We start from the raw sequence: 56265 nt of genomic DNA, 5'->3' as shown, positions 1-56265 counted from the left end.
ATACGGCCGCTGGAGAGCAGGGCGACGCGGTCTGCGAGGAGCACGGTGGAGGGGCGGTGGGCGACGATGAGGGCGGTGGTCTGGGCGAGTACGTCGCGCAGGGCGGCTTCGACGGCGGCCTCGGTGTGCACGTCGAGGGCGGACAGGGGGTCGTCGAGGACGAGGAACCTGGGTCGGCCGACGACCGCCCGGGCGAGCGCCAGCCGCTGCCGCTGCCCGCCGGAGAGGCTGAGGCCCTGCTCGCCGACCTGGGTCCCGGTCCCGTGCGGCAGGGCGTGCGCGAAGCCGGCCTGCGCGACGCCGAGCGCCCGCTCCAACTCGGGCTCTCCCGCCCCGTCCGCGGCCCCCATGAGAACGTTGTCCGCGACGCTCGCAGAGAAGAGGGTGGGCTCCTCGAAGGCGACGGCCACGAGTTCGCGCAGCGTTTCCCTCGGCATCGCGGAGATGTCCTGGCCGTCGAGGGTGATGCGGCCGGACGTCACCTCGTGGAGACGGGGGACGAGGGCGGTGAGGGTCGTTTTGCCGCTGCCTGTCGCGCCTACGAGGGCCATGGACTCGCCGGGGCGGATGTGGAAGTCGATGTGGTCGAGGATGGGCGGGGAGTCGGCGGGGGCGTCGGGATAGCGGAACCGGACGTTGTGGAAGCGGATTCCATCGTTGTCCGCTGCGGGTTGTGCGGGGCTGGTCGCGCCCGCTCGGCGGTAGCCGCACATCGATTGCAGCCCCGCGCCGCTTTGGGGCGCTTCCGGCTCCGGCGTTTCGTCCATGACCTCGAAGTACCGCTCCGTAGCCGTCGCCGCCTCCTGGCTCATCGCCAGCAGGAAGCCGATCGAGTCCACGGGCCAGCGCAGCGCGAGCGCGGTCGACAAGAACGCCACCAGCGTCCCCGCCGACAACTCCCCGTCCGCCACCTGCACGGTGCCCAGCACCAGCGCCGCCCCGATGGCCACCTCGGGCAGCGTGACGATGACGCCCCAGATCGTCGCCAGCAGACGGGCCTTGCGCAGCTCCGTGCCACGCAGCGTCCGTGACAGCTCCCGGAACGCCAGTGCCTGACTGCGGTGCCGCCCGAACCCCTTGATGATCCGGATCCCGAGCACGCTCTCCTCGACGACCGTCGTCAGATCGCCGACCTGGTCCTGCGCGCGGCGCGCCACCGTGGCGTACCGCTTCTCGAAGACCACGCAGGTGACCATCACGGGCACGGCAGGGATCAGGATCACCAGCCCCAGCGTCCAGTCCTGGAGCAGCATGATGATCACGCCGACGAGGATCGTCACGCTGTTGACCAGCAGAAACGTCAACGGGAAGGCGAGGAACATCCGCAGCAGCATCAGATCGGTCGTGCCCCGCGACAGCAACTGCCCCGACCCCCACCGGTCGTGGAACGCCACCGGAAGCCGCTGCAGATGCCGGTACAGATCCGCCCGCATCCCCGCCTCGACCCCCGCCAGCGGCCGCGCCACGAGCCACCGCCGCAGCCCGAACAGCAACGCCTCCGCGAAGCCGAGCAGCAGCAGGTACAGCGCCCCGAGCCACACCCCCGCCGGATCCCGGTCGGCGACGGGCCCGTCCACCATCCACTTCAGGACGAGCGGAAAGACCAGCGTCAGACAGGAGGCGACGACCGCCACGAACGCGGCGGTGAACAACCGCACGCGCACGGGCCGTACATACGGCCACAGGCGCAGCAGCGTACGCACGGCGGAACGGTCGGATCGATCGGGTCTGTCCTCGGCGGTTGCACGTGTCGTCACCATCAGCAGCGAGCCTACGGATAGCCACTGACACTGCCCACCGAGTTTTGGCCGGTCCGCGATCGGCCGCTGGACCTACGACCTGCGTGTTCGAGGGGTCGTACAACCTCGCCCGGCCAGTCGTAAGCCGCCATCGACCGATCGGCTGATGCCCCTTCGAGCGCGACGGCCGATGTGCCGGATGCCGCCCCGCCGCGACCCTGAAGCCATGTCCGTCATCGAAGTCACCGACCTGCGCAAGTCCTACGGCGGCCGAACCGTCGTCGACGGCGTCTCCTTCACCGTCGACGAGGGCGAGATCTTCGGCATCCTCGGCCCGAACGGCGCAGGCAAGACCACCACGGTCGAGTGCGTCGAGGGCCTGCGCGTCCCCGACGCGGGCCGCGTCCGGGTGACCGGCCTCGATCCCGTCGCCGACCACCAGGCCACCCGCCGGGTGCTCGGCGCGCAGCTCCAGGAGAGCGAGCTGCAGGCCAGGCTCACCGTCCGCGAGGCGCTGGAGCTGTACGCCGCGTTCTACCCGCGCCCGCTGGACTGGCGGCCCCTCGCCGAACGCCTCGGCCTGACCGACAGGCTCACCACCCGGTTCGCCAAGCTCTCCGGCGGCCAGAAGCAGCGCCTGTTCATCGCGCTCGCCCTGATCGGCAACCCCCGGATCGTCGTCCTGGACGAGCTGACCACCGGCCTCGACCCACGGGCCCGCCGGGACACCTGGGAGCTGATCGAGGACATCCGCGCGAACGGTGTCACCGTCCTCCTCGTCACCCACTTCATGGAGGAGGCCCAGCGGCTGTGCGACCGGATCGCGGTGATCGACAAGGGGCGGGTGGCCGCCCTGGACACCCCGTCCGGCCTGATCCGCCGCTCAGCAGGGGCCACCGTCATCAGTTTCACGCCGTCCGCGCCGCTGGACGAGGGTGACCTGATCGCGCTGCCCGCGCTCGCGTCGGCCGAGCACAAGGACGGCCGCCTCACCCTGTCCGGCACCGACGAGACCGTGAACGCGGTGATCACCCTGCTCGCCCGCCGGCACATCACCGCCCATCAACTCCGCGTCACCGACGCCACGTTGGACGACGCGTTCCTCGACCTCACGAAGACCGACACGGCCGACACGGCCGACACGAAGGAGGCGGCGGCATGAGCACGGCCGTCCTGAACAACGCCGTACTGAAGGCGGAGATCCGCCTCCTCCGCCGCGAACCCGGCGCGCTCTTCTGGATCCTGCTGTTCCCGACCCTGCTGCTGGTGATCCTCGGCTCGATCCCGTCCTTCCGCGAGCACCAGACCGGCCTCGGCGGTCTGCGCACCATAGCCGTGCTCGGCGAGGCGTGCTCAAGGACGCCCCGCGCGACGACCTCTTCACCGCCGTCCGCGCCGCCGCCGAGGGCCGTACCGTCCTCTCCCCGGCCGTCGCCTCCCGCTTGGTCTCCGCGGTCCGTGCCCCCAGAGCTCCCGGCAACGAGCCCCTCTCCGCCCGCGAGCGCGAGGTGCTGGCCCTGGTCGCCAAGGGCACGTCCAACCGCGAGATCGCCCGTGAGCTGTTCATCAGCGAGGCCACCGTGAAGACCCATCTCACCCACCTGTATGCCAAGTTGGGCGTCAACGACCGCGCGGCGGCGGTGGCGACGGCGTACCAGCGGGGGATCCTCGGCTAGCTCGGACAGGGCAGCAGGGTGCCGTAGACCTTCTCCCACGCCGCCTTCGGCTCGAGGCTCGTGCCGTCCAGCGGGTACCCCGGGTCGGGGCGGGCGCCGCCGATCTCGAAGCCGCGATCTCGGCACCCGTCTCGGCGTCGTCCTCCGCGAGCCAGGGCCGGTCGTGGCACTGAGGAGCTGTCCGGGCGATCATGTGACTGCCCCGTGCCTGGGTCGTTGTTGCGAGCATGGGGCGGGGCGATCTGACGGATGCCGAGTGGGAACGGTTGCGGCCGTTCCTGCCGGTGAGGGCCGGTGAGCAATGGACGTTGTGGCCGGTGGCGGGATCACCGGCAGGTGATCGACGGAATCTTGCACCGGGTGCGGACCGGCGTGCAGTTGAGGGATCTTCCCGAGAAGTACGGCCCCTGCAGCAGGTCCAGGCCTCGGCCGACGCCGCGGGCGAGATCGACTGGGACATCTCGGTCGACTCCACCATCGTGCGGGCTCATCAGCACGCGGCCGGTGCCCGCGTCCACTACGACGAGAGCTGTCTGCCCGATGTGCGGCCGGCTCCAACCCAATGTGGCAGCGGCCGCCATCTGCTCTGCGCCGAGAAGCAGCTCCGGCACGGCGTCACCGGCTGACGAGGTGAGCCAGGGTTCCTGATCCACGCCGTACCGCCCATCCGCGGCAAGCGCGGACGATCCCGTCAGCGCCCCGATGTCCTCTACGCCGACCGCGGTTACGACCACAACGTCTACCCCCGCCAGGTCCGTGAGCTGGGCATCCGCACGCTCATCGCCCGGCGCGGCACCGGGCACGGAAGCGGCCTGGGCAAGAACCGCTGGGTCGTCGAAGCGGCCTTCGCACTTCTGCGCTGGTTCCGCCGACTGCATATCCGCTGGGAAATCCGCGCCGACATCCACCAGGCCTTCCTCACCCTCGGCTGCGCAATCATCTGCTGGCGGCGCCTCAAAAAACAGTGCTGATCTGAGCCCTCAGCCCGAACCGGCGACCAGCGCCTCGCCGAGCGGGGTGCGCCGGTAGAGCACCGACCGTCCGGACCGGGCGCGGACGAGCAGCCCCGCGCCTCGCAGGATGGCGAGGTGGTCTCCCACCGCGCCGGGTGCCATGGCGAGGCTTCGGGCGAGGTGGCTGGTACTGGCCGGGGCGTCCAGCGCCAACAGCAGCCGGGCCCGGGCCCGGCCGACCAGAGCGGTCAGCGCGTCCGGTTGGGGGACGGTCGCCTGTTCGCCCCACAGGGCGGCGGTGCCGCGGGCACGATAGATCAAGGTCCTGGGCCAGGGGTCTTCCAGGTGGGCGGCGATGTTCCCGACGAAGACCGAAGGGATCAGCAGGAGCCCGTCGCCGGCGAGGCGGACTGTTCCGACTGGGGGGAAGTGGCCGACCTCGATACCGCCGGCTTGCCAGGCGATGCTCGGGTGCAGGCTCTCGATGGTCGTGGCCCATCCGTGTTCGCCGATCACCCCCACCCGGTGCACGACATCGCGCTCACAGATCGCGCGCAGGTGCGGCCAGTCCGTGGCGAGCAGCTCGTGCCACGCCTGGTCCATCGCCTCGGCGATCCTGGAGACGGCGTCCGTCGAGTCCAGCACCGCGCGTACGCGGGGATCACGGGCGGACGGGCCGGTCGCGGTGGTGGCGCATTCGTGGCGGGCCGCTTCCAGCGGTGTGGCCCGGATTACGGCCAGGTCGTCCGCCCAGGTCTGGTTGAGGCCGCGCGGGGGCGGGGCGACGAAGTTCGGTCCGGACTGCGGGGTGTGCAGGGCGAGGACGGCGTCCAGTTCGGTCTCGCGGCGAAGCCGTTCAAAGGCCGGCAGGAGCCGGGCGGCCCAGGCTCGCGGCAGCGGCCGGTCTTGGCCGGCGAGCGAGCGGAGCAGAAAGCAGAGGTCCATCGCGGGCGACAGTGCGAAGCGGCTGCGCAGCAGGTCCTCGACGGAGACTTCGAAGCGGAGCACCCTGCGATGCTACCGCCGGACGTCTTTTCCGATTCGTCCAGCGACGAATCATTGGTGAGTGGCGTGGGCGCACGGCGAGGCTGGGCGTCATGATCCCAACCGCCGAACCCGCGCAGGGCAACCACCGTGCCACCTACCGGGAGGTGCTGGCCGAGCCGCGATTCCGGCTGCTCTTCTCGACCCGCGCCGTCGCGATCACTGCGGGCTCGCTGCGGATCACCACGTTCTCGGTGCTGGTCTTCGCGGCCACCGGCTCCGCGCTGTTGAGCGCACTGGTCTTCGGCATCGGCTTTCTCCCGCAGCTGTTCGGCTCGCTGCTGCTGGGCTCACTGGCCGACCAAGTGCCGCCCCGCGCGCTCATCGCCGGCGGCTACGCCTTGGAGTGCGCCGCCGCCCTGCTGCTCGCCCTGGTGCGGATGCCGATCGCGGCAAGCCTAGGTGTCGTGGCGCTGGTCGCCCTCGCCACACCGGTGTTCGGCGGCGCGTCGAGTCGGCTGGTCGCGCAGTGGCTGAAGGGCGACGCCTATGTACTGGGCCGTTCACTGAACAACATCGCCTCCTCTGGCGCGCAATTGTTCGGTCTGGCGCTGGGAGGTGCGGTCGTCGCGGTACTCGGCCCGCACCGGGCGCTCGCGGTGAGCGCCGCCCTCTACCTCGGCTGCGCGCTCGCTATCCGCATCCGGCTACCCCGGCTGCAGCCGGGAGAGTTCGGCGGCACACCCGGCAGCGCTCGGGGCGATGGCGGGGCCGTCCGGGCAAGCCTGCACGGTGCCGGCCTGCTGCTGCGCGGACACACGGTACGACGACTGATGCTGGCCCAGTGGCTACCGCCCGCGTTCGTAGCGGGCGCGGAAGGCCTGATCGTCGCCTACGCGGGAGGACGCCACTTCGCGCCCGGCTGGTACGCGGTGCTGATGGGCTGTCTGCCGGTCGGCATGCTTGTCGGTGACCTGCTGGTGGGTCGACTGCTACGGCCACCCACCCGGGAGCGACTGGTAGTCCCGCTGATTGCGCTGACGGGAGTGCCGCTGGTCGGCTTCGCCACCGAGCCCGGAGTGGGCGTCTCGTCCTGTCTGCTGCTGCTCTGCGGCTTCGGATTGGCCTACGGCCTCGGCCTGCAACGGCCGTTCCTGGACGCCCTGCCGCAGGATGGCCAGGGCCAGGCCTTCGGTCTGCTCGGCTCCGGCAGCATGACGCTGCAGGGCGTCGGGCCGGCCTGCTTCGGCTCGGTGGCCGCAGGCATCGGAACAGGCGGCGCAATCGCCCTGGCAGGCGGCGCGGCGGTGCTTACCGCCGGCTGGATTCTCACCTGGCACCCGCCCACCTCCCCGGTCCCCGTCCCGAACTGCTCAACGGGATCAGAGAACGGCACCGAACAGCATGCGTGTAGTTCTCCTGCGCAGTAACCGTCGCAGGTCGGGTCGGCCGCGAGCCGTCGGACCACGTACGGGATCTTGAGACCACGAACAGCCTATGGAAGGTTCATGCCGCATGATCGATAAATTCGCGAAGGACAACCTGCACGGGAGACTGCGGCGGGACCGCGAGGCGTTGCTCTGGAAACTCGACGGCTTGTCCGAATACGACGCCCGCAGACCTTTGACGGCGACCGGGACCAACCTCCTCGGCCTGGTCAAACACGTGGCCACCGTCGAGGCCAGGTACTTCGGCGAGGTCTTCGACCGCCCTTCGCCGGAATCGCTGTGCCGCTGGCAGGACTCCGACGGCAGCGATCAGTGGGCTGCCGAGGACGAGACCCGCGAGCAGATCATCGAGTTCTACCGGCGCACGTGGAAACACTCGGACGCGACGATCAACGAGCTGCCCCTCGACGCCCTCGGCCACGTGCCGTGGTGGCCGGAGCCTTACCTCAACACCAACCTGTTCGCCGTCATGACCCATGTCCTCAGCGAGACCGTCCGGCATACCGGACACGCCGACATCCTGCGCGAGGGCGTCGACGGCCGGACCGGGGTGCGCGCCGAAAACGAGCAGCAGATCGACGAGGAAGCCCGTGCAGCCTACTGCGCGAAGATCGAGCAGGCCGCCAGGTCGGCCGCATCAATCAAGGCCTAGTCGGACATATCGAGCAGCCTGACATCAGCTCCCCTACCGGCGCTTGCGATTTCCGAGCACCCGGCCACCTGATATGCCCGCGTCACTCAGCGGGCGCAGGGCGCCGGCGGCCGGGGTCGAGGCGGTGAAGCTGTAGCGGCCGAGCAGGTTCAGGTTGCGGTGCTTGAGAGGGGAGAGCCGGGTGATGTCCTCCTCGCGGATCGCGTGGCCCTCGGCCTGGTAGCTGGGCGACGGCGGCGTCGACGTAACGGGTCGTCCAGAGCACGATGGTGCTGAGGACCAGACTGAGCGAGCCGAGCTGGTCCTCCACGCCGTCCCGGTACGCCTGGTGGATGCTGCCGCGCTTGCCGTGGCACACGTCCCGGGCCGGCTTGTGGCGGGAGATCGCCAGGAGCTGTCCGGTCGATCACGCGTCCCGTCAGGGTCTCAGCGGATCATGGACGCGGACTACGCCTCGGACGACGAGGTGGACGGCTGGCTGGACAGACTGGACAGAGCTCTGGCATGCCCGTCCGGTCATGTCGGCGACTTGATCTTCTGGCCGCCGGAGCGGGAGCTTTCGGCTGACGAGGTAGTCGATCAGGATCTGGCGTACCGGCCGATCCCTTTGTGAGGTAGCGGCTCAACTCCGAAGCCAGATGAGCAGAGCCGCGGTGGTGGCGGTGCCGAGGAAGACGTAGCCGGCGCGCCCGCGGTCCCGGCCGGCGCCTTGAGCAGGCCGGGACCGGCCTGGAAGGACGAGCTGGCGGCGGCGAGCAGCAGCAGCGAGCTGGTCAGCTGGAACGCGCCGTACAGCCGGCCCGGATGCCGATGTGCACCTTCACGGCGAGGACCGTGAGCGCGATGGTCAGTCCGCCGACGATCACCAGCAGCAGCGCGAGGGTGCCCCGGCCGAAGCGACGCCGTTGGGTGTCGTCGAGCTGCCCCAGCTGGGCGATTGCCGTCGAGGGGCCTCGATCCCGGTGGCCAGGGCCATTGCGACCGGGAAGGCCGGCACCACCGCCGGCATCGCCGAGTGCCCCGGGGCGTGGCTCGCGGCGGCGTGGCCCGTGGTGTGCGGGGAGGTGAAGCCGAGGATCAGCACGGCCACCGACGCGGCGACGAACAGCACGGTCATCACCGCGAACAGCAGCCGCCCGCCGTGCCCGAACCAGGTCAGCCCGGCCGCCACCAGCAGCAGGAGCAGCGCCAGCGGAATCCGCACCGGGGCCGGCCCCGGGAACAGGGCGATCACCGCGCCGGCCGCCGCTCCACCGCCCTTGGGGAAGCGGCGCACCAACTGCCAGTAGTTGGCGGTGATCACCACGACCAGGCCGATCACCAGCGACATCGTCGGGATCAGCAGCGCCAGGTCACCGTCCAGGGCGCGCAGGGCACGGCACGACGCGGCGAACGGGCCGTGACGGGCGGCGCGGCGGCTGGGCCGGCAGGGCGTACTTGCCCAGAGGTGACCATGGGAGGCCTTTCCGGCGTCGATATGCGTCCAGGACGGCGTCAAGGAGCCGTCAAAACGGGCCGCCCGACCACCCCGCACACCGGCCGCTTCAGCCGACCACCTTCAGCAGCAGCACCGCCCGCGCCGGCACCGTGATCGCCGCCCCCGCCCGATGCTCCACGCCCGGCGCCTCCCCCTGCTCCTCCCGCGAGGTGTCGACGACCACCTCGTACCGCTCCGCCCACGGCGGCCCCGGCAGCACGAAGCTCACCGGCCGGTCCCCGGCGTGCAGGACGGCCAGGAAGCTGTCGTCGAGGATCGGCGTCCCCCGCTCGTCGCGACCCGGGATGTCCCGACCCGACAGATACATGCCCAGCGTCGCGGCGGGCGCGTACCAGTCCCGTTCCGTCATCTCCGCGCCGCGCAGAGTGAACCAGGCCAGATCCCGCAGCCCGTCGGCCGAGTGCGCCCGCCCGGAGAAGAACGCCCGCCGGCGCAGCACCGGATGCCGGTGCCGCAGCTCGATCAGCCGGGAGGTCAGGTCGAACAGGGCCTTCCAGCCCGGCTCCTGAAGCAGCCCCCAGTCCAGCCAGCTGATCTCGTTGTCCTGGCAGTACGCGTTGTTGTTGCCCCGCTGGGTGCGCCCCAGCTCGTCACCCGCGACCAGCATCGGCACGCCCGTCGACAGCAACAGGCTCGTGAGCAGGTTCCGCAGCTGCCGTCGCCGCAGCGCCCGTACGCGCTCGTCGTCCGTCTCGCCCTCGGCCCCGCAGTTCCAGGACCGGTTGTCGTTCGACCCGTCCCGGTTGCCCTCGCCGTTGGCCTCGTTGTGCTTGCGCTCGTACGACACCATGTCCCGCAGCGTGAAGCCGTCGTGCGCGGTCACGAAGTTGACGGAGGCGTACGGTCGCCGCCCGCCCCACGCGTACAGGTCGCTCGACCCCGACAGGCGGTACCCCAGATCCCGTACGTCCGGCAGCGCGCCCCGCCAGAAGTCCCGTACGGCATTGCGGTAGCGGTCGTTCCACTCCGTCCACAGCGGCGGGAAGGCACCCACCTGATACCCGCCCGAGCCCACGTCCCACGGCTCGGCGATCAGCTTCACCCGCCGCAGCACCGGATCCTGCGCGATGACGGCGAGGAACGGAGACAGCATGTCGACGTCGTGCATGGAGCGGGCCAGAGCCGCCGCCAGGTCGAACCGGAAGCCGTCGACGCCCATCTCCGTGACCCAGTAGCGCAGGGAGTCGGTGATCAGCCGCAGGACGTGCGGCTGGACGACGTGCAGGGTGTTCCCGCAGCCCGTGTAGTCCGCGTACCGGCGCGCGTCCGACTGCAACCGGTAGTACCCCCGGTTGTCGATGCCCTTGAGCGACAGCGTCGGGCCCAGCTCGCCCGCCTCCGCCGTGTGGTTGTAGACGACGTCGAGAATGACCTCGATGCCGGCCGCGTGCAGCGCGCTGACCATCCGCTTGAACTCGCCGACCTGCTGGCCGGTCGTACCGGAGGCGGCGTAGGCGGCGTGCGGGGCGAAGTAGCCGATGGAGTTGTAGCCCCAGTAGTTGCGCAGGCCCTTGCGCAGCAGATGGTCCTCGTGCGCGAACTGATGCACCGGCAGCAGCTCCACCGCCGTCACGCCCAGCTTGACCAGGTGCTCGATGGCCGCCGGGTGCGCGAGACCGGCGTACGTGCCCCGCAGCTCCTCCGGAATCCCGGGGTGCAGCTTCGTGAACCCCCGTACATGCACCTCGTAGATCACCGAATCGGCCCACGGCGTCTTGGGCCGGCGGTCGTCCGCCCAGTCGTCGTCATCGTGGACGACGACGCCCTTCGGGACGTACGGCGCCGAGTCCCGGTCGTCGCGCACGGTGTCGGCGACGTGCTGCTGCGGCCAGTCGCGGACATGCCCGTACACCTCGGGCGGCAGACTGAAGTCGCCGTCCACCGCGCGCGCGTACGGGTCCAGGAGCAGCTTCGCCGGGTTCCAGCGGCCGCCGGTCCACGGGTCCCAGCGGCCGTGCACCCGGTAGCCGTAGCGCTGGCCCGGCATGATGCCCGGCACGAAGCCGTGCCATATCTCGTGCGTCAGCTCGGTGAGTTTGGCCCGCGTCTCTTTGCCCTGCTCGTCGAAGAGACACAGCTCGACCGCTTCCGCTCCCCCCGCCCACAGCGCGAAGTTGGTGCCCGCCACCCCGTCCGGGCCGACCCGGAAGCGGGCGCCGAGCGGCACGGGGGTGCCCGGCCATACGGGCACGGCAGGGGTCTTGGGCTGCGCGCCGTTCACCATGGCGGCCGGGCGCCCCTCCTCAGCGGGGACCGACCCGGCCACCGCCTCCTGCTCGGCTGCGCTCGACACCTGTCGGCCTCCCACGGCTCATGGACCACACGAAGGGGAAGGAGAGCCCACGGCGTCCCGTCCGCGGCTCCCCATCGCGTCGTCCTCCCACATGTTCTGCCCACCGCATGGCTCGCACTCACGTTTCCCCAGGGCCGCCCCGGTCGTTGGGGTCTTCGTGAGGCACGTACAAGGGCGCGCGCGGCGCGCGGGGGCCGTGTTGGCCGCCGTACTGACATGGGCCGGCCTGTTGGCCGGCGTGGCCGGCTGCACCTCGGACGGCGGTGGCGTCGACCAGATGCTGGGCAAACCGCCGGCGCCCGAGGACGTCATCCGGGTCACGCCCGACGACCGCAGCAAGGGCGTACGCCCCGACGACCCGCTGCTCGTCCGGGTGCCCGGCGGGCACCTGGAGTCGGTGAAGGTCGTCAAGTCCCAGGACGCACAGGAGTTCCCGGTACCCGGGCACATCTCCAAGGACGGCCTGCGCTGGGAGCCCGAGGCCCCCGGGCTCGCGCTGGCCGCCGAGTACACGATCGACGCGGTGGCCGTCGACGGCCAGGGGCGTCGCAGCGCACGGCACACGACCTTCACCACGTACGTCCCCGACGAGCGGTTCATCGGATACGTCACCCCGGAGAACCGCTCCACCGTCGGCACCGGAATGATCGTCTCCCTGGAGTTCAACCGGGAGATCGAGAACCGGGCCGCCGTCGAACGCGCCGTCCAGGTCACCGCCGAGCCGTCCGTCGAGATCCGCCCGCACTGGTTCGGCAGGTCCCGCCTCGACTTCCGCCCCGAGCACTACTGGAAGCCCGGCACCCAGGTCACCGTCGCGCTGCGCCTGCGGGACGTCGAAGGCGCGCCCGGCGTGTACGGGCTGCAGCACAAGACGTTCTCCTTCACCGTCGGCCGCCACCAGGTCTCCCTGGTCGACGCCGCCAAGCACACCATGGAGGTACGGCGCGACGGCGAGCTGCTCACCACCGTGCCGATCACGGCCGGCGCACCCAAGAACACGACGTACAACGGCAAGATGGTGGTCACCGAGATGCTCGAGCTGACCCGGATGAACGGCGCGACGGTCGGCTTCAAGAAGGCCAACGGCAAGAGCGAGTACGACATCCCGGACGTCCCGCACGCCATGCGCCTCACCGACTCCGGCACCTTCCTGCACGGCAACTACTGGGCGGACGCCTCGCTCTTCGGACGGAGCAATGTCAGCCACGGGTGCGTGGGGCTCAGGGACGTCAAGGGCGGCGGCTCCGAGACGCCCGCGGGCTGGTTCTTCGACCGCAGCCTGATCGGGGACGTCGTCGAGGTCGTCCGCAGCAATGACAAAAAGGTCGCTCCCGACAATGGGCTCGGAGGATGGAATATGGGCTGGAAGGAGTGGAAGGCGAGGAGTGCGGTGAAGTAACAGGACAGGGGGGTGAGTTGCCCGACCAACCGGCTATCTGCCGATGTTGGAACGGAACGGTGACAAACGCGCGGCGCCGACGCCCATGACCTTGTGGTTAATATGCGCCGGTGCGCGCGGCAGATGCGCGGGGGCGCGGGCCTGACCAGGTCCGGGGAGGGGAGAAAGACTTGAACGTGCGGCCGATATCGGGGGCGTCGGTTGACGCGACGCGCGGGAGGCGCGCGAGGCGTGGGGGCAAGGGACTGACGGTGTTGGCCGGGGTGCTGCTGCTCGCCGTCACCGCGTGCGGCGGGGGCGGTGGCTCGGACTCGGGGGCCGGCGACGGCAAGGGCAAGGACTCCGGTACTGCGGAGACCAAGAAGTCGCAGGCGGTCGTGACCATAGCCCCGGGCGACGGCGCCAAGTCCGTCGAGACCAGCGGCGCGCTGAAGGTGACCGCGGCCAAGGGCAAGCTGACGGACGTCGAGGTCAAGGACGCCAAGGGCAACGCGATCGACGGCAAGATATCCGGCGACGGCGCCACCTGGACGCCGTCCACGCACCTCGCCGCCGCCACGACGTACACGGTGCACGCGGTCGCCAAGGACTCCGACGGCCTGGAGGCCGCCGAGGAGGCCGACTTCACCACTCTGACCCCGAAGAACACCTTCGTCGGAACCTTCACGCCGGAGGACGGTTCCAAGGTCGGCGTCGGAATGCCGTTCTCGATCCGCTTCACCCGGGGCATCACCAGCCCCGAGGACGTCGAGAAGGCCATCACCATCAAGACCGAACCGGCCGTCGAGGTCGAGGGCCACTGGTTCGGCAACGACCGCCTCGACTTCCGTCCCGAGAAATACTGGAAGGCCGGCACGAAGGTCACGGTCGACCTCAACCTCGACGGCGTCGAGGGCCGCCCCGGCGTCTACGGCGAGCAGGACAAGAAGGTCACCTTCACCATCGGCCGCAACCAGGTCTCGGTCGTCGACGTGAAGACCAAGAAGATGAAGGTCATGCAGGACGGCAAGGTCATCAAGACCATCCCCGTCACCACCGGCAAGCCCGGGTACGACACCTGGAACGGCCAGATGGTCATGACCGAGAAGTTCGTCGAGACCCGCATGAACGGCGACACCGTCGGCTACGACGGCGAGTACGACATCGACGACGTCCCGCACGCCACCCGCCTGACCGACTCCGGCACCTTCATCCACGGCAACTACTGGGGCGGCGGCGCCTTCGGCAACTACAACGCCAGCCACGGCTGCATCGGCCTGCGCGACGTCAAGGGCGCGTGGGACGGGGGCACACCGGCCGCGTGGTTCTTCAACCACTCGACGATCGGCGACGTGGTGGTCGTGAAGAACTCCAACGACGCGACGGTCGCTCCCGACAACGGCCTGAACGGCTGGAACATGTCGTGGGAGAAGTGGAAGGCCTAGGGTTCCCTTTCGGACGTACGGCTCCGGTGCCTGCCTCGATGTGAGGTACGGCACCGGGGCCGTCGCCGTTAGTCCCCGTTAACCTGCTGGCATGACCGTGAATCTCGAAGTCGCCGAAGGCGTCGGCACCCTCCGTCTCGACCGCCCGCCCATGAACGCGCTGGACGTCGCCACCCAGGACAGGCTCAAGGAGCTCGCCGAGGAGGCGGGCCGGCGTGACGACGTACGGGCCGTGGTGATCTACGGCGGGGAGAAGGTGTTCGCGGCCGGCGCGGACATCAAGGAGATGCAGGCCATGGACCACACGGCGATGGTCCTGCGCGCGCGGGCCCTGCAGGAGTCGTTCACGGCGGTGGCCCGCATCCCCAAGCCGGTCGTGGCAGCCGTGACGGGCTACGCGCTCGGCGGCGGCTGCGAGTTGGCGCTGTGCGCGGACTACCGGATCGCTGCGGACAACGCCAAACTGGGTCAGCCGGAGATCCTGCTCGGCCTGATCCCGGGCGCGGGCGGCACCCAGCGGCTGGCCCGTCTGATCGGCCCGTCGAAGGCGAAGGACCTGATCTTCACGGGCCGCATGGTGAAGGCCGACGAGGCGCGCGAGCTGGGCCTGGTGGACCGCGTGGTGGCGCCGGACCAGGTCTACGCCGAGGCGCACGCCTGGGCGGCGAAGCTCGCGCAGGGTCCGGCGATCGCGCTGCGTGCGGCGAAGGAGTCGATCGACACGGGCCTGGAGACGGACATCGAGACGGGCCTCGCGGTGGAACGGGGCTGGTTCGCCGGGCTGTTCGCGACGGAGGACCGGGAGCGGGGGATGCGGAGCTTCGTGGAGGAGGGCCCGGGCAAGGCGAAGTTCCTCTGAGGACACGGGGCAAAGCCTGGTCCGGAACTTCTGAAACTCCGCCGAACCACTGGCAATTGACAGGGCGTCTGATTCGGGTCCCTCGATGGGGCGGTTTATGGCAGCCTTAAGGCAACCTTAAGCCTGCCTTGTCGAGGGAGCCTGTCGATTGCCTCCAGCGGACCCTTCGTCGCAGGTCATCCGGGCTGCCATCGACCCCGAACTGCCTCTGTCATATGCCAACCGAGTCGTGCGGAATGACCGCTTCCGGGGGGTGTATTCCGCGGGAACGGCCCCGGAGAGCCCTGTCGGCGGCCATGATGGGGGCATGGCGGGGCTGGAGGGTATCGAACAGCCGCGGGGACACAGCCGTGCAGCCGCGGCGCGCTGGTCGCCGACGGCCGAGGACGAAGCTGCCTCCAAGGCGCTGGAGCTGTTCGGCAATCCCACGGAGGCGGAGGTTCCGCTCCCGTCCCGCCCCGAGTCCGCGGCGACGGCGCGGCGGCTGGCCCAGGTGGTGGTCCTGCGTCAGTGGGGCCTGACTCCGAAGATGACGGAGGACGCCGTCCTGCTCGTCTCGGAACTGGTCGGCAACGCCGTCCGCCACACCGGCGCCCGCGTCTTCGGCCTCCGTATGCGCCGCCGCCGAGGCTGGATCCGCATCGAGGTCCGCGACCCTTCCCGCGGCCTGCCCTGCCTGATGCCGGTCCAGGAGATGGACATCAGCGGCCGGGGCCTGTTCCTGGTGGACAAACTCTCCGACCGCTGGGGCGTGGACCTGCTGCCGCGCGGCAAGACGACCTGGTTCGAGATGCGGGTGGCAGACCGCTAGAGCCGACCGTTCACCACCGAGCCCGGCCATCCCGATCCCTGACTCGCCCGCGGGGGCTTCGCCTTAGGGTGCTGACGGTCACTTCTCAGCGCCGGTCCGGATCTTTCAGCCCGTCCGGCGTTTGAGGACGAGGCCCGTTCAGGGCCGAAGCTGGGGTCCAGGGGGCGGCAGCCCCCTGGCGGGGTCGAAGGGGCGGAGCCCCTTCAGGATGGGACGGGTAGGGGCGGCGGGGGCGAAAACCACCAGGCCCCGGCGACCCGCACGAACGGCCTATCGGGTGAATCATGCGTTTTTCGACGTAATCCTCATTAAATGGTCCAGTGATCACTACCGACCGCCGCTCCGGTCGCGCGGACCCGGTCGCCGCCCTCCCGCCGCACTGGAAGAACTGCCGATGAACCTCCTCCACCGCACCCTCCTCGCCGGCGTAGGCCTCCTCGCGCTGGCCGCCTGCGGCACCGAGTCCGCCAAGGACAAGACCCCGGCCGCCCCCGAGCCCCGCGGCGGCACCCAGGCCGCCATCCCCGCCCCGGCGAAGAAGAAGGCCGTCCAGGGACTGCCCGGCATGCCACCCGTCCTGGACCCGAAGGACGTCTACGCCGCCGACCGCCCGAACAAACTCTCCCCGGTCGTCAAGGACTTCCCGTCCCGCGTCTACGTCCCGAACACCGAGTCGGACACCGTCTCCGTCATCGACCCGAAGACGTACGAGATCATCGAGACCATCCCCGTCGGCCGGCAGCCCCAGCACGTCGTCCCGTCCTGGGACCTGAAGACCCTCTGGGTCAACAACAACCGCGGTCACACCCTCACCCCCATCGACCCGAAGACCGGCAAGGCGGGCAAGGAGGTCGAGGTCCACGACCCCTACAACCTCTACTTCACCCCCAACGGCAAGTACGCCGTCGTGATGGCCTCCCTCGACCGCGAACTCGTCTTCCGCGACCCCCACACCATGAAGCGGATCAGGACCGAACCGGTCACCTGCTACGGCGTCAACCACGCCGACTTCTCCCTCGACGGCCGCTACTTCATCGTCTCCTGCGAGTTCAGCGGCGAACTGCTCAAGGTCGACACCGAGAGCATGAAGGTCGTCGGGCAGCAGAAACTGCCCTTCGACGGAGCGATGCCGCAGGACGTGAAGGTCTCCCCGGACGGCAAGAGGTTCTACATCGCCGACATGATGGCCGACGGCATGTGGGTCCTGGACGGCGACAAGTTCACCGAGCCGACGCTCCTGCCCACCGGCAAGGGCTGCCACGGCCTCTACGTCAGCCGCGACTCGCGCGAGATGTACGTCTCCAACCGCGGCGAGGGCACCGTCTCCATCTTCGACTTCACCAAGAACAAGCTCACCAAGAAGTGGCACCTCCCCGACGGCGGCAGCCCCGACATGGGCGGCGTCTCCGCCGACGGCAAGGTGCTGTGGCTGTCGGGCCGCTACGACTCCGAGGTGTACGCCATCGACACCCGCACCGGCGAGCAGCTCGCCCGCATCCCCGTCGGCAGCGGCCCGCACGGCCTCGCCGTCTACCCGCAGCCGGGCCGCTACTCCCTGGGCCACACCGGCATCTTCCGTTAGCCGGCGGCCAGTTGACCTGCGGTCAGTGGACACGCCGCCGTACGGGTGACGTTCCACGACCTGCCGCCGCGGGCCAGGGATCGTGCTCCTTATGATCACAACTCGCCTGCGGCGGCGGGCCGCTGCCGCCGCCCTGTCCCTCTCTGCCGTCCTCGCCACGACGGCCGCAACGGCTCCCGAGACCGTCCCCGCCTCGGCTCGCCCGACCGTCGCCAAGGCAGCCGCCCCCGCACCGGCCGCCTGTCCCGTCCAGTACGACGACAAGATCAAGGCCGCCGTCGACCGCCGCGTCGACATCGACCGCATCACCCCCGACCCCGCGTGGCGCACCACCTGCGGCACGCTCTACCGGGCCGACGGCCGGGGCCCGAACATCGTCTTCGAGGAGGGCTTCAAGCCCAAGGACGTCGTGAACGGCCAGTACGACCTGGAGCAGTACGTCCTGGTCAACCAGCCCTCCCCGTACGTGTCCACGACCTACGACCACGACCTGTACAAGAACTGGTGGAAGTCGGGCTGGAACTACTACATCGACGCCCCCGGCGGCATCGACGTCAACAAGACCATCGGCGACACCCACAAATGGGCCGACCAGGTCGAGGTCGCCTTCCCCGGCGGGATCGCCCGGAAGTACATCATCGGCGTCTGCCCGGTGAACAAGACGACCAAGGTCGAGATCATGAGCGGCTGCCAGAGCAACCCGCACTACGAGGCCTGGCACTGACGCCCTACCGGGCGTGCAGCAGCGCCTCCGCGCCCACCGGCAGGTAGCCGGCCGCCAGGAACGCCCGCATACTGCGGGCGTTCCCCGGCGCGACCTGCGCCCACAGCGGCTCCGTGACCAGATGCCGGGCGGCGGTCACCAGCCGCCGCCCCAGCCCCCGATGCCGTACCTCGTCGTCCACCTCGACCGATACCTCCAGCCGCCCGGCGACGCCGCGCCCCATCACCAGCACGCCGTCGTCCGCGACCCACGCGCGCACGTCGTCGCGCCGCCGTCGGGCATAGGCGATCCGGGGGTGGCCGGCATCCTCGATCTCCGTCAGCGCGAGCGACGGCTCACCCGGCAACGGGGAGCCGACCAGCACCGCATCGATGGTCTCGGCCGTACGCCCCGTCCGCTCCATGAGAGCCGCCAGGAAGCGCGGATTCATCGGCGCGGCCAGCCCGTCGCAGTCGACGTCGCGCAGTGCCGCGTACACCCAGGCGGGATCCTCGTCGGTGAAGACGACGGAGTGCGCGGTGAAGGCGAGGACGCCCGAGTTCCGGTGCGACGCGTGCGGGACCACAGTCGTACGGCCGTCCGTAGGCGGGAAGACACCCCGCGCCGCCGCGTCGAGAATGTCCCGCAAGGTCCCTGCCACGACGGCCCCCGTCCTGCTCCTTGAGTCTCCACCCACTGGAAGGCCCACACTCGCAGACATGATCGAAGACGGCACCGGACTTCTCACCATCGGCGACCTGGCCCGGGCCACCGGACTGACCGTGCGGACGATCCGCTACTGGTCCGACGAGGGCGCCCTGCCCCCGGTGACCCGCTCCTCGGGCGGCTACCGCCTCTACGACGCCGAGTCCGTCGCCCGCCTGGAGCTGATCCGCACCCTGCGCGAACTGGGTCTGGGGCTGGACGACGTACGCAAGGTCGTCAGAGGCGAGAAGGACGTGGCGTCGGTCGCGGCCGCGCATGTCGCCGCACTGGACGCACAGATCAGATCGCTGAAGGTGACCCGGGCGGTGCTGTCGACCGTGGCGCGACGCGGCTCGACCGCGGAGGAGATGACGTTGATGCTGTGCCCTCTGGGGGGGATACCCCCCAGACCCCCCGAATTGGCGAGGCTGTCGGCCGCCGAGCGGCGGAGGATCCTGGAGGAGTTCGTGGACGAGATGTTCCACGGACTGGACACGGCGGATCCGGTGATCCGCGAGCAGATGCGGAACATGGCCGTGGACCTGCCGGACGAGCCGACGCCCGAGCAGGTGGACGCCTGGGTGGAGCTGGCCGAGCTGCTGCAGGACCCGGAGTTCCGGGCACACATGCGCACGGTGGCCGAGTTCAACGCGGCCGGTCGTGGGCCCGAGACGCCCGCCGGGGCGTCGATGTGGTTCGCCCGGAAGCTGGTGCAGTCGGCGGCCGAGGCGCGGGAGCGGGGGGTCGCGCCCGAGTCGCCCGAGGCCGAGCGCATCCTGCGGGACCTGCTCGGCGACGCCGACCCGGCCGCCGTACTCGAACGCCTGAAGGCCGGCGCGAACGACAAGGTCGCCCGCTATCGCGAGCTGCTGGTCGTCGTGAAGGGGCAGGGGCTCGCCTCGGCGCGCCGTGCGGAGTTCGCCTGGGTGGTCGCCGCACTGGAGGCGCGGGCGGGCGGTTAATCTGACCTGCGGCAGTAAGCCAGCACAACACGGCAGACGCGATTGAAACGCGAGTAAAGGGGCGGATCGGTGGGGCACATCGACATCGAGGAAGCACGCAAGCAGTTCGAGCGCATCGATGCGGACGGTGACGGCACCATCACCGCCGCCGAGTTCAAGTCCGCCCTGGCTCAGGGAGGCGACTGGAACGTGACGGAGTCGGTCGCCGAGGCGATCATCAAGAGCCGTGACCTGAACGGCGACAAGCTCCTGTCGTTCGACGAGTTCTGGGGCTTCCTGAACAAGTGACGCAAGAAGGAGGGGGCCCGCTCACTGCTGCGGTGGTGAGCAGGCCCCTTCGTCATGCCGGCCGTCTGCGGTACTGCCCCGGCGCCACCCCGTACTCCCGCTTGAAGGCCTTGGCGAAGGCGAACTCCGAGGCGTAGCCGGTGCGTTGGGCGACGGTCCGCAGGGGAGTGTCGTCCGCGCGCAGCAATCGGCCCGCCGTCGTGGCTGGACCCGCGCCCCGCCGAAATCCCCCGGACCTGGCCCTTCACCATCCACACGTACGCCAACTTCAGCCTCACCACCACCCCCGCCGGCCGCCGCCGCTCCAGCGCCTTTCTCAACGCGGGCCTCACCGACGGCGGTTTCCGTCCGGTGATCGCCGAGGTCCTCGACGGCCTGGACGCGATCCGCGACGCGCACCGCCTGATGGAGTCCGACACGCACATGGGCAAGATCGTCGTACGGATCTGGGGCGCGCCGGCGCGCCTACGTCACACGATCTCCAGGGGCCGGTGCGGCCCGTCCGGAAGCTGGACGCGGATCGGGTCCCCGGCCCGCACCACACCCCCGCTGACGACGACGCTCATGATCCCGGACTTGAACCGCACGCCGCCCTCGGCGTCCCGCCCGACGACCTGCTTCATCAGCCCCCGCTGAAACCCGTCGATCTGAGCGCAGGGATTGCGCAGGCCGGTCACCTCCACCACGGCCTCGCCCCCGAGCCTCAGGAGCGTCCCCGTCGGCAGCCCGAGCAGATCGATGCCCTGGGTGGTGACGTTCTCCCCGAGTTCCCCGGCCGCCACCTCGAACCCGGCCTCGCGCACCTCGTCGAACAACTCCGCATGGATGAGGTGCACCTGCCGCAGGTTCGGCTGCGAAGGGTCCTTCCGCATCCGGAACCGATGCTTCACCGTGGCTCCCGCGTGCACATCGCCCTCCACCCCGATGCCCGCGATCAGCGTGATGCTCTCCCGGTTCGGCTTGGTGAACGAGTACGTCCCGTTACTGCTGACCGCGGCGACAGTCCGACTCATGCCCCGAAGCTCCCCTCTTCTGCAGCGACGACTGCTCGCCGCAGGTCAGAGCCTAGGTGAGTCAGGCGTTCTCGGCCCATTCGCGCAGTGCGGCCTTGCTGGAGAAGTTGGCCACGTTCTTGTCCAGCGGGTCGTCCGTGTACTGGTGGAAGCGCCACTTCGCCTGGATGCGGGGCTTGCCCGCCGTGACGTAGTCGGCGATCCAGAGCCCGTCGCCGGCGTATGAGGTCCTGTCGACGTTGAGCCAATAGTGACGATTTGCATACAAGATCACCGGATTGTTCGGCCGCTTCTCTTTCACCTTCCGGATGAACAGGTCCTTCTCCGCATTGCTCGCATGTGTCCCCTCGCTCGTCGTCTCCCAGTCGACCGCGAGGATGTCGCCCGCCTTCTCGGGGGCCTTGCTGACGAAGTACTCCGCCTGGGCCGAGAGGTTGCCCGGCCAAAGGAAGTGGTAGAAGCCGACGACCAGGCCGGCGTCACGGGCGCGCTTGGTCTGGGCGGCGAGTTTGGGGTTGATGTAGGAGCGGCCCTCGGTCGCCTTGATGAAGACGAAGGAGAGACCGTCGGTGTTGTAGTTCGAGGACTGGTACGCGCTTACGTCGATGCCGCGCAGCATGGGGGAACTCCCTGAAGTGCCGGTGGGGGGACAGGGGTTGGACTTGTTGTATGCCCCACCTTGACATGGGTGATCCGTCCATGACACGGAAATGTGAACGGAGAAGTTCTGGAGAGTGAGGTCAGCGCCGTTGGCCGGGCCGTAGGTGCAGGGTTCAGCTTCGGCTTGATGTAGTCGCGTCAGCCACGCTGACTCTGGTCGCCAGTCCGCAGCCACGTAAGATCACGTCGCCCGACGCGATCGTGACAGGAGGCCGAACATCCATGCCGGATCAGCGTGTGGTGGTCGTGACTGGGGGAGGAACGGGGATCGGTGCGGCGACGGCGCGGCTGCTTAGGGCGGCTGGGCACGACGTTGTCGTCTCCGGGCGACGACCGGAGCCTTTGCACCGCGTCGCTGAGGAAACCGGAGCCTTGGCCTGCCCGGCTGATACCGCCGACCCGGACGCCGTTCTCCACCTCGTCGAGACTGCCGTCGCGCGATTCGGTCGACTCGACGGGTTGGTCGTCAATGCGGGAGTGGCACGCAGCGGGGGTGTCGGGGAACTGTCCGATGAGGACTGGGATTCGGTGCTTCGTACCAATCTCACCGGCCCCTTCCTTCTGATGCGGGCGGCATTGCCGCACTTGCTCCAGGCCCGAGGATCTGTCGTCGCGGTCGCTTCGGTCGCTGCCCTGCGCAACGGGGTGGGCAATGCCGCCTACGCCACGTCCAAGGCGGCACTGCTGCAGTTGTGCCGGTCGCTGTCTGTGGACTACGGGCCTCAGGGCCTGCGGGCCAACACCGTTTGCCCCAGCTGGGTGCGCACGGAGATGGCCGACCGCCGCATGGCCCGGTTCGCCGAGGAAGCCGGATTGGCCTCCGCCGAGGTCGACGCGGCATATGAGGAGGCCACCCGGCTGCTGCCGGCACGCCGCCCCGGCGAGCCTCGTGAGGTCGCCGAAGCCATCGCCTGGCTGCTGTCGCCGGCCGCGTCCTTCGTCAACGGCGCTGCACTGACCGTGGACGGGGGCGTGACTGCGGTGGACCCCGGGACTGTTCCCTTCGCTTTCCGCATCACCCCGCGCGACAACGAGAGTTGATCCTTGTCCGGGTGCTCAAGGCCGGTACGCGCTCACTCGGTGGCCCTCGATGAAGCGCCGTCGAACTCGCCGAGCAGGCCCTGACCATCCACCGCGAAACCGGCCACCGCCTCAGCGAGGCCCGCACCCTCATGGTGCTCGCCCGCACCCACCGGACCACCGACAGCACCGCCGCCGAACTGCTGAGCCAACAGGCTCGGGCCATCTTCGCGGACGTAGGCGTGCCCGAGGAGGTCACCCGGTCCTGAGTCTCATCCCGGCCGGCTTCGCCAGCTCGACCAGGTTGTCGAACAGGGCGGCCACCGGGTCCACGGGCGGATTCAACGCCGTGAGCACGGGGCGGAGTTCCTTCCAGTCCGTCACCGGGAAGGCGCCGAGACAGTCCTGCGCGGAGACACGGCTGCCGGCCAGGACGCCGGACCATACGGACTGCTCGGCGGAGGCGGGGATCGGGAAGTAGGCCTCGGCCCGGTCGATCGTGCGGAGCAGGTCCGTGCAGCCGCGTCTCATCGCCGTAACCTCGACGCTGCCGTCCGGATTGACGCTGCGGTCGATGTCCGCCACGGCCTGTTCGTAGTCGCCCATGAGATCCGCCCCGCCGAAGTACCCCCAGGCCCAGATCTGCATGCCGAGCCGGCCCGGTACGAGCGCCCGCCCGAAGCCCGCACGTCCGCGTAGGTCGCCGCGCAGAGGCTCGCCGGCACCCCGCAGGCCGCGACGGTGCCGATGAGGCGGACATCGCGCCGCCGGGGAGAGCGCGGGCGATCGAGAACGTGTCGGACGCGCAGGGAAAGTCTGACGGCGACTGCGACCGGCAGTGCCACCGCCACTGTGGCCATCCCCGCGACCGCGAGGAGTTCCGGCAGGAAGAAGGTGAGCACCTGCCAGTCGCCGTCGGCGGCGATCTCGCAGCCGGAGTGCACGATGTTCAGCGGCCGTACACAGCCGTCGGTCCCGTTGACAGCGAGCAGCACGGCCAGCCCGAACGAGGCCCGGTGCTGCTTCGCCCACTGAGGGGCTTTGGCTTGTTCACTGCACGCATGGCTGATTGCGGGTGGTTTATCTGGGTCTCAGGGGCCGATTTCGTCAACGCAGTGTCGTTTCAGCACGCGTTCGCTGCCGCAGGCGCGTGCGCAAAATTTTTAACACGACTCGGAGTATGGCGGAGCGTCATCGTCCGTTTTCCATGCGGATGAGTGGACGGCGATGGCCCTGGTTTGCCGCTATCCCGGCGAGGAAAAGAACCTCGCGTCGGGTGGGGATAGGCCGTGCAAGTATTCAACTTCGCGCCAGGAAATCGTCTCGGAGTCATGGGTCAAAGGAATTCTTTAGACGGGTCGGGTGTGTTCGGTGACGGCGATCGAGAAATTGGCGAACCTCAAATTTGCGAATCCCAGGAAGAAGTGCGACGCGAGTTATCGTGGGATGTGATCGCCAGCCATCGGGAAAGGCTGATGAGGCTGGTCCGCCGACGGCTTCCGAATGTGCAGGACGCCGAGGACTGTGTACAGGAAGCGATGCTGCGGGCAGCGGCGTACGACGATCTGGACCGGGAGAGGGTCGGTCCCTTTCTGACCTCGGTCGCGCTGCGTCTGTGCGTCGACCACTACCGCGAGCTGGAGCGCAGTCGGCGACTGCTGCGCCGCGCGGCGGACGTGCGCGCACCCGAGATGCCGGACGAGGGCGTGTGCGACAAGGACTTCGGGCGCTGGCTGCTGCGCCAGGTGCACCTCTTGCGGGGCAGGGAGCGACAGGTCGTACTCGCTCGCGCCCATGGCATCTCCACTCTGGAATTCGCCCGCATGCATCAGATCTCCGTCAAGGCGGCCGAGGGTGCATTCACGCGCGGTCGGGCGCGGTTGCGGCTCGTCTGCGCCAAATCCCTGGACGGTGTCGCGGCATAGCGGATTTCCGCCTTCTTCCCGTGTGCGATCTATTTTTGTGCACGGGCATCAGAACGGCTCCCGGACTTCGGGGGTGCAGGTGAGAGGGGAAGGGAAGTGACCGTGGGCAAGAACAATACCCAGGATACAATCAAGGATTTCATCGGCGATATTGCCGACAGTACGAAGAAGGCATTCGATGACATCCTCGACCGGAAAGGAGACGCCTCCAATTCAGCGGACTGGCTCACGCCGGGGAACTCGTATCAGGCGCTTACCGGACTGCCGGGCGACGTCCTGAGGACGGTCAGCGCCTTGTCGGCGCTGGGCGGCGTGGCCAATCCCGTGGCCGCGCTCGCGAACGCCGCCAACGCGGCGGCCGGGGCCGGCGCGGCGAACCCGCTCGCCGCACTCGCCGGCGCGGCCCCCCACCAGCTCGCGGCCATCGCGGGCGGCGGCGCGAATCCCCTCGCCGCCCTCGGCGGAGCCGCGGGGGCCAATCCGCTGGCTGCCCTTGGTGGCGGTGCCGGCGGCGCCAATCCGCTGGCCGCGCTCGGACAGGTGGCGGGCGGAGCGACATCCGCCGTCTCGGGAGCGGCGGACATGGCGCAGGGCCTGGCCGCGCTGCCGCAGCAGATCGCCCAACTCTCCGAACTCGTCTCCAACTTGGTGGGCGTGCTGGAGAACGTCCAGGGCCTCACCGGCACCTTGACCGGCGCCGGCCGTGCTCCGGCGGCCAGGAAGGGGACCTGAGCACCGGCTCAGCCAGGCCCGCCTCGCACCGGTGATCGTGTGATCTGACCGGCTTGCGTGCGTGACCGCGTACAGGACCGACGGAACTCGTCAGGCACAAGGAGGTTGTGACACATGGGCGCCATGCTCGGCAATCGGCTTCGGCTGGTGGTGAAGGTGCTGGGAAGCCTCGTCGCCGACGAGGTCGGCCAGGTGACGCGGGAGCGCAGGCGGTCCAGGCGGGACGGGCTGTCCCCGGCGGAAGCCGAGGCCTCCGCCGGGGACGGCTCGCGCCGCGCCAAGGCGGTGCGGCACGCTTTGGAAGGCCTCGGCCCGTTCTATGTGAAGCTCGGTCAGATCCTGTCGACCCGGCCCGACATGGTGCCCGCGTCCATGATCGCCGAGCTGCAGAACCTCCACGACCAGGTCGACGTCCAGCCGTTCTCCGTCTTCGAACCCGTACTCCGGGACGAACTGGGCGCGGACTGGAAACTCCGCTTCGACGACATCAACACGACCCGTCCCCTGGGAGCCGCGTCCCTGGCCCAGGTCTACCAAGTCACCCTGCCCGGCGGACGGCCCGCCGTGGTGAAGATCCAACGGCCCGGCATCCGGGACACGGTCCACGCGGACATGGCCCTGATGCGCAAGGCGTCCAGGATCGTGGCCCGTACGGCACCACGCTTCAACGAGGTCATCGACGTGGAGGCGATGCTCGGTTCCATCTTCGACGCGATGGAACCCGAACTGGACTTCACCGGCGAGGCCCGCAACATGGACGACGCCCGCGAGAACATCCGCCGCTACCCCACGCTGGAAGTGCCCCGCGTCATCCACGCCACCCCCAAGGTGCTCGTCCAGTCGCTGGCACCCGGCGCGTCCGTACGCCGGCTCGACCGTGCCATGTTCAGCGACCGGGAGCGCACGGAGATCGGCAAGGACCTCCTGCGCTTCATGTACCGGGGCTACTTCGTCGACCGGATGTTCCACGCCGACCCGCACGCCGGCAACGTCTTCGCACAGCCCGGCGGTCCGGCCACGCTCATCGACTGGGGCATGGTCGGCCGGCTGGATCGCCGTACGAGTCTGCAGCTGCTGCCCCTCCTCATGGCCATCGCCCAGAACGACGGCCACGGGCTGGCCCGCGCCTGGGCGGACATGGGTCGGGTCACCGCCTGGTCGAACCTGCCCGCGTTCGCCGCCGACATGGCGGCGCTGGTCCCCAAGGTCGCCACCGCCTCCCTGGAGGACATCAACTTCGGAGTGTCCCTGACCACCGTGCTGGAGAAGGCGACCAGGCGGGGCATCGGCTCGGCGCCGGCGATCTCCCTGCTCGGCAAGTCCTTCGCGAACCTGGAGGGTTCCGTGCGCTGCCTCGCGCCGGACATCGCCCTCGCGGAGGTCTTCAAGGCGGAGGTACGCGGCATCATCATGTCGCTGATCCGCGAGTACTTCTCCCTGGACCAGGTGGCCCGCAACACGATGGACCTGCTGTCCGCCGCCGCGTCCGCTCCCGAACAGTGGCGTGGGCTCCTCTCCGACGCCGCCAACCGCCAGTTCGCGCTCCAGCTCCACGAGCCGCACACCCCCGCCTCGATGGGCGGTCAACGGCCCTGGTCACCGTCGCGCGGCCTGATGGCACTGGGCGCCGCGGCCCTGCTGCTCGACCGCCGGCGCGCACCCCGCTGACGCGGCCGCGCCCTCCACTCCTGTCCGACTGCCTCCCGTTCTCATTCACCGTACGTACGAAGGACACGCTCATGCCGATGCCCATGCCTCTGCCGGACCACACCCCCTCGCAGGACGCGGGACCGCGCGCCGCCTCGGCCGGCGCAGGCACACCTCTGGACGGCGTCTCGGAGACCGCCGTGTGGACCGTACGCATGCGGGCCCACGAGTCCGGCCGGGCGGACGCGCTCTTCCAGGACCCTTTGGCGGCCGAGTTCCTGGCCTCCGCGGGGCCGGCCGGTGCTCCTCCGGGATCCGGTGTCCTGCAGAAGGTGCTGCCCGACTGGCTGGCCGTCCGTACCCGTTTCTTCGACGACCACCTCATTGCTGCGGCCCGCTCGGGATGCCGTCAAGTGGTGGTGCTGGGGGCCGGGTTGGACACCCGGGCGTACCGGCTCGACTGGCCCGCGGGAACCCATGTCTTCGAGGTCGATCTGCCGGCCGTGCACGCCTTCAAGGAGCAGGTCCTCGCCGGCCGCACCCCGGACGTCGCCCGCCGCACCGCCGTCGCCGCCGACCTGGCCGGCGATTGGCAGGAGGCGCTGCTCGCCGCGGGGTTCGACCCGGGCCGCCCCACCGCCTGGCTGTGCGAAGGGCTTCTCTTCTACCTCGCGCCGGAGGCCGTGGAGCGCCTGGTCGACACGGTGAGCGAGCTGTCCGCGCCGGGCAGCAGCCTCGGCGCCGAGTGCCTGAACGCCGACGCCGCCGACTCGCCCTTCGTCAAGCCCTGGCTGGAGGCCCTGTCCGGCTCCGGGACCCCATGGGTCTGGCACCTCGCGGACGCCGAGCACTGGTGGGGCGGGCACGGCTGGCAGGCCCGCGTCGCCGATCTGATCGAACTGCCGTATGCGGTCGAGCGGTTCGCCCCGTACCTGGAGGCGTTCCCCACTCTCGACAAGGAGAGCATGATCCTGGTGACCGCGACCCGCCCGGCGGACAGCGGGCAGGGCGTCGGCTCGACTCCGCCCCACGGGCGGTGACCGTGGACGGACACAATCTCTGCCAGACCCCCACCACCTACCTTCTCCTCCGCCTCGAGTACCTGTTCGGTCTGCTGGTCGCCGCCGGGTTCTTCCTCGCGCACCTGGGCGAGGTGCGCTGGTGGGTCGCCGTCGTCCTCTTCGCGTACGTCGACGTCATCGGCTATCTCCCCGGGGCGATCGCCTACCACCGCAGTCCCGACCGGCGCGTCTGCCGCGTCTACTACGTGCTGTACAACACCATGCACAGCCTGAGCGTGCAGGGCGCGGTCCTCGGCCTCTGGGTCCTGCTGTACGGGTGGGAGTGGGCTCTGCTGGTCCTGCCCATCCACCTCTTCGGGGACCGCGCGCTGTTCGGCAACTTCGCCAAGTCGTTCACCGTGTCCTTCGAACCCGTTCCCCACCCCTCCGTCCAGTCCGCGCTACGGGACTTCGCGACCGTGCCCTGGCACGAGGCGGCGGCCCGGTGAGCGCACCGCAGGCACTCGCCGACGGTGAGGCGTACGAGATGCTCCGCCGGCACGGCAGTCACAGCAGTGCTTTTCTCGCGATGAACCGCGGCAACCGGCGCTTCCACACCGACGGCGTCGACGGGTTCGTCCCCTACCGGGAGGCGGGGCGGCGGCATCTGTTCCAACTGGGCGGTCCCGTATGCGCTGTTGAGGATCAAAAGCGCCTGCTGGGTGCGCTGCTCGCGCGGGCCGAAGGCGAAGGACGCCGGGTCGCTGCCGTCCAACTCTCCCGTGCCGGAGCCGAGTTGCATGCCCGACACGGCTTCGTCGTCAACCAGTTCGGCGCCTCCTTCAGCATCGCACTGGACGGCTACAGCCTCGGTGGCCAGCGCATGGTGAAGGTGCGCAACATGGTCAACCGGGCCCGCAGGGAAGGCGTGACCGTCACCGAGGTGCCCGCCGGTGAGCGGGACGGCGAGCGGGTCGGCGCGGCTCTGGACGCCGTGGACGCCGCCTGGCTGCGGGCCAAGGGCCGCCATGTCAAGGAACTCGACTTCCTCATCGGTGAACGCGGCGGACCGGGCGCACCTCACCGGCGCCTGTTCACCGCCGTCCACGAAGGGCGGACCGTCGGGTACGTGTCCTACTCGCCCGTCTTCGGCGAGCGTTCCGGTCGGCTGTACGACCTGACCCGGCGGCTGCCCGACGCCCCGCCCGGCACGGTGGAGCTGATGTTCGCCACCGCCCTGCGACAGTTCCAGGAGGAGGGCTGCGGCTGGCTCCACCTCGGGTTCACCCCCTTCGTCCAACTCGGGGCCGACGCGTCCGAGCCCGGCCCGGCCAGCCGCATACTGCGCCGCTGCGTGGAGCTGCTGGCGGCCAAGGGCCAGGCCGTCTACCCGGCGGCCGCACAGGAGTCCTTCAAGCTCAAGTGGCGCCCGCAGCTCATCGAGCCGGAGTACCTGGCGTTCCAGGGCGGGGTGAGCCCCGGCGCCGTTTGGCGGCTGATGCGCCTCACCAAATCGGTCTGAAGCCTGGGCAGTCCGCAACCAAGTCGGTCTCAAACCCAACCGATCCGCAGTCCACGCCGGTCTGCGATGCCACACCCCGAGGGCGCGAGCCCGCGAGCCAGAAAGGCAGAGATGACCACGTTCGCCTCGAAGGTCCCGGCGGAAGCCGACCGCCATCGCGCCCCGAACCTCCTGGAGGGCGCGCTGCACACCGAGTTGACACCGGAGTGCTGCGACCTCGGCTACTGGTTCCGCGCCGTGCCCGAAGGCACCCTCGGCGGTGATCCGATGGGCCGTTCGCCGGACGTACCGGTACCGGACCACATGATGGCCGACGGCCCGCTGCGGCAGGCCGTCATGCAGGAGCTCGCCTTCCGCTCGATGGCGGAGGAGAAGGCGGCCCGCGCCATCTCCTTCCTCGTCGCGTACGCCCCCGACCTCGCCGGGATGGACTTCTTCACCACCCAGCTGATGGACGAGGCCCGCCACGCGTACGCCTTCCGCGGCCACCTGCTCGAACTCGGCGTGCCGGAAGACCAGTTGGAAGCCACGATGGAGTCGCTCGCCGGCGCCGACCGGGACGCGGTCCTGGCACCGCTGGAGGAGTTCGGGCTGTCCGTCCTGGAGAAAGGCCGGGACTACATCGGAGGCGTGATCACCCTGACCGTCCTCGTCGAAGGCGTCCTCGCGCCCACCGCCGAGCTGAGCGAGCGCAAGTGGCGGCCCTTCGATCCGCCGGCCGCCGAGATCGAGCGGGCGGCGGGCATCGACGAGATCCGGCATCTGTCGGTGGGCAGCGCCATCGTCCGGCGCCATCTGCAGCGCCACCCCGAGGAGTCGGGCCGTATCGGTGAACTGATCGGACGTGGCATGGAGCTGTGGGCGCGGCTGCCGGTCCAGGAGCTGACCTTCCGCCGGGAGCAGCTCTACCAGCAGGGCCTGGACCAGCATCGCGACCTCGCGGGCGACTACGAGCTGTGGCCGGGCCGCCGCCTCGTCGACACCACCGCCGAGGAACGGATGCTGACCGCCGCCGAATGGGCGCACGCCACCCAGGCGGCGCGGCTCGCCGACATGGGCCTGACCCCGTGACGCCCAGCGATCCCGCGGACGTACGAGGCAATCCAGCGGACGCACACCACGCATACGTACGAAAGGTTCGGTGGCACACCGATGACCGACAGCCCGGCAGTCAACTCCTCACCTTACGAACCCGGTGCAGTGGAGGACGACTTCCGTGAACTGACCCGGCGCGTCACGGACGCCGGGCTGATGCGGGCCCGCAAGGGCCAGTACGTGACCGCGATCGTGGTGGTCTGGCTGATGAACGCCGTCGGCTGGGCGGCCCTCGCGCTCGGTGACGGCGCCTGGTGGCAGGTCGTCCTGGCGGCGGTCTGGCTCGCCGTCTGGCACGAGCAGCTCGCCTTCCTCCTGCACGATGCCGGACACCGGCAGATCACCCGGTCCCGCAAACACATCAGGGCCCTCGGCCTGATCCACGGGAACCTGATGCTCGGGGTCTGCTTCGGCTGGTGGGAGCAGCACCACAACCGGCACCACAACCACCCCAACCACCTGGAACTCGACCCGGACATCCTGCGCCGCGTGGCCATCTTCGCGCCCGAACAGGCCCAGGACCGCAAGGGATTCGCCCGCTTCCTCGCCGCCAACCAGCGCTATCTGTTCTTTCCCCTCCTCGGCCTGGAAGCCGTGGTGCTCCGCATCGCCGGGGTCATCGCCCTGCGCAGGCGTGCAGTGCGCCAACCCCTCCTGGAGGGCGGGCTGATGGCCCTGCACGCGGTGATGTTCTTCGGCGCCCTCTTCCTGCTCCTGCCCTGGTCGAGCGCGCTGCTCTTCCTGGCGGTCCACCAGGTCCTCCTCGGTTATCTGCTCGGGCTGGCCTTCGCCGTCAACCACAAGGGCCTGCCCACCCGGGTCGGTAAGGAGTGGAGCTGGCTGGAGCGGCAGGTGCTCACCTCACGCACCCTGCCCACCTCCCTGGTCGGCGACTTCTTCTACGGCGGCCTCAACTACCAGATCGAGCACCATCTCTTCCCCGGCATGCCGCGCTCGGCCCTGCGGCACGCGTACCCCGTCGTCAAGGCGTTCTGCGCCGAGCGGCAGATCCCGTACGTCGAGACCGGGGTCCTGGAGTCGTACCGCGACCTCGCGCGCCATCTGGGCTCCGCGAGCGAAGTCCTCCGTGGCAGGACGGCCACGGCGTGAACACACACTCAACCGAAGGGAAGCCGCACACCATGACGCACTCCGCGAAAGCCAGGGTGTCCCCCCGTCCGGCGCGCCACGGGAGGTGGGCCGTGCCGGCCGCCGTCCTCATGGCGGGGACGGTCCTGACCGCCCCCGCCGCCCAGGCGGCACCGGTGCCCGACCTCGTGTGCCGTCTCGACGCCGAGGTGAACTTCAGCCCGCCGCTCGGCGTGTTCGTCCGGGAGGCGGAGGTGACCGGGCACATCGGGTACAAGGACTGCCACTCGCCCAGCGGAGCGGCGCCGGAGCTGACCGACATCGTCTTCGACGTAGCGGGCACCGGCAGGTTCGGTGGGCTGCCCGTGCCGACCTTCTCCGTGGAGGGCAACGGCATCGGCACGTGGAACACCGGCGATGTCGGCGGCCTCTACTTCAAGGGCGACCTCAAGGAGGGCAGCCCCGTACCGGACCGCACCGTGACGAGCGGACCGCTCGCCGGTGACGGGATCAACGGCCTGCAGATCCCCAAGCCCCGCTACGACAAGATCAACCCGGACGGCGTCGCCGGCTTCGACGTCTTCGGTCAGGTGTGCTTCTGGAACGGCGAGAAGGGCCGCTGCACGGCGTACTGAGCGGACGGCCGACGATACGAAGGGGGTGGTGCGGGCCTTGCGGGGCCCGCACCACCCCCTTGTCGTACGTGCCTCAGCCGGCCAGCGCCTTCAGTGTCTCCCGCAGGACGACCGGGTCGTAGGGCATGGCCAGGTGGGTGGCCCGGTTCCCCGGATCGAGGCTCTGCAGTCGGAGGTTGGTGGCGAGGTGACCGGGCCGGGTGGCCGCCAGCTCCTGTGACCGGGGAGGCTGGACCAGCTCGTCCCGGGTCGACCAGATGACGGTGTAGCGGACCCCGTCCACGGTGTCGCCCGGCGCCACCAGCTCCCGTACGAAGTCCGAGTCGTGCAGCAGCTGGGTGAACGCGGGGCTCACCCGGAAGAGCATCTGCTCCTCCACGACCCCCCGCACGCCCGGGGCCTGACGGACCAGCGCCGTCAGCCCCTCCACCGTGACCCCGTGATTGCTGGGCGCGATCCCGACGACGTGACGCACCTTCGAGGCCCCGCCCAGGTACTTGAGGTAGTAGTGCGGCAGCATCCCGCCCTGCGAGTGCCCGACGAGGTCGACCTTCGTCGCCCCGGTGTCCGCCAGTACCCGGTCCACGAAGTCCGCGAGCTCCCGGGCGGACTCCCCGATGTCGGCCAGTCCGTACAGGCGGGGCAGGGCCGGCAGCTCCCCGTAGTTCAGGCGGAAGATCCGGTGCCCGGCGGCTCTGAGCGCGGGCACCGCCTTCGTCCAGACGGACTCCCGGTCACCCAGCGTGCCGTGTACGAGCACGACCGGGTACGGGCGCTCCTCGCCCGGGGGCCGGCCCCAGTCGTCCTCCGCGGCCGACGGGTCGAGGGCGGCGCCGATCCGGTGTGTCCCGGCCTGTGCGTTGCCGGACAGTCGCTCGGGCGTGCGGACCAGCTCGGTCGCGGCGCTGTCGGAGTTCACGCCGGGGATGGGTGGCAGGGTCATACCGCCTCCTTGACTGGATTGACGGGACTGTGTGGTGTGCAGCTGCGTCAGACGCCCGGCCGGGAAGTCCCGGCCGGGCGTCGTTGGGGGCTGCGCGCGGGGTCAGACCTCGCGCGCTCCGGTGAGCGTGTGGAACGCGCGGTCGTGCCAGAGCAGCGGCCGTCCGCCGTTCACGTCGACCGCCATCACGCGTCCGACGACGGCGTGATGGTCCCCGTAGAGGCGTATGTCCTCGACGAGGCACACCGACCAGGCGAGCGCGTCCGCGAGCACCGGCAGCCCGAGCACATGCCGTACGGGGATGCCGTCGAACCGCCTCGCAGGCGGTACGGAAGCATCGGCGAAGCGCTCGGCCACAGTCTTCTGACGAGCCGTCAAGAGGCTGACGGCGAAGGCGCCTTGGTCGCACAGGGCGGTCAGGGTGCGTGAACCGCCGCGCAGACAGGCGAGAACCAGCGGTGGCCGGGCCGAGAGGGACGTCAGGGCCGAGACCGTCATCCCGGTGGGACAGCCGGTGGCGTCCAGGGCGGTGACGACGGTGACACCGGCCGAGAGCTTGGCGTAGAGGCCGAGACACCGGACCGTGTCGGGACCGGGTTCGTCCCGCAGGGTGTCCCATCCCGCGGCGGACGGCTGCCGGGGTACGAGAGCGAGGTCAGCCATGCGCGGCGGCCGTGTCGGGGAGTTCGGCAGGGGCGGGCGTGACCCTGCCGAGCAGCCCGCGCAGGATCCGCTCGATGTTGGTGCGCAGCGTCGAGTCGGCCACCGGGTCGAGGAGTTCGGCCAGCGTCGGAATGCCCAGGTCGAACACGGCCTCGAAGGTCACGCTCGTGCCGTCCTCGCCCGGCTCGCACCGCCAGGTGCCCTCGAAGCGCTCGAAGTCGCCGCTGAGCTGGGTGAAGCCGATGCTCAGGAGTTCCGGGAAGAAGGCGTCGCGCTCGGTCCAGCGCATCAGACCGTTGCGGAAATTGACGGTCCAGTCCGACACCACCGTGCCGTCGGCATGGGGCGGATGGACCGCGACCTCGCGGACGGTCTCGGTGACCTCCGGGTAGCGGCGGAAGTCACGGATTCGCTGGTACGCGGTCTCGGGGTCGACGTCATGAGCGGTCAGCCGTACGTTCACGTGACGCATGTGGGGGGGTTACCTTTCCGCTGTCGTACCTTCAGTGGTCGCTCGAACGGTCAGCCGACGCGCGTCGCCACGACGCGCAGTGCCTCGGCCAGGGCGCCCAGGAACAGCCGTACCTCCTCCTCTGAGACGATCGCCGGCGGTGTCAGCCGCAGGACCCTGGTGGCGTTGAGGGAGTGGTTCACCAGGACGCCACGTCCGACGAGTTCGAGGATCAGCTCACCGACGGCCTGGTCCGCCGTGAACTCCAGGCCGATCAACAGCCCGCGCCCCCGCACGTCGCGCACCAGACTCCCCGAATACGGGGCGCAGGCGGCCCGTACTCCCGAGAGCAGGTGATCTCCCAGCGTGGCGGCGCGGTCGACGATGTCCTCCCTGTCCAGCGTCTCGACCGCGGCCAGCGCGGCGGCACAGGCGATGGGGGAGGCGGCGAAGGTGGAGGTGTGCAGGTAGGGGTCGCGCGAGAAGGGGTGGTAGGCCGCCGCGGTGGCGACCATGGCCGCGACCGGGACCACACCGCCGCTGAGGCCCTTGCCGACGAGGAGCACGTCAGGGGCCGGGCGTTCGATATCCCGGAGGCCGGGACCGGCGTCCGTGTCCATGCCCCACCAGGTGCCAAGACGCCCGAGTCCCGTCTGGATCTCGTCGACGATCAGGAAGGCCCCGTACGTCCGGCACAGCCGGCTCACCGCCGCCAGATAGCCGGGCGGAGGGATGCGTACGCCTCCCTCGCCCTGCACCGGCTCGACGATCACGCAGGCCCGGTCGCCGAGCCGGGCGAGTGCGGCCCCCATCGCGTCCGCGTCCCCGTAGGGCACCGCTGTGCTGTCCGGCAGCAGCGGCTGGAAGGGCAGCTGGTACTTCGGGTTGGCGGTGGCGCTCAGCGCGCCCAGGGTCTTGCCGTGGTAGCCGCCGGTGGTGCTGACGAGCGCGGTGTGCCCGTGCGCCCGGGCCAGTTTGAGGCCGGCTTCGGTCGCCTCGGCCCCGGAGTTGACGAAGTGGACGTGGTCGAGGCCGTCCGGAGTCCGCGCGGCCAGCGCCTGTGCCGCACGGGCGGCGACCGGCTCCAGGAAGACCCGGCTCGCCAGCGGATGGGCATCCACCTGGCGGTGCACGGCGGCGGTCACGGCGGGATGCCGATGCCCCAGGATGAAGACCCCGTACCCGCCGAAGTCGAGAAAACGGCGGCCGTCGTCCGTGGAGATCCACGCACCGTCGGACGCCGTCTCCAGCATGCCGCCGAGCACCGTGCCCAGCACGGCACGGCCGGCTGAGAGGTGCTCGCGGTAGAGGCGGGCGATGGGTGCGCGATCGGTGTCGGGTGCTGCCGGGGTGGTGGCCGGGGTGGTGACTGGGGTGGTGGTGGTCGTGGGGGCGGTCACGAGGCGAGCTCCCGCGTTTCCGGCTGCACCGAGATGGCTCCTTGTCGGGACGGTTGCGTGCGCCGGCGCGTACGCATGCCGCCGGGGCCGGTGGACCAGGCGGTCAGGTTGCGGACGAGTGCCTGGCTGAGCGCGTCCTTGGTGAGGGCCGAGCCGCAGTGGGGGTATCCGAGGGAGGACTCGAAGGGGAGCGCCCGCTGGAATACCAGCAGCAGTTCCGCGTACGTGTGGAAGCGGCGGCGCAGCGACTCCGGGAAGGTGGGGCCCTCGATCAGCGGCAGCAGCAGGCGGTGCACCGACTCCACCGGAATCAGCCGCGGCGGGTGTGGCCTGGGCCCGTACAGCTCGGCGAACTCCAGGCAGGTGTCGACCACTTCGCGTTGCAGCAGGGAGTGTGCGCCGGCTGTCAGCCAGTACTCGCCGTCCGTGATCCCACCGCGCACCAGGTCGCCCACGGCCCGGGCCACGACGTCCTGGGGCACCATGTCGATGCGCGCGTCGGGTGAGCCCGGCAGGACCGGTACCTGGCCCTTGACGATGGCACCCAGGGCCCGAGTCAGCCCCTGCATCCCGGCGATGCGGCCGGTGACGGAGTCGCCCATCACCACCGACGGGCGCAGGATCACTCCCGGCACCGGGGCGTCGCGCACCAGCTGCTCCGCCGCAGTTTTGGAGTCGAGGTAGGCGGCGGCGCCGGGGAAGCGCTCCTGTTCCTCCGGGGCCAGTGGGTTGGCGACGAAGGCGGTGCTCATGTGGTACATCGGCGCGTTGATCCGGGCGCACAGGTCGAGCATCGCGGCGGTGCCGTGGAGGTTGGCTCGGCGGATCTCCTCGGGCTCTGCCTTCCAGTTGGTGGCGGCGGCGGAGTGCACGACCACGTCCACTTCGGCCGCCAGGTGGTTGAAGTCCGTTTGTGTCAGGCCGAGTTCTGGCTTCGTCAGGTCGGCCTGGATCTCGCGGACGCGGGGGTCGTTGACCGGGGTGCGGTGGCGTAGGCAGATGATCCTCGAGTCCCGCGAGAGCTCGTCGATGAGGGCGCGGCCCAGGACTCCGGAGCCGCCGGTGAGGAGGAGTGTGGGCATGGTGGTGTTCCCCTCTGTAGTGGGTGCGGGTCGTGTGTGGCTGGTCGCGTGGTTCCCCACGCCCCCGGGGTGAGTGGGGGCCGGGGTCGTGTGTCCGGTGCGGGGCCGCTCTGGGATGTACGCCCGTCGCCGCTGACGTAAGGGGTGGTGTGGATGGGGGCGTGGGTGGGAGTCGGCGTACGCTGCGGACGCGCATCCCGCCGCGTCCCCCCTCGGCACGGTGGGACGACCGCGCCTCTCCAGGGGCGTGGGGTTGTATCGATGTGCGGCTCCGCCGCGATGGGGGTCCCCCCGCTCGAGCGAAGCCGAGAGTGGGGGAGCGACCAGCCCACGGCGGCCGGCACCTTGGGCCTACGCGATGGTCAGCGGCTCGTCCGCGAGGTAGGCCGACAGCGGCCCCGTCATCCGTGACCTGGACGGTGGGTGCAGAGAGAGCCCGTTGGCGCTGGCGGCGAGATAGCCCACCTCGTCCGACGTCATGAAGTTGAGGCCGCCGAGGAGTTCGACGGATCGCGGGACGATCCGGGCGAGAGCGTCCTGCACGGCGTAGCGTGCGCAGAGCGAGTCGGCGAGCGTGGACTCATCGGGCGTGCCCTCGTCCACTCGCCGGGCAAGGCCCTCGACGGCCGCCGTCGCGCCCTCGATCTCCACGAAGAGCCGGACTCGTTCGGCCTCGGGCACCCGGTCGTTGAGCAGCACCCGTTCCACCAGGGCACTCGCGGCACCGAGATAGCTGCCGGTCATCAGCAGCTCGAACCAGACAAGTCCGACGGTCTGCACCTCGTCGAGGCGGGCTCCGGGCGGGGAGGCGGTCCGTACGAGGAGTTCCGGTGGCACCAGTACGTCGTCCAGGGTGACCTGGTCGCTCTCGGCGCCGGCCAGGAAGCTGCTCGACCAGAAGCCGCTGACGCTCAGCCCCTCGCTGTCGGCGGGGACCAGGGCCACCGCCAACTCATGGCCGTCCTCGTCCTCGCAGGGCACCATCACGCTGGCGGTGAGCAGGTCCATGGAACGGGCGAGGCTGCACGGCCGCTTCACCCCGCTGATCCGTACGCCCTCGGGGGTCACCGTGGCGGACATCGACGGTGACAGGATGCCGCTACCGCTGCGGCCTTCGGCGAAGCCGGACGCCAGGAGGCGGTTGTCGGACGCCACGCCCTGCACGAGCATCCACTCCAGTCCCTCACCGGAGTCGCTCAGCCCGACGAGCGTGGCCATGGAGAAGTGGTGCATGGTCGTCGCCACCGCGAGTGAGGGCGAACGACTGCCCAGTGCGCGCTGGACACGGAGGGCCTCAAGTGCCGTGGCGCCCTTGCCCTGGAGGGCGGTCGGTGCCAGCAGCCCGGGCCCTCCGCATTCCCGGAAGAGCTGGATCCCCGGGCTCTTCGGCCCTTCCAGTGTCATCAGCGGCACGTCTCTGAGCCCGTTGTCGAGGCCGGGCAGCAGCTTGGTGAGGGCCGCACGTTCGCGCTCCAGGAATCTCATGTCGTCCCCTGCTCCTTGTCCTCAGGTGTCGTCGGCAGCGTCGTCTCTCTTTACGCACGAACTGCCGGGACCCCTCGGGCGGGACGGGGCGGCGGAGTGCCTGGGCTGCCGCGCCGGGCTCTTCGAGACCAGGGCTCTCGGCCCGCGGGGCATACCTCACGCGGTCGGCATACCGCAGGGATCACGAGGCGTCAGCCCCTACGGCACCACGCGACTGAAAAACACGAACGCGCAGGTCAGGGCCCACTCCATCAGCACTCGATGATGTTGACCGCCAGCCCGCCCCGCGCCGTCTCCTTGTACTTCACCGACATGTCGGCGGCTTTTGATCATGCCTTTGACCTGCGGATTTAGTTTGGCAAGCCCGACTTGCGTCACGGCCAGGGACTTTTCAGGGACTTCTTGTCGACGGCTACCTGCAAGGTATCCGACGACAGGTGACACGCCTGTTTTTCTGCGTCCACGCAGGCGTTCGATCGCTTCGCTGGCCCGCTGTGCTCGTAATGCGTAGGTCTCGGGTTCGAATCCCGAAGGCGGCTCCATGGTAAACCCCAGGTCGGGCCTCTGACCTGGGGTTTCTTCGTTTCGCTGACCTTGGGATTCGGGCCAATCGGACGTTCAAGGCCTACGCATCGCAATGCGTAGGTTCGAGATTGGCGGTCGGTAGTGATTCTGCTTTGCACGGCTGTGAACTGGCCTTTTGTGGCTCGCTGTCGATCCCCCTCGGCCTGTTCGGAATGACATGGTGGCCATTTGGTGGCCAAGCGTGCAGCCATAGTGCAGACCGCCTCCTACTCAGCCGCGCAACTGGAGGCATGGAGGGGAACGATTGTTGTGCCCACCTGACAATCACGCGTGTCAATTGCTTACGTTTGGGCGGTTGCCGGGCACTGGAAAGGATGGCGTCCTGTGCTGATCAGAGGATACGAGTGCGGCCCCGTGGTGCCTGGCGAGGCATTGCTGGAGCATGCTGGCTTCCGGTCCAACCATCTTCTCGGCCTCAGCTTGAATCTGTCGGAGAATCTTGGAGCGGTTGAGGTCAACCGCCCAGTTTTCGCGAGGACTTCGACCGGGGGATGTCGTGCTGGTCCAGGAAGGTCTGGAAAGCGGTTGGTGGCCGTGGTGAGGGGGTTTCCTCGGTCGGTGGGAGGCCGCTGAGGCGTTCGATGTTCGCGACGATTGCTGTGAACATCTGTTGCAGGGAGTTTTCGGCTGTCCTCGGTAGCGGCAGTTACTCACGCCGTGTCCGTGGGCGAACTCGTTGACGGTGCTTCCGGAGCAGACCGCGCGTAGCGGTCTTCCAGTTGGGGGGCTGCTGCTTGGCGCGGACGCGGAGTTGCAGGTCGCGGAGGTCCCGTGGGGGAAAGCCCACGGTCCGGGCGCTGTCGGCGGTGGTGGTGCACTGGGTGCGGACCGAGCAGGGGCGGCACTGGCTCTTGATGAATCGGGACACGATCAGCGGGGCAGCGGTGGGTGAGGAGGTCGGGTAGGGGCCGTGCCAGCCCACGCTGACCTGGCCCTGGGGGCAGTTGACCTGCCGGCGGTGGGTGGAGTCGGTGCGCTGGGTGGTGCGCTCGCGTACGAGTCCGGCCTCCTTGAGGCGCGCGAGCGCGAGGTCAAGGAGACGGACGGCGAGGTCGTTCTGGGTGAGGCGCTCGCGGAAGTCGGCCAGCACGCTGTGGTGGAACCCGGGATCGTCCAGCTCCATGGCCGGGGCGTACTTGAATCGATACGGCAGCGGACCGCTTCTGCAGCCTGCCGGTCCGACGGACCGAGCAGGAACTGCAGCACACACACGGTGGCCAGTTGGGCTGGCGAGATGCCGGGGCGTCCGTCGCGCGGGTACCAGCCGCCGAAGTCCTCGATCCCCGACAGAGTCAAGTTTAGGACCTCTTAGCCCGGCCAGGGCCAGTGCCCCTCATTCCGCCAGCCGCATGGATTCGATCGAGGCGATGTGAGACGCCAACGTCGCCTCGTCCGCTGCTCGAACAACGTAGGAGTCCTGGAAGTCCGTCGAGTATCGAACCCCTCCATGTCCGTCTCCTGCTCCAGCATGGCTCTCGTGTTCCACAACACCGAGGTCCGCAAAACAGCTTTCTGGAATTCCGCGATCCGGGCCCCCCGGGTAGAAGGCGATGAAGCCACACGCACCCTCGGACATCTGCGAGGTCTCGAGTTCTGCATCGAGGCCCGCGTCGATCCGGATCTGTGTCTCGAGAATGTTGAAGCCGTACTGATGCTCAATTACCGGCGGAATGATCCCGCCGGGAGGACGGGCGGCGACTTCGCAGAACACGAGACGATCGTCGGGGGTGTGAAAGAGTTCGAGGTGCGTGGTTCCGTCTTGGATCTTGAGGGCCTTGAGGACAGAGGCGCTGACTTCCTTGATCCTTCTCTGCAACTCTCCCTCCAGGACCAGAACGGTGCCGAACATGCCGCCCGGGCTGTAGCTTGCAGGATCGGCAAGGTAGCGGCCGACGCTTGCGAACCGTATCTCGCCGTCCACGACGACTGAGTCGCAGTGGTAGATCTGCCCGGTGATGAACTCTTCGATCTCGTACGCGCCACCTGCGAGTTCGATTCCACGAACAACGCTCTGCGCCTCCGCGAGACCATCGACGATGTAGAGGTCTTTGGCGGCCACGCCGTGTCGACTCTTGATCACCTTGCGGCTGCTTGACCAGTCGAGCGCGTACAGATCGCGCTCGGTGTTCAGCGCAGCGAACTCCGGCACATCTGCCGCGCCGGCGGCGCGTACCGCCCGCTTCATCTTAAATTTGTCGCGGAAAAGTTCGGCAACCTCGAACTTCATCCCTGGGAGGTCGAATTCCGATCTCAGTTCCGCTGCCAGCAGCACCGCTCGTTCATGGACAGCGATGATCCGACCGACGGAGTGGTTGCGGATGATCCAAGTGGAGACTGCTCGCCAATTGTCGAGATCGTCGTCACAAACGGTCACGTGGGGGAGCGGGTGTTGATGCCACCCGCTGAGACCTCCGCGTGCACGGGTGCGAGTCACCATGTGGATATCGACCTCCGATGACGGCAGGATTGATCGCCCATGACGGTAAAAATGCTCGTAGCGGTGCTTGTTGAGAAAGAGTGCGGAGGTCACTTCCTCTCCTTTCTGCTCTGTTCGCCGTTCCTGCAGGCGTCGAGGACAGCGTGTGCAACGGAGGCCGCTGCCCGCCCCTTTGCTGTCCGGGAGATGACAGAGTTCGGGGCGAGGGGGACCAGGACTGTCTTCACGAATTCACTGAAGGCAGGGGCAGAGAAGTCGACCGAGTAGTACCCAGAAGAGTCCCCGACTATTCTGTCCACCGGGGATCCCGGCAGCTGGACGAAAAAAGTGCGGCAACTCAGCTCTCGTGCCTCGTGGGCCGTCTCTGCACTCGCATCGATGATGACTACTGTCTCCTCCGAGGTGCGGCTCTGTGGGCTCACCACTGTCCGTCTCCGTAATGGCGGATTTCACGCTGAATCGACATCTCTTCCCAGTCCTCACGATTACGCACGTACCGGGGTGCGTCGGCGACGATGGAAATCGTGGCGGCGCGGCCGCCTGCCAGCCGCCAGCGAACGGATCCCGTGACCGTGGAGGCCAGTCGGTCGATGAAGGCTTGACAGGCGGTACGGAGTTCGCCGAACCACCGGCCTTCCAGGGCCTCTCGGACCCACAGCTGCTCCATGTGCAGCTTCTCCCGGATGGTCTCGGATTGAAGAGTTGCCGTCTCGAGGTGGCGACGCGACGCCAGCAGGAGCCACGCGGCGGGCATCTCGCGGATCTCCAGCACCTTCACGTCGCCAGGGAGATGCTCCAACCCGGTGTATCGGCCCAGCCCATGGACGCCGACCTTCCAATTGAGCTTCTCGATGATGTCCTGGAGCGGTAGTTCAGATCCGTCGAGGGACACCGGCACACCCGCTTGGAAGCCGACCGTGACTTCTTCGACAGACACTGCGGGCTCGCGATGGCCGCTCCAGCGGAAGTAGTGCTCCGGAACCGTATGCGATTCCGGATCATCGAGTTCGCCCGACTCGAATTCCCGGCACCACAGGTTCGAGTCCCCGCTCGCGGAGCGCTCGGCCATCTCGTCGAGTCCGATCGACCGCAACTCCTTGATCTTGATCTCGCGGTCGACGGGTTCCAGCTCGTACGGGCTGCCGAAGTGGCCTTCGAAACCCAGGCACTCCAAGGCACCGTTCAGGCGGCGCAGAGTGTTCTGCGAGCGGTTCGCGGTGTGCAGGATCACGGCCGAGTCCAACTCGCGCGCCGCCTTCACGGCAATGCGGGCGATGAGCGGCCGACTCAGCGAAGAGCTGACGGGATGGGTGTCCAGATACACGGAGCCGGCCGCGATGGCCGGGCGCACGTACTCGTCGACGAACTCCGAACGGGCGTCCACGATGCGCAGGTTGACTCCGAGCGCGTCTGCGATGCGCTGCACATGCGACGTGCTCTCATCGCCGCCGAGGCCCACGCTGACCGCGTGCACCTGCGTGGCGCCTGCCTCCGTCAACCGGTACAGCAGGTAGGAACTGTCCAGGCCGCCACTGAACAGCGTCACGATGGGGCGTTGCAGGTCGATACCGCTTTCGGTGATCTCCCGAAATGATCGAATCAAAGTCTTGCTCATGGTAATTTGCAGGCTTTCTATGGAACGCGGCGACCTAGCGAACGGTCAGTACGTGCTTGCGGTTGAATCCGTCGGCACGGAAACTCCGGGAAGAGGATTCATCGTTCGAACCCCCTGTGAGGACGATCAGATCCAGCTTCTTGTTCTCGATGGCCTTTGGCCAAGGAGTTTGGTCAGCTCCTTCTTCACTGAGGGACGTGACAAGTGAGGGATCCGAGAGTGAGCGGAGGCTCATAACCTTCTCGGTGAACACACCGGCGAGCCGGGGCGCAAGTGTTCCGGCCGGCACAGGGGTGAATCCGAGCCGACTCTTGAAATTGAACAGACCGGGTTGCACGATGTGCCCGAAGAGCGACGGGTCGTTGCCGAGGGAGCCGTATGCGTATCCGTTCTCTCTGGCGTACTGCAGTGCGTCCAGATAGACCGTGCGCATGACGCGTCCCGAGCGTGCACCGGGACGTGCAGCCGAGAACCGCATCTGCAGCACTGACTCATGCGGGCGCATCCACCAGATGGAGCCGACTTCCATAGAGGTGCCCGAGTAGGTGCAGACAGTTACATATTCCGTGCTGTTGCTGAGCATTTCATCGCGAAACCTGGCCGCATAGTTCTTTCCTCGCGGCATTCCGGAGACTTGCTCGTCGTAGACGGTAAGGAACTGATCCAGAGTTCGCTCCGTCAGACATTCCCGAACTTCGATTCGCAGTGAATCGTCGCGGATAGCCTTTCGGCCCAGGCGAATATTGCGTCGTTCGGTTGCTGTGAGATCTGCTACAAAGTCTGCCTCGCTGTCTGCCAGGCGGCACCACCAGTTGACCCACTGTGGGCGAGTGATGAACCCGTGCCGGGACCGCTCGTCTTCGCCGAGGTGATCGCCCTCACGCAGACGCACTATGTCGACGGACCGATCAAGGTCGAGCCATTCCTGCCCCTTGATCTCCTCGCTGCTTGCCACCGCGAGGACGAGGCCGTCCCGTTCCCTTATTTCCATTCCATTCCAGCCCTTGCGCTATCCGACTGCTACGGGGGCGATATTTCCGGCAGCCCGCCCTGCCGATCGCGCGTACACCGCCCAGATCCCGACCGCTGTCAGCCAGATCGACAGCGAGGGGAGCCAGTAGGTGTACCCCGCAAAGCGACTGGCCCAGGCGAAGAGGAATCCGGACAGGGGTGCCGCACCCGTAATGAACATTCGAATCGCCGCATTGGCGCGCCCCGCGACCTCCACCGGAATCATCTCCTGGCGATAGGTGATGGACGCAACATTGCTGGCCGCAACGGCGGAACACTCCACCATGAACCCAATGATTTTCAAGGGCGTACTGGGAACCGCGATGAGCGCCAAGGATGCCACGCCGATCACCTGCCAGGCAAGGATTCGACGCTCCAGTTGCCAACCGACGAACAGTTTCGGCGCCAGCCTGCTGGCCACGGCCCCGGCAAAAAGACCGAGCGCCATGAGAATGGATATTCGAGTTACTTCCACCCCGCGGTGCCCGAATTCTGTCACCATGGCCGGCTCCAGCTGGCCAATAGCGATATTGGTCATCGACATGGTGATGACGAGCCAGAGAACATCTTTCCGTGCGACCCAGCGGAACCCGAGAGTCAGGTCGCGGCGCAGCTCAATTTTTTCGGCACTCCCGGGCACCGGAGGGAAGAACATGGCTACGGCCGCCGATGCGAGATACAGAACCGCGATGGACAGGGAGGCCAACGTCGGTCCCACGGCGGAGAAGACGGCTCCACCGGCCAGCAGTCCGATGACCTTGGAGAACTCGATCATCGAGTTCAGCTTGGCCACGGCCGTGGCTCGTGCGGGCTCACTGATGAGCTTGGGGATGAGCACGAACTGCCCATTGATGCTGCTGGCGACACCGCCGACGCCCGAGCAGAGCACCAGCAGCCCGACGATCAGTGGGCTGGAGATGAAGGCGGACAGGAGCACCAGACAGAAGGCCTGCTCCAACTGCGCCAGGACCAGGACGCGTCGCTTGTCGAACCTGTCAATCAGGGAACCGAGAAATGGGGACGCGAAATAGCTGACTCCCCGCAGGGCAAAGGTGACGAGTGACATGGCCACAGAGTCCGTCTTGGCCAGAACGGCCAGTGGAATGACGATGCCCAACTGCCAGTCGGCAACCTTGGTGAGGACCGTGGAGCCGAGAAGGATTCGTATAAAGCGGGCGTCAGAAGCCCGCGTCTCTTGCTGCGTCATGCGCGCACCCGCCGACGCTGGTTTTTTTCCTCGGAAGCGGCCATGATGTCTCCGAGGAAGCGCTGAGCGCCGCAGTCCTCGATGAATCGGCTCAGTTCAGGTCCGGAAGTGGACGGGACGAGGGTCAACGAGACGGAGCCTGCCCAGGGGTGCCGCGCCGATGACGGTGTGAATCGCGCGAAGTCGGGAACTCGTGCGGGAGTGGTGAACCCCGGGAATTCCAGTACGGTCCTCTCGGTGTCGATGTTTCCAGAATGGCGGTGGCCCGTCACAGCGCCCGCAAGCAGCAATTCGTAGGGGTTTACCGATGTGGCGGTGGCCAGCATCCGAGTGGATCCCGAGAATCTGGCGTTGATCTCAAGCACGGTTAGCGTTCCATCGTCGTGCAGCACCAGATCCACATTGGCGACGGCGGTGCTCCCCACCGCCCGAGCAGCGGCGATCGCTGTGCGCAGGATCGAATCGTGATCGGCAGCGCTCCAGGGGTATGGACAGATCTTCAATTTGCTGCGGGGGTGCTCGGGCACAGTGCCAAGACGCCCCTTGTGGATCGGCGGGTACGCGATGTCTCCGCGCATGTCAGAGATCACGTCCACCGATATCTCGGTCCCGGACAGGAGGTCTTCCCGCAGGACCGGAAAGGGCAGCCCTGCGGCATCGAATATTTCGCCGGGGTGCACCACCAGATTGAATTCACCTGAGGCACCAATGTCGGGCTTGAGATAGGACGGGCGTTTCGCCCTGCTCAGTGCTTCGGTGAGGCTCTCCGCAGTGCGGTGGGACTCACCAGCCGCTACGCGGACTCCGGCTGCCGCGAGGACGTTTCGGGTCCTGCCCTTGTCCATGCACAGACGGGCCGTGCGCACGTTCTGGCCGACGTACACGACGTCGAAGTCCCTGCAGGCCAGGGCGAGTTCGGCATCTCGTACGGCTTCGATGTCGTAGCCAGCAGTGTTGAGGAGCACTTTCGCCCCTCCGCTCTGCAACGCTCGGAGGGCTTCGGCCCGTCGTTCCGCCGAGCTGGAGGAGACGCCGTCCTGCTTGGCGAAGAGCATCTGCGGCATGCCCAGATTCAAGGCCGTGCCGGCGGACTCGATCAGGTCCGTCCGATCGGGCCGCGTCGCCAGGAACGCCGGGCTCATCGCTGCCCGCTCCCCGTGCCTCCGAGCAGATCGAACTGCAGGGCATAGAGGAGAGCCACCGAGCTGAGGCACCCGGGAACCTGCCCTGTCCTGAGGAGCTCAGCCAGACCACTGGGGGGGAACCACTGGCGCGTGCTGGACTCATGGGCGTCGACGGGTTCCCCCACGTACTCGGCGGCACGGGCGAGGACGAAGTGGAACTGCTGCGTGCTCACACCGTCGGAGGCGTTGCCCGTGTAGAAGTGGCGCGTGGTGGTGACCTTCCAGCCGGTCTCCTCCAGGACTTCGCGCGCCGCGGCCTCCTCGACGGTCTCGCCGGGATCGATCCCGCCGGCCGGCACTTCGAAGCCGACGGTGTCGGTGATGAAGCGATGCCGGTGCAAGAGCAGCACACCGTGCTTCGGATGGACCAGTACGACGGCGACGGCAGGCGGCACGGCGATCACGTGGTGCTGGTACTGCCGGCCGTTGGGCGGCATGACGTCGACGAGATCGAGCGACACCCATCTGCTGGAGTACACGTTCGTGCTGGTACCGGTCTGCCAGCGGTCGACGGGAAGGTGAGAAGGGCTGGCAGGGACGGCGTGGTCGGACGGCAAAGGAGCTCCAGATGCTACGAGGGTGTGGGCAGGCGATCAGGCGAAGAGGGACTTGGCCGTGACGCGGACAGCATCGTTCGACGAGTGAATGGGGCTCCAACCGCGGTCGGTGAGAGCGTTCGGGCGGACCCGCAGGACGGGAATGTCGCCCTTCCAGCCGCGCTCGCCGCCGGTGTATGAGATGGCGGGGTGGCCGTGGGGAAACTCCTCCGCGACGATCTGCGCGACCTGGGCAGCGGTCGTGGTGTCGAGGTTGGAGACGTTGAACACCGGGCAGTTCGCGTCGGCGCTGGCTGCGGCGGTCATCAGCGCGCTCACGCAGTCGTCGATGTGGAGGTAACTGCGATCCTGCCGACCGTCCCCCAGCACCGTGATGGTGTGCGGGTCGTCGGCCAGCCTTTGGACGAAGTCGTAGACGATGCCGCGTCGCATCTGTCCGCCGATGATGTTCGACAGACGGCACACGGCGGTCCGCAGACCGAGCTCGTCGCCGTACGCGCGCAGGAACGCCTCGGCGGCGAGCTTGCCGGCGGCGAAGCGGCTCGTGGGGCGGGGCACGGTGGTCTCTTCGTCCAGAAGCGTGGAGTCGAGGGCCCGCCCGTACACAAGCTGACTTGACGTCAGGACCACAGTGGTGCCGGTGTGCCCGACCAGGGCCTCCAAGAGTGCGACAGTACCGCCCGTGGTGATGTCGAAGTCCGCAGTGCGAGCAGCGCGGTCCGCACGATTCTCGGTGTTGGACGACAGGTGGTAGATGACTTTGTGGTCGGGTGCGAACGTGCGCAGCTGCTCGGCATCGCGTATGTCCGCCTGGTAATAAGTGAGTTGGCCAGGCGTGGCGAGTTCGTGCAGGCGCTCTGCTCGGCTCCATGGAATCTGGTCCACTACCGAGACGACGTGGCCCTGGTCGAGGAGCGCTCTGACGAGCGACGAGCCGATGAAGCCGGCACCGCCGGTGACCAGAGTGGGCGCAGGGGTGTGGGGCATGGGTTGCTCTCCATGTGTGGGGCGGTTCGCGTTGATGTCGGGGATGCGGGGCGTTCAGGGCTGGGAGATCCGGTGTCCTGCCAGTTCGAAGCGGAAGGGCTCCTCGATGAAGGAGTGGGCCTGCGCCAGGGCGCGTACATCGGCCTGTCCAGCTTCTGGCACATGGAGCAGGACGTAACCTCCTCCGCCGGCGCCGAGCAGCTTTCCGCCCGTGGCCCCCGCGGCCCGTGCCTCGGCGTAGAAGGTGTCGATCCGGCTGAGCGACACCTTCGAGCTCAGCCCTTGTTTGAGCTCCCAATGCGTATGGAGGATGGACCCCACCGCATCGCAGTCACCGCTCGTCAGCGCCTGCAGCATGTCTGTGGTCAGGGCCTTGATGCCGTGCAGCCGCTCCAGCACGTCGCCGTTCTCGGCGCGTGAGTGGCTGTCCTGGGCGGCGAGGATCACTGCGGCGTCCCTGGTGACACCGCTGTAGAACAGCATCAGTTCCTTGTCGAGCCGTGCCCGGGTCCGGGCGGACACCTCGACGGACTCGACCTCGGTCGAGCCGTCCCGGCGGAACCGCATGAGGCGGAACCCGCCCAAGGCCGAGAGGTAGTGGTCCTGGCCGCCGACGGGACGCCCCAGAGCTCCCATTTCGATCTGCGCCGCAGCCTCGGCCAACTGCACCGGTGTGGTGACGGACCGGGGAGACAGCGCTCCCACCATCGCGACACAGAAGGCTGCGGAACTGCCCATGCCCGTACCCGGTGGAACGTCGCCCATGGAGGCGATCTCCAGGGGATTCCGATCCCAGTACCGTTCCAGGGCCGCCCGCGCGTATGGATTTGCCACGGCAGGCAGGTCAGCGGTCCGGCAGCACTGGTCCAGACACGCTCTGGCTGCACCGCGTGTTGCCGCGGTGGTCCGCGAGGTGGAGGCGACGACGGCTACTCTCCGATCGATCGCCGCTCCCAGGACGACGCCCTCGTGCAGGCGGGCGTAGCTGGGGAGGTCGGTTCCTCCTCCCGCCAAGGAGATCCTCAGGGGTGCGCTGCTTATCAGCATGAACTGTGCACTCTCACATAGTCTTCAAGAGTTCCAAGCCGCTTGGGTGTCCCTATGTCGAAGCAGGGAGAGGCGACATCCACACCAGCTAGGCGGCCGCGCTGGATGAGTGAACGGAACACGATCCCCAGATCGCTCTCGCCCTGTGCGGGAGCGAACCGCTCGATCGCGCTGCGCCGTACCACCGCAATACCGGTGTCGATGTAACCGTTGGACACGCCGTTCGACTTGTCGTATTCGATGATTCGCCCGTCACGCAGCCCCATGTTCGCCATGACATCCGGGATGGACTGCGTGACGGCCACCAACGCATCGGCATCGGGTGGCAGTTGATCGACCAACGCCGTGTAGTCCAGTGGTGCGTAGGTGTCGCCGAGGATGATCAAGAACGTGTCGTCGAGGCTGTCCAGGGCATTCACCAAGGCGCCGGCTGTTCCGCGGGCACACGTTTCGACTGTTGTGGTGGCTTCCATGGACGCGTGGCTGTCCGCCAGGTGTTGGAGGACGCGATCGGCGAGGTGCCCCAGACAGAAGTGAAAACGCCGAAACCCTTGCTCGATGAGGGGTGTCAGCATGAGGTCCAGGAAGGGCCGCCCGGCCACGGACTGCAATACCTTGGGCGTTGCGCGCGCCAGGTTCCCCAATCGCGTCGCCCTGCCACCGGCCAACACCACCACTTGAATCGGCACTTGAGACATGCCACCCCCGTCTTTTTTCATTGCGAACAGTAAGAAGAGATCCGTCGGCCGGATGCCGCGCCGTATAGCCGACGCCGTTACGCGAGGGCAGCCAGCAGTACGGCTGCTGCATCAAGGTCAGGGACCGAGCCGATATATCCGCGGATGTCCCCCGTCGGCGGTGCTCCCCGCCCCGTGCGCACATGCACCGAAGCGACTCCGGCAGCGGCTGCGGCCAGCAGGTCGCTCTTGTGATCGCCCACCATCACGGCCTCGTGCGGCCCGACGTCCAAGGACGCCAGCGCGCGCAGCAGTAGTCCGGGCTCGGGCTTTCGACAGGCACAGCCGGCGGTCGCTTCGTGCGGGCAGTACCAGACCTCGTCGACCGCAACTCCGGCAGTCAGGAGGTCGTCCTTCATGCGCCGATGGATGGCGTGCAGTTGCTCCTCGGCGAGTACGCCCCGCCCCACGACCGCTTGATTGGTGACGACCGCGAGGCGCAGTCCCGCAGCGCTCAGGCGTCGGCAGGCGCGGAGCGCCTGCGGGAGCCACTCCCAGTCGGCCAGGCTGAGGACATGGCCTTGCCGATTCACGTTGAGGACCCCATCGCGGTCAAGGAGAACGGCCTTGAGCGGCTTCAAACAGAGGCCAGCTCAGGAACGGACGCCGTGTGCTGCCTCAGTGCGCGCGTGAACGCGTGACACATGCCGAGATGAACGGTCTCGATGATGCCAGGGTCCGCGCTGTCGGCGAGCACGGCCACATCCACCTGGTGTCCTACCGTGCCGCCGTCGTGACCGAGCAGTCCAATGCTGCGCATGCCGAGAGCCTGAGCCGTCTTCACGGCCTCAACAATGTTCGGCGAGCGACCACTCGCACTGATCACCACGAGCAGGTCACCGGGCCTGGCCTGTGATTCGAGCTGGCGGCTGAAAACCTCTGCGTAGGAAACATCATTGGCATATGCAGTCAGGACCGACATATCTGTCAAGGAGGTGGCACGCAGACCGCGCCCATGCTCAGGCTTTGCGTTCTTGGTGATGTCGCAGACGAAGTGTGAGGCGCTACTGGCGCTGCCCCCGTTGCCCACGACGAAAACGGAGGAATCGCGATCATACGCGTCACGCAGCAGGCCGAAAGCGAGATCCTGCATTTCGAGCGTGTCGGCGGACACGGATGCCATCAATTCCACGGCGAAATCTTCGAGCAGGCATTTGGATACCTCTGACATGTTTCGACACTCCCGTTGAGAGTTGACCAGAACTGAACGCCGCATGAACAAAAAATGAACACGGCGATCCTTCATGATCACACAGGAATGATCAAGATCAAATATTTGCGGGTTTGTCCATTTAGGTAACATATAGATGGATTCTTCGCCTTCGGAGTGTCCGGATTTGAGCGATGTCACCCAAGGAGGCTTTGCCTGTATCGGGCATTTCCTTTACCATCTCTTGATCATTTTGGTCACGCCTGAGAAATGTGACTGAGTGCTTCAGTTGGCCTTACGTTCCAGGGACGGGACGGTCGAGCCCTTCGTATGGTTGGGCCGCCCAGGGGTGCCGGGTGTGGCTTCTAGTTGGCTGCCGTTCGTGGCTGGAGTGGCTAGGCCGCCCGGCATCCCACGACGACCCGGCCGCAGATTGGGAAATGCGAGGAAGATCGCTGTGTAAGGCCATGTCGGCGAGGTCGTCCGCGGCATCAACCGCCCGCACGACATCTGGAGCGCCATGAACCGGATCTGGGCCGGCATCGACAGCGGCAAGACCCACCACCATTGCCTGGTACTCGACGAACGTGGCGAAAGGCTGCTTTCCCGCCGTGTCGCCAACGACGAGCCGGATCTCCTCAAGCTCGTTGACGCCGTACTCGCCCTCGGCGACCAGGTGACCTGGGCTGTGGACATGGCTGGCGGTGAGCCCGCCCTGTTACTCGCCCTGCTGGTCAACCACGGTCAGGAAGTCCTCTACATTCCGGGCCGTGTGGCCAACCGGGCCAGTGACGGCTACCGCGGTGAGGGCAAGACCGACGCCCGCGACGCGCTGGTCATCGCTGACCAGGCCCGCCTCCGTCGCGACCTGCAGTCGCTGCGGCCCAGCGACGAGGCCATCATCGAGCTCCGGCTCCTGACGAACCGCCGCGCTGACCTGGTCCGCGACCGCACCCGGGCCGTCAACCGCCTTCGCTCCACGCTGACCGGCATGTTCCGGGCTCTGGAACGGGCGTTGGTGCTGACCAACGACGGACCACTCGTCCTGCTGGTCGGCTACCAGACCCCCGCGGCCCTCCGGCGTCTCGGGGTCGCCCGACTCACCCGTTGGTTACATACTCGCGGAGTCCGCGGTCCGGACGGGTTGGCGAAGAAGGCAGTGGAGGCCGCCGAGCGGCAGCACACCGCTGTTCCTGGCGAGGCTGTGATCGCCCAGCTCGTTCGGACGCTCGGCCAGGGGGTCCAAGCCCTGAACGAGAAGGTCGCCGAAATCGACCGGCTCATCGAGGCCAGATTCCGGGCCCACGAGCTGGCCGAGGTCCTGGCCGGCATGCCCGGCATCGGTCCACTGCTGGGCGCCGAGTTCCTCGCCGTGATCGGCAGCGACCTCGCGGACTTCGCGAGCCCGGACGCGCTCGCGGCTTTCGCTGGCCCAGCTAGAGCAGCGCGAGGAAATGGGAGATCATCTCCGCCGACTGCTCAGGGTTCAGACGCGGGTCGCAGGTGGACCGGTAGTCCGTGAACCGCGGCTCCTCCTCGCGCTCCGACACGCACTCGGTGACCGGGTCCGGGGTCAGCGGCAGGTGGAGGCCGGCGGGCCACTGCCCCCGTTCCCGCAGCACACGGGTGAACGAGGTGATCTCGGACCGCATCGGTTCGATCAGCCTGGTCTTCTGTCCGGACAACCGCACACCGTTGCCGTGCATGGGGTCGCAGAGCCAGACGATCGGTGCGCCATGGCGGGCCACCGCGTCTACTACGGGTGGCAGGAGCCGATCCACGTCCTTCGCACCGAAGCGGACGATGAAGGTCAGCCGCCCGGGCACGCGCTCCGGGTTCAGCGTCCGGCTCAGGGCGACGGCGTCCTCGGGCGACACTGTCGGCCCCAGCTTCAACCCGACGGGGTTGTGCACGGCCTGCGCGAGAGCCACGTTGGCGCCGTCGGGCCGGCGCCGATCCAGCCGAAATGGGCGGATCCGCTGTACGCGCAGCGCGCGCCTTCCCTCACCAGGGGCCGTTCATAAGGCAGGAGCAGCAACTCGTGCGAGGTGTACACCCGTTCCAGGACCGGCCGTCCCGACCAGGAGCGACGGAGCTCGTCGAGGACGAGCCGCGAGCATTCGTACGCGGTGAGGAGCCGGCGCGGTTGCGGAGTGCGTGCCACCGGGTCGAACGCCGGGTCGTTCACGGCGTCGCCGCAGTAACTGGGCATCTGCCGGCCCGAGTCCTCCGTCTCGAACGGCGAGGACCTCGGTTTGCCGTACTGGCCGGCGATCCTGCTGATGGCCACGGTGGGTGAGCGGCTGCCGGTCCGCATGATCGCGGCGAGTCCCTGCAGGTTGTCCACCAGCTCGTAGCCGAGATAGCCGACGTAGCCAAGGTTGAACTCGAACGCCAGACCGGGCGGTGTGGGGATGTGCCGGCGGTCGAGCTGCTCCTCCAGGTAGGTGAAGAAGGACTGTTGTGTCCGCGTCGTCCTGCCGTCGGGGTGACGGACTGACCCCACACCGTCGGCGACCCGGTAGGTGACGTACTCGGCGAGCGGGCCGCGGTCGTCGCCGAGGAACGAGAAGCGTGTGGAGCCCGGGAGGACGGCACTGCTGTCCAACCAGAACGTGGCGCCGGTGGGGGGAAGGCAGGTCCGGCGCACCTCCTCGGCGTCCGGCAGCATGTGGACGCGCCGCACGTGCACCTCGTAGGGGGCGGCCCGTTCGCTCCGCCGTGCGCGGTGGTGGGCGAGGGCCAGGTCTCGGAAGTTGGCCAGGATCTCCTGGCCGAAGTGGCTGCCGATCGACTCCGGATGGAACTGGACGCCCCAGGGGGGCTTCTCGCGGTGCCGCAGCCCCATGACGACACCGTCGTCGCTCCAGGCGAGGGGCTCCAGCTCGTCGGGGAGGTCGTCGGCGGCCAGGGAGTGGTAGCGGACAGCGGAGAACGGGAAGGGCAGGCCTTTGAAGACGTCCGCGCCGGTGTGCCGTACCTCGGAGACGCGGCCGTGCATCGGCTCCGGTGCGAGCCCGACGGCTGCACCGAAGAGCTGGGCGATGCCCTGGTGGCCGAGGCAGACACCGAGGACGGCAGACCACTGTCCGTGATCGCCTGTCGGCTGATCCCGAAATCCCTGGCCCGGTCAGGGCTGCCGGGCCCCGGCGACACGACGATCGCGTCGAACCGTTCGACGCCGAGGGCGAAGGTCTTCGAGGCGTACTGCGCCACTACGGTCGGCGGGTAGGAGATCGTGGGGCGGCGTGAACCGCGCGACACGGCGATGTGTACGGCTCCGGGGATGTCGTCGATCAGCTCATGCAGGGTCAGGGCAGACTCACCGCACACGGCCAGTAGGCGCGTGTGCGGTTTCCGGAGTGTCTGTCCGCCGGTACACCCCACGGAACAGCTCGTCTATCTCTCCTTTATCTCTCCTTCCGCGACCAAGGACGCCAGATCGCGGGGGAGAGCAGGGCCTGACGCGCCTGTGCCGTCGTGAAGGTGGGGGAGAGGCTGGCCAGCCGTCGCTCCAGGCGGTCCGCGGACTGGTAGGTAGCGCGAACCACCAGGTCAGACGCCTGTTTTCGTGGGACTTCCCAGGGACTTTTCAGGGACTTTCACGTCAGTCCCAGGGAGATTCCAGGGACTTTCCGCCGCGTAAGAAGGGAAGGCCCCGACAGTGCTGAGAGATACGAACGCGCTGGTCAGGGCCTGTCCCGTCAGCACTCGATGATGTTGACCGCCAACCCGCCCCGAGCCGTCTCCTTGTACTTCACCGACATGTCGGCGCCGGTGTCCTTCATCGTCTTGATGACCTTGTCCAGGGACACCTTGTGCGAGCCGTCCCCGCGCATCGCCATCCGCGCCGCCGTGACCGCCTTCACCGCGGCCATGCCGTTGCGTTCGATGCAGGGGATCTGGACGAGGCCGCCGACCGGGTCGCAGGTCAGGCCGAGGTTGTGCTCCATGCCGATCTCGGCCGCGTTCTCGACCTGTTCCGGGGAACCGCCGAGCACCTCCGCCAGAGCGCCCGCCGCCATCGAGCAGGCCGAGCCCACCTCACCCTGGCAGCCGACCTCGGCGCCGGAGATGGACGCGTTCTCCTTGAAGAGCATGCCGATGGCGCCGGCGGCCAGCAGGAAGCGGACCACGCCGTCCTCGTCGGCGCCCGGCACGAAGTTGATGTAGTAGTGGAGCACGGCGGGGATGATGCCGGCGGCCCCGTTGGTCGGTGCGGTCACGACCCGGCCGCCCGCCGCGTTCTCCTCGTTCACGGCCATCGCGTAGAGCGTGATCCACTCCATGGCGAGCGCCTTGGCGTCACCCTCGGAGCGCAGCTTGCGGGCTGTGTTCGCCGCCCGGCGGCGGACCTTGAGGCCGCCCGGCAGGATGCCCTCGCGCGACATCCCCCGCGACACGCACTCCCGCATCACCCGCCATATCTCCAGCAGGCCCTCGCGGATCTCCGCCTCGGTGCGCCAGGCCCGCTCGTTCTCCAGCATCAGCGACGCGATCGACAGGCCCGTCTCCTGCGTCAGGCGCAGCAGCTCGTCGCCCGTGCGGAAGGGGTACTTCAGGACCGTGTCGTCCAGCTTGATGCGGTCCGCGCCGACCGCGTCCTCGTCGACGACGAAGCCGCCGCCCACCGAGTAGTAGGTCTTCGACAGGAGCTCCGCCCCGGACGCGTCGTACGCCCACAGCGTCATGCCGTTCGCGTGGTACGGCAGCGCTTTGCGGCGGTGCAGGACGAGGTCCTTGTCGAAGTCGAAGGCGACCTCGTGGTCGCCGAGGAGCGTCAGGCGGCCCTCCGACTTGATCCTCTCGACCCGCTCGTCCGCCGTCTCCACGTCCACCGTGCGCGGCGAGGCGCCCTCCAGGCCCAGCAGCACCGCCTTGGGGGTGCCGTGGCCGTGGCCGGTGGCGCCGAGAGAGCCGTACAGCTCGGCGCGGACCGACGCGACGGAGCCGAGCAGATCCTCGTTGCGCAGGCGGCGGGCGAACATGCGTGCCGCGCGCATCGGGCCGACGGTGTGGGAGCTGGACGGGCCGATACCGATCGAGAACAGGTCGAAGACCGAGATGGCCACGGGGACTCCTCAATACGGGGGGTGGTGCAAGGGGGTGGGGTGTCCCGCTCACCTACGAGTGTGCGGGACACCCCACGAAAAGGAACTACTTGTTCAGACCGGGGTACAGCGGGTGCTTGTCCGCCAGTGCCTTGACCCGGGCCTTGAGGGACTCGGCGTCGTACGACGGCTTGAGCGCCTCGGCGATGACGTCCGCGACCTCGGCGAAGTCCTCGGCCTGGAAGCCACGGGTGGCCAGGGCCGGGGTGCCGATGCGCAGGCCCGACGTCACCATCGGCGGGCGCGGGTCGTTCGGGACGGCGTTGCGGTTGACCGTGATGCCGACCTCGTGCAGACG

Annotated in this window: 53 protein-coding genes and 11 pseudogenes; 29 read left to right on the top strand and 35 right to left on the bottom strand. The window is 68.4% G+C overall.

Annotation, left to right across the window (positions count from 1 at the left end; all coding sequences use genetic code 11):
* Positions 1 to 1760: ABC transporter ATP-binding protein (locus ADL12_RS34340; protein WP_062709566.1), on the bottom strand; the 1760-nt coding region annotated here is incomplete at its 3' end.
* 205 nt (positions 1761 to 1965) lie between these two features.
* Between ADL12_RS34340 and ADL12_RS34335 the strand changes: the two genes are divergently transcribed.
* From ADL12_RS34335 to ADL12_RS51355, 5 genes and pseudogenes are all read left to right on the top strand, one after another.
* Positions 1966 to 2901, top strand: coding sequence for an ABC transporter ATP-binding protein (locus ADL12_RS34335; RefSeq protein WP_062709558.1), 936 nt, complete (start codon positions 1966 to 1968; stop codon positions 2899 to 2901).
* Positions 2898 to 3077 (top strand): annotated as a pseudogene (locus tag ADL12_RS57060) (ABC transporter permease); the annotation flags it as partial. The gene ADL12_RS34335 and the pseudogene ADL12_RS57060, both read left to right, overlap by 4 nt.
* A gap of 11 nt (positions 3078 to 3088) precedes the next feature.
* Positions 3089 to 3415: pseudogene (locus tag ADL12_RS34330) on the top strand (helix-turn-helix transcriptional regulator); the annotation flags it as partial.
* Between the two features lie 227 nt (positions 3416 to 3642).
* A pseudogene (locus tag ADL12_RS58610) lies at positions 3643 to 3927 on the top strand (transposase); the annotation flags it as partial.
* A gap of 132 nt (positions 3928 to 4059) precedes the next feature.
* Positions 4060 to 4386 (top strand): annotated as a pseudogene (locus ADL12_RS51355) (transposase); the annotation flags it as partial.
* A gap of 9 nt (positions 4387 to 4395) precedes the next feature.
* Here the strand turns inward: ADL12_RS51355 and ADL12_RS34320 are convergent.
* Complete coding sequence (locus ADL12_RS34320; RefSeq protein ID WP_062709552.1) at positions 4396 to 5376, bottom strand: winged helix-turn-helix domain-containing protein; 981 nt, start codon at positions 5374 to 5376, stop codon at positions 4396 to 4398.
* 89 nt (positions 5377 to 5465) lie between these two features.
* On the opposite strand from ADL12_RS34320, the gene ADL12_RS34315 reads away from it, so the two are divergent.
* Positions 5466 to 6782: an MFS transporter gene (locus ADL12_RS34315; RefSeq protein ID WP_062709550.1), complete on the top strand. Its 1317-nt coding sequence runs from the start codon at positions 5466 to 5468 to the stop codon at positions 6780 to 6782.
* Positions 6783 to 6867: 85 nt separating this feature from the next.
* On the top strand, positions 6868 to 7452 hold the full coding sequence (locus tag ADL12_RS34310; protein WP_062709547.1) for a DinB family protein: 585 nt from the start codon (positions 6868 to 6870) through the stop codon (positions 7450 to 7452).
* A gap of 33 nt (positions 7453 to 7485) precedes the next feature.
* Here the strand turns inward: ADL12_RS34310 and ADL12_RS51350 are convergent.
* Positions 7486 to 7834, bottom strand: a pseudogene (locus tag ADL12_RS51350) (Tn3 family transposase); the annotation flags it as partial.
* Positions 7835 to 7888: 54 nt separating this feature from the next.
* On the opposite strand from ADL12_RS51350, the gene ADL12_RS34305 reads away from it, so the two are divergent.
* Entirely contained in the window at positions 7889 to 8065 is a 177-nt protein-coding gene (locus tag ADL12_RS34305) for a hypothetical protein (protein ID WP_062709543.1), read from the top strand.
* A 249-nt stretch (positions 8066 to 8314) separates the two neighbouring features.
* Here ADL12_RS34305 and ADL12_RS34300 read toward each other — a convergent pair whose 3' ends face one another.
* The gene (locus tag ADL12_RS34300; RefSeq protein WP_062709541.1) at positions 8315 to 8950 is read right to left on the bottom strand and encodes a hypothetical protein; all 636 of its coding nucleotides are present in this window, start codon (positions 8948 to 8950) and stop codon (positions 8315 to 8317) included.
* Positions 8951 to 8996: 46 nt separating this feature from the next.
* The gene (glgX, locus tag ADL12_RS34295; RefSeq protein WP_062709538.1) at positions 8997 to 11243 is read right to left on the bottom strand and encodes a glycogen debranching protein GlgX; all 2247 of its coding nucleotides are present in this window, start codon (positions 11241 to 11243) and stop codon (positions 8997 to 8999) included.
* Positions 11244 to 11400: 157 nt separating this feature from the next.
* Between glgX and ADL12_RS34290 the strand changes: the two genes are divergently transcribed.
* The 6 genes from ADL12_RS34290 to ADL12_RS34265 all read left to right on the top strand — a co-directional run bounded on the left by ADL12_RS34290 (position 11401) and on the right by ADL12_RS34265 (position 18042).
* Entirely contained in the window at positions 11401 to 12642 is a 1242-nt protein-coding gene (locus ADL12_RS34290) for a L,D-transpeptidase (protein WP_062709535.1), read from the top strand.
* A 170-nt stretch (positions 12643 to 12812) separates the two neighbouring features.
* Positions 12813 to 14066, top strand: a complete 1254-nt coding sequence (locus ADL12_RS34285) for a L,D-transpeptidase (protein ID WP_062709532.1) — start codon at positions 12813 to 12815, stop codon at positions 14064 to 14066.
* 91 nt (positions 14067 to 14157) lie between these two features.
* Entirely contained in the window at positions 14158 to 14925 is a 768-nt protein-coding gene (locus ADL12_RS34280) for an enoyl-CoA hydratase/isomerase family protein (protein ID WP_062709529.1), read from the top strand.
* 307 nt (positions 14926 to 15232) lie between these two features.
* Positions 15233 to 15736: an ATP-binding protein gene (locus ADL12_RS34275; protein WP_062709526.1), complete on the top strand. Its 504-nt coding sequence runs from the start codon at positions 15233 to 15235 to the stop codon at positions 15734 to 15736.
* Positions 15737 to 16130: 394 nt separating this feature from the next.
* On the top strand, positions 16131 to 17318 hold the full coding sequence (locus tag ADL12_RS34270; protein ID WP_062709523.1) for a YncE family protein: 1188 nt from the start codon (positions 16131 to 16133) through the stop codon (positions 17316 to 17318).
* Positions 17319 to 17409: 91 nt separating this feature from the next.
* Positions 17410 to 18042: an ADP-ribosyltransferase gene (locus ADL12_RS34265; RefSeq protein ID WP_062709520.1), complete on the top strand. Its 633-nt coding sequence runs from the start codon at positions 17410 to 17412 to the stop codon at positions 18040 to 18042.
* Positions 18043 to 18046: 4 nt separating this feature from the next.
* Here ADL12_RS34265 and ADL12_RS34260 read toward each other — a convergent pair whose 3' ends face one another.
* Complete coding sequence (locus tag ADL12_RS34260; RefSeq protein ID WP_062709517.1) at positions 18047 to 18682, bottom strand: GNAT family N-acetyltransferase; 636 nt, start codon at positions 18680 to 18682, stop codon at positions 18047 to 18049.
* Positions 18683 to 18740: 58 nt separating this feature from the next.
* Here ADL12_RS34260 and ADL12_RS34255 point away from each other — a divergent pair, with 58 nt between their 5' ends.
* Together ADL12_RS34255 and ADL12_RS34250 are read left to right on the top strand one after the other, a co-directional pair.
* Positions 18741 to 19688 (top strand): helix-turn-helix domain-containing protein, encoded by a 948-nt coding sequence (locus ADL12_RS34255; protein ID WP_062709514.1) that lies wholly within the window; start codon positions 18741 to 18743, stop codon positions 19686 to 19688.
* 69 nt (positions 19689 to 19757) lie between these two features.
* Positions 19758 to 19976, top strand: a complete 219-nt coding sequence (locus ADL12_RS34250) for an EF-hand domain-containing protein (protein ID WP_062709512.1) — start codon at positions 19758 to 19760, stop codon at positions 19974 to 19976.
* Between the two features lie 52 nt (positions 19977 to 20028).
* On the opposite strand, the pseudogene ADL12_RS51345 reads toward ADL12_RS34250, so the two are convergent.
* A pseudogene (locus ADL12_RS51345) lies at positions 20029 to 20178 on the bottom strand (helix-turn-helix domain-containing protein); the annotation flags it as partial.
* On the opposite strand from ADL12_RS51345, the pseudogene ADL12_RS57055 reads away from it, so the two are divergent.
* A pseudogene (locus ADL12_RS57055) lies at positions 20163 to 20405 on the top strand (NADPH:quinone reductase); the annotation flags it as partial. The pseudogenes ADL12_RS51345 and ADL12_RS57055 overlap by 16 nt on opposite strands.
* A 41-nt stretch (positions 20406 to 20446) precedes the next feature.
* On the opposite strand, the gene ADL12_RS34245 reads toward ADL12_RS57055, so the two are convergent.
* Positions 20447 to 20989, bottom strand: a complete 543-nt coding sequence (locus ADL12_RS34245; protein ID WP_062709509.1) for an MOSC domain-containing protein — start codon at positions 20987 to 20989, stop codon at positions 20447 to 20449.
* 61 nt (positions 20990 to 21050) lie between these two features.
* Entirely contained in the window at positions 21051 to 21608 is a 558-nt protein-coding gene (locus ADL12_RS34240) for a glycoside hydrolase family 25 protein (protein ID WP_062709506.1), read from the bottom strand.
* A 263-nt stretch (positions 21609 to 21871) separates the two neighbouring features.
* Here ADL12_RS34240 and ADL12_RS34235 point away from each other — a divergent pair, with 263 nt between their 5' ends.
* Complete coding sequence (locus ADL12_RS34235; protein ID WP_062709502.1) at positions 21872 to 22690, top strand: SDR family NAD(P)-dependent oxidoreductase; 819 nt, start codon at positions 21872 to 21874, stop codon at positions 22688 to 22690.
* A 32-nt stretch (positions 22691 to 22722) separates the two neighbouring features.
* Here the strand turns inward: ADL12_RS34235 and ADL12_RS54395 are convergent, their stop codons facing one another.
* Together ADL12_RS54395 and ADL12_RS34230 are read right to left on the bottom strand one after the other, a co-directional pair.
* Entirely contained in the window at positions 22723 to 22881 is a 159-nt protein-coding gene (locus tag ADL12_RS54395) for a hypothetical protein (protein ID WP_159053375.1), read from the bottom strand.
* 43 nt (positions 22882 to 22924) lie between these two features.
* Entirely contained in the window at positions 22925 to 23317 is a 393-nt protein-coding gene (locus tag ADL12_RS34230) for a hypothetical protein (protein WP_062709499.1), read from the bottom strand.
* Between the two features lie 776 nt (positions 23318 to 24093).
* Here ADL12_RS34230 and ADL12_RS34225 point away from each other — a divergent pair.
* The 9 genes from ADL12_RS34225 to ADL12_RS34185 all read left to right on the top strand — a co-directional run bounded on the left by ADL12_RS34225 (position 24094) and on the right by ADL12_RS34185 (position 32315).
* Positions 24094 to 24594 (top strand): RNA polymerase sigma factor, encoded by a 501-nt coding sequence (locus tag ADL12_RS34225; protein WP_279617182.1) that lies wholly within the window; start codon positions 24094 to 24096, stop codon positions 24592 to 24594.
* Positions 24595 to 24696: 102 nt separating this feature from the next.
* Positions 24697 to 25326 (top strand): hypothetical protein, encoded by a 630-nt coding sequence (locus ADL12_RS34220; protein WP_063806770.1) that lies wholly within the window; start codon positions 24697 to 24699, stop codon positions 25324 to 25326.
* Positions 25327 to 25440: 114 nt separating this feature from the next.
* The gene (locus tag ADL12_RS34215; protein WP_062709490.1) at positions 25441 to 26994 is read left to right on the top strand and encodes an ABC1 kinase family protein; all 1554 of its coding nucleotides are present in this window, start codon (positions 25441 to 25443) and stop codon (positions 26992 to 26994) included.
* A gap of 77 nt (positions 26995 to 27071) precedes the next feature.
* Positions 27072 to 28013: an SAM-dependent methyltransferase gene (locus ADL12_RS34210; protein ID WP_079052433.1), complete on the top strand. Its 942-nt coding sequence runs from the start codon at positions 27072 to 27074 to the stop codon at positions 28011 to 28013.
* Positions 28014 to 28015: 2 nt separating this feature from the next.
* On the top strand, positions 28016 to 28483 hold the full coding sequence (locus ADL12_RS34205) for a hypothetical protein (RefSeq protein WP_062709488.1): 468 nt from the start codon (positions 28016 to 28018) through the stop codon (positions 28481 to 28483).
* Entirely contained in the window at positions 28480 to 29496 is a 1017-nt protein-coding gene (locus ADL12_RS34200) for a bifunctional lysylphosphatidylglycerol flippase/synthetase MprF (RefSeq protein ID WP_341846389.1), read from the top strand. Before ADL12_RS34205 ends, ADL12_RS34200 begins: the two co-directional genes overlap by 4 nt.
* 111 nt (positions 29497 to 29607) lie before the next feature.
* Entirely contained in the window at positions 29608 to 30567 is a 960-nt protein-coding gene (locus tag ADL12_RS34195; protein WP_062709485.1) for a hypothetical protein, read from the top strand.
* 81 nt (positions 30568 to 30648) lie between these two features.
* Positions 30649 to 31701 carry a fatty acid desaturase family protein gene (locus ADL12_RS34190; RefSeq protein ID WP_062709482.1) on the top strand — a complete coding sequence of 351 codons (1053 nt, stop codon included), beginning with the start codon at positions 30649 to 30651 and terminating at the stop codon, positions 31699 to 31701.
* Between the two features lie 92 nt (positions 31702 to 31793).
* The gene (locus tag ADL12_RS34185) at positions 31794 to 32315 is read left to right on the top strand and encodes a hypothetical protein (RefSeq protein WP_062709479.1); all 522 of its coding nucleotides are present in this window, start codon (positions 31794 to 31796) and stop codon (positions 32313 to 32315) included.
* 73 nt (positions 32316 to 32388) lie between these two features.
* On the opposite strand, the gene ADL12_RS34180 is transcribed toward ADL12_RS34185, so the two are convergent.
* The 21 genes and pseudogenes from ADL12_RS34180 to ADL12_RS34095 form a co-directional block, all read right to left on the bottom strand.
* Positions 32389 to 33258, bottom strand: a complete 870-nt coding sequence (locus tag ADL12_RS34180; protein ID WP_062709475.1) for an alpha/beta hydrolase — start codon at positions 33256 to 33258, stop codon at positions 32389 to 32391.
* Positions 33259 to 33360: 102 nt separating this feature from the next.
* Positions 33361 to 33921, bottom strand: a complete 561-nt coding sequence (locus ADL12_RS34175) for a flavin reductase family protein (protein ID WP_062709472.1) — start codon at positions 33919 to 33921, stop codon at positions 33361 to 33363.
* A complete protein-coding gene (locus tag ADL12_RS34170) occupies positions 33914 to 34393 on the bottom strand; it encodes a type II toxin-antitoxin system RatA family toxin (RefSeq protein WP_062709470.1) in 480 nt (159 codons plus the stop codon). Before ADL12_RS34170 ends, ADL12_RS34175 begins: the two co-directional genes overlap by 8 nt.
* 50 nt (positions 34394 to 34443) lie before the next feature.
* Entirely contained in the window at positions 34444 to 35772 is a 1329-nt protein-coding gene (locus ADL12_RS34165; protein ID WP_062709467.1) for an aspartate aminotransferase family protein, read from the bottom strand.
* A complete protein-coding gene (locus ADL12_RS34160) occupies positions 35769 to 36854 on the bottom strand; it encodes an SDR family oxidoreductase (protein ID WP_062709464.1) in 1086 nt (361 codons plus the stop codon). The genes ADL12_RS34165 and ADL12_RS34160 overlap by 4 nt, the downstream gene beginning before the upstream one ends.
* A 351-nt stretch (positions 36855 to 37205) precedes the next feature.
* Complete coding sequence (locus tag ADL12_RS34155; RefSeq protein ID WP_062709455.1) at positions 37206 to 38339, bottom strand: acyl-CoA dehydrogenase family protein; 1134 nt, start codon at positions 38337 to 38339, stop codon at positions 37206 to 37208.
* Positions 38340 to 38537: 198 nt separating this feature from the next.
* Positions 38538 to 38882, bottom strand: a complete 345-nt coding sequence (locus ADL12_RS54390) for a hypothetical protein (RefSeq protein WP_159053374.1) — start codon at positions 38880 to 38882, stop codon at positions 38538 to 38540.
* Positions 38883 to 39570: 688 nt separating this feature from the next.
* Positions 39571 to 40047, bottom strand: a complete 477-nt coding sequence (locus ADL12_RS57050; protein WP_062709452.1) for a transposase — start codon at positions 40045 to 40047, stop codon at positions 39571 to 39573.
* Positions 40048 to 40124: 77 nt separating this feature from the next.
* Positions 40125 to 40220: pseudogene (locus ADL12_RS58855) on the bottom strand (hypothetical protein); the annotation flags it as partial.
* A gap of 37 nt (positions 40221 to 40257) precedes the next feature.
* On the bottom strand, positions 40258 to 41454 hold the full coding sequence (locus ADL12_RS34145) for an ATP-grasp domain-containing protein (protein WP_159053373.1): 1197 nt from the start codon (positions 41452 to 41454) through the stop codon (positions 40258 to 40260).
* A complete protein-coding gene (locus ADL12_RS54385) occupies positions 41451 to 41783 on the bottom strand; it encodes a hypothetical protein (protein ID WP_159053372.1) in 333 nt (110 codons plus the stop codon). Before ADL12_RS54385 ends, ADL12_RS34145 begins: the two co-directional genes overlap by 4 nt.
* Positions 41780 to 42976: an argininosuccinate synthase-related protein gene (locus ADL12_RS34140; RefSeq protein WP_062709445.1), complete on the bottom strand. Its 1197-nt coding sequence runs from the start codon at positions 42974 to 42976 to the stop codon at positions 41780 to 41782. Before ADL12_RS34140 ends, ADL12_RS54385 begins: the two co-directional genes overlap by 4 nt.
* 34 nt (positions 42977 to 43010) lie before the next feature.
* A complete protein-coding gene (locus tag ADL12_RS53265) occupies positions 43011 to 43967 on the bottom strand; it encodes a peptidogalycan biosysnthesis protein (protein WP_107120090.1) in 957 nt (318 codons plus the stop codon).
* An 18-nt stretch (positions 43968 to 43985) separates the two neighbouring features.
* Positions 43986 to 45194: an MFS transporter gene (locus tag ADL12_RS34130; RefSeq protein ID WP_062709441.1), complete on the bottom strand. Its 1209-nt coding sequence runs from the start codon at positions 45192 to 45194 to the stop codon at positions 43986 to 43988.
* Positions 45191 to 46336, bottom strand: a complete 1146-nt coding sequence (locus ADL12_RS34125; RefSeq protein WP_062709438.1) for an ATP-grasp domain-containing protein — start codon at positions 46334 to 46336, stop codon at positions 45191 to 45193. The genes ADL12_RS34130 and ADL12_RS34125 overlap by 4 nt, the downstream gene beginning before the upstream one ends.
* Entirely contained in the window at positions 46333 to 46857 is a 525-nt protein-coding gene (locus ADL12_RS34120; protein ID WP_063806769.1) for an NUDIX hydrolase, read from the bottom strand. Before ADL12_RS34120 ends, ADL12_RS34125 begins: the two co-directional genes overlap by 4 nt.
* A gap of 114 nt (positions 46858 to 46971) precedes the next feature.
* The gene (locus ADL12_RS34115; protein ID WP_062709434.1) at positions 46972 to 47922 is read right to left on the bottom strand and encodes an NAD-dependent epimerase/dehydratase family protein; all 951 of its coding nucleotides are present in this window, start codon (positions 47920 to 47922) and stop codon (positions 46972 to 46974) included.
* Positions 47923 to 47976: 54 nt separating this feature from the next.
* Positions 47977 to 48756 (bottom strand): GHMP family kinase ATP-binding protein, encoded by a 780-nt coding sequence (locus tag ADL12_RS34110; RefSeq protein WP_159053371.1) that lies wholly within the window; start codon positions 48754 to 48756, stop codon positions 47977 to 47979.
* Positions 48757 to 48962: 206 nt separating this feature from the next.
* Positions 48963 to 49658: a sugar phosphate nucleotidyltransferase gene (locus ADL12_RS34105; protein ID WP_159053370.1), complete on the bottom strand. Its 696-nt coding sequence runs from the start codon at positions 49656 to 49658 to the stop codon at positions 48963 to 48965.
* Between the two features lie 86 nt (positions 49659 to 49744).
* The gene (locus ADL12_RS34100) at positions 49745 to 50287 is read right to left on the bottom strand and encodes a D-glycero-alpha-D-manno-heptose-1,7-bisphosphate 7-phosphatase (protein ID WP_062709425.1); all 543 of its coding nucleotides are present in this window, start codon (positions 50285 to 50287) and stop codon (positions 49745 to 49747) included.
* Positions 50284 to 51057, bottom strand: a complete 774-nt coding sequence (locus tag ADL12_RS34095) for a D-sedoheptulose-7-phosphate isomerase (RefSeq protein ID WP_159053368.1) — start codon at positions 51055 to 51057, stop codon at positions 50284 to 50286. The genes ADL12_RS34100 and ADL12_RS34095 overlap by 4 nt, the downstream gene beginning before the upstream one ends.
* A 319-nt stretch (positions 51058 to 51376) precedes the next feature.
* Between ADL12_RS34095 and ADL12_RS34090 the strand changes: the two are divergent.
* Positions 51377 to 52324 (top strand): annotated as a pseudogene (locus ADL12_RS34090) (IS110 family RNA-guided transposase); the annotation flags it as partial.
* Here ADL12_RS34090 and ADL12_RS57040 read toward each other — a convergent pair.
* A pseudogene (locus ADL12_RS57040) lies at positions 52293 to 53902 on the bottom strand (3-deoxy-7-phosphoheptulonate synthase). The pseudogenes ADL12_RS34090 and ADL12_RS57040 overlap by 32 nt on opposite strands.
* On the opposite strand from ADL12_RS57040, the gene ADL12_RS57035 reads away from it, so the two are divergent.
* Positions 53852 to 54088, top strand: coding sequence for a hypothetical protein (locus tag ADL12_RS57035; RefSeq protein ID WP_107120089.1), 237 nt, complete (start codon positions 53852 to 53854; stop codon positions 54086 to 54088). The pseudogene ADL12_RS57040 and the gene ADL12_RS57035 sit on opposite strands and share 51 nt — an antisense overlap.
* A 472-nt stretch (positions 54089 to 54560) precedes the next feature.
* On the opposite strand, the gene ADL12_RS34075 is transcribed toward ADL12_RS57035, so the two are convergent.
* Both ADL12_RS34075 and ADL12_RS34070 read right to left on the bottom strand, forming a co-directional pair.
* Positions 54561 to 55928 (bottom strand): L-serine ammonia-lyase, encoded by a 1368-nt coding sequence (locus ADL12_RS34075; RefSeq protein WP_062709419.1) that lies wholly within the window; start codon positions 55926 to 55928, stop codon positions 54561 to 54563.
* A gap of 85 nt (positions 55929 to 56013) precedes the next feature.
* Positions 56014 to 56265, bottom strand: a pseudogene (locus ADL12_RS34070) (serine hydroxymethyltransferase); the annotation flags it as partial.

The organism is Streptomyces regalis, from assembly GCF_001509475.1.
Classification (GTDB): domain Bacteria; phylum Actinomycetota; class Actinomycetes; order Streptomycetales; family Streptomycetaceae; genus Streptomyces; species Streptomyces regalis.
This window is presented reverse-complemented; position numbering and strand designations above follow the sequence as displayed.

What these genes read in the sequence shown, in the direction of transcription:
- ADL12_RS34245 (WP_062709509.1), bottom strand. Translation starts at nt 20,989, where the DNA reads ATGAGTCGGACTGTCGCCGCGGTCAGCAGTAACGGGACGTACTCGTTC.
- ADL12_RS34155 (WP_062709455.1), bottom strand. Translation starts at nt 38,339, where the DNA reads ATGAGATTCCTGGAGCGCGAACGTGCGGCCCTCACCAAGCTGCTGCCC.
- ADL12_RS34305 (WP_062709543.1), top strand. Translation starts at nt 7,889, where the DNA reads ATGGACGCGGACTACGCCTCGGACGACGAGGTGGACGGCTGGCTGGAC.
- ADL12_RS34160 (WP_062709464.1), bottom strand. Translation starts at nt 36,854, where the DNA reads ATGCCCACACTCCTCCTCACCGGCGGCTCCGGAGTCCTGGGCCGCGCC.
- ADL12_RS34180 (WP_062709475.1), bottom strand. Translation starts at nt 33,258, where the DNA reads ATGACCCTGCCACCCATCCCCGGCGTGAACTCCGACAGCGCCGCGACC.
- ADL12_RS34190 (WP_062709482.1), top strand. Translation starts at nt 30,649, where the DNA reads ATGACCGACAGCCCGGCAGTCAACTCCTCACCTTACGAACCCGGTGCA.
- ADL12_RS34275 (WP_062709526.1), top strand. Translation starts at nt 15,233, where the DNA reads ATGGCGGGGCTGGAGGGTATCGAACAGCCGCGGGGACACAGCCGTGCA.
- ADL12_RS34175 (WP_062709472.1), bottom strand. Translation starts at nt 33,921, where the DNA reads ATGGCTGACCTCGCTCTCGTACCCCGGCAGCCGTCCGCCGCGGGATGG.
- ADL12_RS53265 (WP_107120090.1), bottom strand. Translation starts at nt 43,967, where the DNA reads ATGGAAATAAGGGAACGGGACGGCCTCGTCCTCGCGGTGGCAAGCAGC.
- ADL12_RS34335 (WP_062709558.1), top strand. Translation starts at nt 1,966, where the DNA reads ATGTCCGTCATCGAAGTCACCGACCTGCGCAAGTCCTACGGCGGCCGA.
- ADL12_RS34170 (WP_062709470.1), bottom strand. Translation starts at nt 34,393, where the DNA reads ATGCGTCACGTGAACGTACGGCTGACCGCTCATGACGTCGACCCCGAG.
- ADL12_RS34125 (WP_062709438.1), bottom strand. Translation starts at nt 46,336, where the DNA reads ATGAGCCCGGCGTTCCTGGCGACGCGGCCCGATCGGACGGACCTGATC.
- ADL12_RS57050 (WP_062709452.1), bottom strand. Translation starts at nt 40,047, where the DNA reads ATGGAGCTGGACGATCCCGGGTTCCACCACAGCGTGCTGGCCGACTTC.
- ADL12_RS34265 (WP_062709520.1), top strand. Translation starts at nt 17,410, where the DNA reads ATGATCACAACTCGCCTGCGGCGGCGGGCCGCTGCCGCCGCCCTGTCC.
- ADL12_RS34130 (WP_062709441.1), bottom strand. Translation starts at nt 45,194, where the DNA reads ATGACGCAGCAAGAGACGCGGGCTTCTGACGCCCGCTTTATACGAATC.
- ADL12_RS34195 (WP_062709485.1), top strand. Translation starts at nt 29,608, where the DNA reads ATGACCACGTTCGCCTCGAAGGTCCCGGCGGAAGCCGACCGCCATCGC.
- ADL12_RS34270 (WP_062709523.1), top strand. Translation starts at nt 16,131, where the DNA reads ATGAACCTCCTCCACCGCACCCTCCTCGCCGGCGTAGGCCTCCTCGCG.
- ADL12_RS34240 (WP_062709506.1), bottom strand. Translation starts at nt 21,608, where the DNA reads ATGCTGCGCGGCATCGACGTAAGCGCGTACCAGTCCTCGAACTACAAC.
- ADL12_RS34210 (WP_079052433.1), top strand. Translation starts at nt 27,072, where the DNA reads ATGCCCATGCCTCTGCCGGACCACACCCCCTCGCAGGACGCGGGACCG.
- ADL12_RS34280 (WP_062709529.1), top strand. Translation starts at nt 14,158, where the DNA reads ATGACCGTGAATCTCGAAGTCGCCGAAGGCGTCGGCACCCTCCGTCTC.
- ADL12_RS34315 (WP_062709550.1), top strand. Translation starts at nt 5,466, where the DNA reads ATGATCCCAACCGCCGAACCCGCGCAGGGCAACCACCGTGCCACCTAC.
- ADL12_RS34230 (WP_062709499.1), bottom strand. Translation starts at nt 23,317, where the DNA reads ATGCAGATCTGGGCCTGGGGGTACTTCGGCGGGGCGGATCTCATGGGC.
- ADL12_RS34255 (WP_062709514.1), top strand. Translation starts at nt 18,741, where the DNA reads ATGATCGAAGACGGCACCGGACTTCTCACCATCGGCGACCTGGCCCGG.
- ADL12_RS34310 (WP_062709547.1), top strand. Translation starts at nt 6,868, where the DNA reads ATGATCGATAAATTCGCGAAGGACAACCTGCACGGGAGACTGCGGCGG.
- ADL12_RS34115 (WP_062709434.1), bottom strand. Translation starts at nt 47,922, where the DNA reads ATGCCCCACACCCCTGCGCCCACTCTGGTCACCGGCGGTGCCGGCTTC.
- ADL12_RS34140 (WP_062709445.1), bottom strand. Translation starts at nt 42,976, where the DNA reads ATGAGCAAGACTTTGATTCGATCATTTCGGGAGATCACCGAAAGCGGT.
- ADL12_RS34215 (WP_062709490.1), top strand. Translation starts at nt 25,441, where the DNA reads ATGGGCGCCATGCTCGGCAATCGGCTTCGGCTGGTGGTGAAGGTGCTG.
- ADL12_RS34235 (WP_062709502.1), top strand. Translation starts at nt 21,872, where the DNA reads ATGCCGGATCAGCGTGTGGTGGTCGTGACTGGGGGAGGAACGGGGATC.
- ADL12_RS54390 (WP_159053374.1), bottom strand. Translation starts at nt 38,882, where the DNA reads ATGGAGCCGCCTTCGGGATTCGAACCCGAGACCTACGCATTACGAGCA.